This window comes from Anoxybacillus thermarum (assembly GCF_000836725.1).
GTDB lineage: Bacteria > Bacillota > Bacilli > Bacillales > Anoxybacillaceae > Anoxybacillus > Anoxybacillus thermarum.
Genome location: NZ_JXTH01000010.1, coordinates 1 through 56099 on the forward strand (window position 1 = coordinate 1; position 56099 = coordinate 56099).

General features: G+C 41.6%; 72 protein-coding genes, 2 rRNA genes and 2 other annotated features. Of the genes, 72 read left to right on the top strand and 2 right to left on the bottom strand.

Translation table 11 applies throughout. The features are described 5' to 3' along the window. From LH47_RS03830 to LH47_RS04180, 71 genes are all read left to right on the top strand, one after another. Positions 1–168: ribosomal RNA gene (locus LH47_RS03830) — 23S ribosomal RNA — on the top strand; the annotation flags it as partial. 324 nt (positions 169–492) lie between these two features. Beyond that, positions 493–609 (top strand): 5S ribosomal RNA (gene rrf, locus LH47_RS03835). A gap of 170 nt (positions 610–779) precedes the next feature. Beyond that, positions 780–1241, top strand: coding sequence for a CtsR family transcriptional regulator (locus tag LH47_RS03840; protein WP_021095355.1), 462 nt, complete (start codon positions 780–782; stop codon positions 1239–1241). A gap of 14 nt (positions 1242–1255) precedes the next feature. Then, on the top strand, positions 1256–1798 hold the full coding sequence (locus tag LH47_RS03845) for a UvrB/UvrC motif-containing protein (RefSeq protein WP_043964864.1): 543 nt from the start codon (positions 1256–1258) through the stop codon (positions 1796–1798). Between the two features lie 3 nt (positions 1799–1801). Further along, complete coding sequence (locus tag LH47_RS03850; RefSeq protein ID WP_043964866.1) at positions 1802–2866, top strand: protein arginine kinase; 1065 nt, start codon at positions 1802–1804, stop codon at positions 2864–2866. Between the two features lie 20 nt (positions 2867–2886). After that, positions 2887–5319 (top strand): ATP-dependent protease ATP-binding subunit ClpC, encoded by a 2433-nt coding sequence (gene clpC / locus LH47_RS03855; protein WP_009361435.1) that lies wholly within the window; start codon positions 2887–2889, stop codon positions 5317–5319. Positions 5320–5377: 58 nt separating this feature from the next. Continuing rightward, complete coding sequence (gene radA, locus LH47_RS03860; protein WP_043964868.1) at positions 5378–6772, top strand: DNA repair protein RadA; 1395 nt, start codon at positions 5378–5380, stop codon at positions 6770–6772. 90 nt (positions 6773–6862) lie between these two features. Further along, complete coding sequence (locus tag LH47_RS03865) at positions 6863–7951, top strand: PIN/TRAM domain-containing protein (protein ID WP_043964870.1); 1089 nt, start codon at positions 6863–6865, stop codon at positions 7949–7951. 19 nt (positions 7952–7970) lie between these two features. Beyond that, positions 7971–8657: a 2-C-methyl-D-erythritol 4-phosphate cytidylyltransferase gene (gene ispD, locus LH47_RS03870; RefSeq protein WP_043964872.1), complete on the top strand. Its 687-nt coding sequence runs from the start codon at positions 7971–7973 to the stop codon at positions 8655–8657. Then, positions 8657–9139: a 2-C-methyl-D-erythritol 2,4-cyclodiphosphate synthase gene (gene ispF / locus LH47_RS03875; RefSeq protein ID WP_003397627.1), complete on the top strand. Its 483-nt coding sequence runs from the start codon at positions 8657–8659 to the stop codon at positions 9137–9139. The genes ispD and ispF overlap by 1 nt, the downstream gene beginning before the upstream one ends. Before the next feature lie 63 nt (positions 9140–9202). Next, positions 9203–10663, top strand: a complete 1461-nt coding sequence (gene gltX / locus LH47_RS03880; protein WP_043964874.1) for a glutamate--tRNA ligase — start codon at positions 9203–9205, stop codon at positions 10661–10663. Between the two features lie 42 nt (positions 10664–10705). Next, positions 10706–10926: a binding site (T-box leader), on the top strand. Between the two features lie 53 nt (positions 10927–10979). Further along, positions 10980–11645 carry a serine O-acetyltransferase gene (gene cysE, locus LH47_RS03885; RefSeq protein WP_043964876.1) on the top strand — a complete coding sequence of 222 codons (666 nt, stop codon included), beginning with the start codon at positions 10980–10982 and terminating at the stop codon, positions 11643–11645. After that, on the top strand, positions 11626–13023 hold the full coding sequence (gene cysS / locus LH47_RS03890) for a cysteine--tRNA ligase (protein WP_043964880.1): 1398 nt from the start codon (positions 11626–11628) through the stop codon (positions 13021–13023). Before cysE ends, cysS begins: the two co-directional genes overlap by 20 nt. A 4-nt stretch (positions 13024–13027) precedes the next feature. After that, positions 13028–13453, top strand: a complete 426-nt coding sequence (locus tag LH47_RS03895; RefSeq protein ID WP_043964882.1) for a Mini-ribonuclease 3 — start codon at positions 13028–13030, stop codon at positions 13451–13453. 3 nt (positions 13454–13456) lie between these two features. Beyond that, entirely contained in the window at positions 13457–14194 is a 738-nt protein-coding gene (rlmB, locus tag LH47_RS03900) for a 23S rRNA (guanosine(2251)-2'-O)-methyltransferase RlmB (RefSeq protein ID WP_043964884.1), read from the top strand. A gap of 1 nt (position 14195) precedes the next feature. Next, entirely contained in the window at positions 14196–14705 is a 510-nt protein-coding gene (locus LH47_RS03905; RefSeq protein WP_043964886.1) for an NYN domain-containing protein, read from the top strand. 44 nt (positions 14706–14749) lie between these two features. After that, the gene (sigH, locus tag LH47_RS03910) at positions 14750–15424 is read left to right on the top strand and encodes an RNA polymerase sporulation sigma factor SigH (RefSeq protein WP_043964888.1); all 675 of its coding nucleotides are present in this window, start codon (positions 14750–14752) and stop codon (positions 15422–15424) included. 63 nt (positions 15425–15487) lie between these two features. After that, entirely contained in the window at positions 15488–15637 is a 150-nt protein-coding gene (gene rpmG, locus LH47_RS03915; RefSeq protein WP_043964890.1) for a 50S ribosomal protein L33, read from the top strand. Positions 15638–15668: 31 nt separating this feature from the next. Continuing rightward, positions 15669–15851 carry a preprotein translocase subunit SecE gene (gene secE, locus LH47_RS03920; RefSeq protein WP_006322671.1) on the top strand — a complete coding sequence of 61 codons (183 nt, stop codon included), beginning with the start codon at positions 15669–15671 and terminating at the stop codon, positions 15849–15851. A 117-nt stretch (positions 15852–15968) separates the two neighbouring features. Continuing rightward, entirely contained in the window at positions 15969–16502 is a 534-nt protein-coding gene (nusG, locus tag LH47_RS03925) for a transcription termination/antitermination protein NusG (RefSeq protein ID WP_006322670.1), read from the top strand. 152 nt (positions 16503–16654) lie between these two features. Further along, on the top strand, positions 16655–17080 hold the full coding sequence (gene rplK, locus LH47_RS03930; protein ID WP_003397643.1) for a 50S ribosomal protein L11: 426 nt from the start codon (positions 16655–16657) through the stop codon (positions 17078–17080). A gap of 98 nt (positions 17081–17178) precedes the next feature. Then, a complete protein-coding gene (rplA, locus tag LH47_RS03935) occupies positions 17179–17880 on the top strand; it encodes a 50S ribosomal protein L1 (protein ID WP_009361482.1) in 702 nt (233 codons plus the stop codon). A gap of 51 nt (positions 17881–17931) precedes the next feature. Next, positions 17932–18077, top strand: a sequence feature (ribosomal protein L10 leader region). Between the two features lie 42 nt (positions 18078–18119). Next, positions 18120–18620 (top strand): 50S ribosomal protein L10, encoded by a 501-nt coding sequence (gene rplJ, locus LH47_RS03940; protein WP_009361483.1) that lies wholly within the window; start codon positions 18120–18122, stop codon positions 18618–18620. A 45-nt stretch (positions 18621–18665) separates the two neighbouring features. After that, on the top strand, positions 18666–19031 hold the full coding sequence (rplL, locus tag LH47_RS03945; RefSeq protein ID WP_003397647.1) for a 50S ribosomal protein L7/L12: 366 nt from the start codon (positions 18666–18668) through the stop codon (positions 19029–19031). 87 nt (positions 19032–19118) lie between these two features. Next, entirely contained in the window at positions 19119–19718 is a 600-nt protein-coding gene (locus LH47_RS03950; protein WP_043964896.1) for a class I SAM-dependent methyltransferase, read from the top strand. 207 nt (positions 19719–19925) lie between these two features. Beyond that, entirely contained in the window at positions 19926–23486 is a 3561-nt protein-coding gene (gene rpoB / locus LH47_RS03955) for a DNA-directed RNA polymerase subunit beta (protein WP_043964898.1), read from the top strand. A gap of 49 nt (positions 23487–23535) precedes the next feature. Then, positions 23536–27135: a DNA-directed RNA polymerase subunit beta' gene (gene rpoC / locus LH47_RS03960; protein WP_043964900.1), complete on the top strand. Its 3600-nt coding sequence runs from the start codon at positions 23536–23538 to the stop codon at positions 27133–27135. Positions 27136–27260: 125 nt separating this feature from the next. Continuing rightward, positions 27261–27509, top strand: a complete 249-nt coding sequence (locus LH47_RS03965) for a 50S ribosomal protein L7ae-like protein (protein WP_021095339.1) — start codon at positions 27261–27263, stop codon at positions 27507–27509. A gap of 102 nt (positions 27510–27611) precedes the next feature. Then, positions 27612–28034 carry a 30S ribosomal protein S12 gene (gene rpsL, locus LH47_RS03970; protein ID WP_003397652.1) on the top strand — a complete coding sequence of 141 codons (423 nt, stop codon included), beginning with the start codon at positions 27612–27614 and terminating at the stop codon, positions 28032–28034. 44 nt (positions 28035–28078) lie between these two features. Beyond that, the gene (gene rpsG, locus LH47_RS03975) at positions 28079–28549 is read left to right on the top strand and encodes a 30S ribosomal protein S7 (protein ID WP_021095338.1); all 471 of its coding nucleotides are present in this window, start codon (positions 28079–28081) and stop codon (positions 28547–28549) included. A 134-nt stretch (positions 28550–28683) separates the two neighbouring features. Continuing rightward, positions 28684–30762 (top strand): elongation factor G, encoded by a 2079-nt coding sequence (fusA, locus tag LH47_RS03980; RefSeq protein WP_043964902.1) that lies wholly within the window; start codon positions 28684–28686, stop codon positions 30760–30762. Positions 30763–30881: 119 nt separating this feature from the next. Beyond that, on the top strand, positions 30882–32069 hold the full coding sequence (gene tuf / locus LH47_RS03985; RefSeq protein WP_021095336.1) for an elongation factor Tu: 1188 nt from the start codon (positions 30882–30884) through the stop codon (positions 32067–32069). Positions 32070–32346: 277 nt separating this feature from the next. Continuing rightward, the gene (rpsJ, locus tag LH47_RS03990) at positions 32347–32655 is read left to right on the top strand and encodes a 30S ribosomal protein S10 (RefSeq protein ID WP_021095335.1); all 309 of its coding nucleotides are present in this window, start codon (positions 32347–32349) and stop codon (positions 32653–32655) included. Positions 32656–32678: 23 nt separating this feature from the next. Beyond that, on the top strand, positions 32679–33305 hold the full coding sequence (gene rplC / locus LH47_RS03995) for a 50S ribosomal protein L3 (protein WP_009361490.1): 627 nt from the start codon (positions 32679–32681) through the stop codon (positions 33303–33305). A gap of 27 nt (positions 33306–33332) precedes the next feature. Continuing rightward, positions 33333–33956, top strand: a complete 624-nt coding sequence (gene rplD, locus LH47_RS04000; RefSeq protein ID WP_043964905.1) for a 50S ribosomal protein L4 — start codon at positions 33333–33335, stop codon at positions 33954–33956. Continuing rightward, positions 33956–34243, top strand: a complete 288-nt coding sequence (gene rplW / locus LH47_RS04005; RefSeq protein ID WP_004888670.1) for a 50S ribosomal protein L23 — start codon at positions 33956–33958, stop codon at positions 34241–34243. Before rplD ends, rplW begins: the two co-directional genes overlap by 1 nt. Before the next feature lie 27 nt (positions 34244–34270). Beyond that, entirely contained in the window at positions 34271–35101 is an 831-nt protein-coding gene (gene rplB / locus LH47_RS04010) for a 50S ribosomal protein L2 (RefSeq protein WP_009361493.1), read from the top strand. A 57-nt stretch (positions 35102–35158) separates the two neighbouring features. After that, positions 35159–35437 carry a 30S ribosomal protein S19 gene (gene rpsS / locus LH47_RS04015; protein WP_004888674.1) on the top strand — a complete coding sequence of 93 codons (279 nt, stop codon included), beginning with the start codon at positions 35159–35161 and terminating at the stop codon, positions 35435–35437. A 20-nt stretch (positions 35438–35457) separates the two neighbouring features. Continuing rightward, positions 35458–35799 carry a 50S ribosomal protein L22 gene (gene rplV, locus LH47_RS04020; RefSeq protein WP_006322652.1) on the top strand — a complete coding sequence of 114 codons (342 nt, stop codon included), beginning with the start codon at positions 35458–35460 and terminating at the stop codon, positions 35797–35799. 3 nt (positions 35800–35802) lie between these two features. Further along, complete coding sequence (rpsC, locus tag LH47_RS04025; protein WP_003397666.1) at positions 35803–36459, top strand: 30S ribosomal protein S3; 657 nt, start codon at positions 35803–35805, stop codon at positions 36457–36459. Positions 36460–36461: 2 nt separating this feature from the next. Then, complete coding sequence (gene rplP / locus LH47_RS04030) at positions 36462–36896, top strand: 50S ribosomal protein L16 (RefSeq protein WP_003397670.1); 435 nt, start codon at positions 36462–36464, stop codon at positions 36894–36896. Further along, the gene (rpmC, locus tag LH47_RS04035; protein WP_003397671.1) at positions 36886–37086 is read left to right on the top strand and encodes a 50S ribosomal protein L29; all 201 of its coding nucleotides are present in this window, start codon (positions 36886–36888) and stop codon (positions 37084–37086) included. The genes rplP and rpmC overlap by 11 nt, the downstream gene beginning before the upstream one ends. A gap of 25 nt (positions 37087–37111) precedes the next feature. Next, on the top strand, positions 37112–37375 hold the full coding sequence (gene rpsQ / locus LH47_RS04040) for a 30S ribosomal protein S17 (protein WP_003397674.1): 264 nt from the start codon (positions 37112–37114) through the stop codon (positions 37373–37375). A gap of 49 nt (positions 37376–37424) precedes the next feature. Then, positions 37425–37793, top strand: a complete 369-nt coding sequence (rplN, locus tag LH47_RS04045; protein ID WP_021095332.1) for a 50S ribosomal protein L14 — start codon at positions 37425–37427, stop codon at positions 37791–37793. Between the two features lie 36 nt (positions 37794–37829). Then, positions 37830–38141 (top strand): 50S ribosomal protein L24, encoded by a 312-nt coding sequence (gene rplX, locus LH47_RS04050; RefSeq protein ID WP_003397676.1) that lies wholly within the window; start codon positions 37830–37832, stop codon positions 38139–38141. A gap of 29 nt (positions 38142–38170) precedes the next feature. Next, positions 38171–38710: a 50S ribosomal protein L5 gene (rplE, locus tag LH47_RS04055; protein ID WP_012573860.1), complete on the top strand. Its 540-nt coding sequence runs from the start codon at positions 38171–38173 to the stop codon at positions 38708–38710. A gap of 34 nt (positions 38711–38744) precedes the next feature. Next, positions 38745–38930: a 30S ribosomal protein S14 gene (gene rpsN, locus LH47_RS04060; RefSeq protein WP_003397678.1), complete on the top strand. Its 186-nt coding sequence runs from the start codon at positions 38745–38747 to the stop codon at positions 38928–38930. A gap of 33 nt (positions 38931–38963) precedes the next feature. Continuing rightward, complete coding sequence (gene rpsH, locus LH47_RS04065) at positions 38964–39362, top strand: 30S ribosomal protein S8 (RefSeq protein ID WP_009361494.1); 399 nt, start codon at positions 38964–38966, stop codon at positions 39360–39362. Between the two features lie 29 nt (positions 39363–39391). Continuing rightward, complete coding sequence (rplF, locus tag LH47_RS04070; protein WP_043964910.1) at positions 39392–39931, top strand: 50S ribosomal protein L6; 540 nt, start codon at positions 39392–39394, stop codon at positions 39929–39931. 32 nt (positions 39932–39963) lie between these two features. Next, complete coding sequence (rplR, locus tag LH47_RS04075; RefSeq protein ID WP_021095331.1) at positions 39964–40326, top strand: 50S ribosomal protein L18; 363 nt, start codon at positions 39964–39966, stop codon at positions 40324–40326. Positions 40327–40345: 19 nt separating this feature from the next. After that, on the top strand, positions 40346–40846 hold the full coding sequence (gene rpsE, locus LH47_RS04080; RefSeq protein ID WP_021095330.1) for a 30S ribosomal protein S5: 501 nt from the start codon (positions 40346–40348) through the stop codon (positions 40844–40846). Positions 40847–40860: 14 nt separating this feature from the next. Next, positions 40861–41049, top strand: a complete 189-nt coding sequence (gene rpmD, locus LH47_RS04085) for a 50S ribosomal protein L30 (protein ID WP_003397685.1) — start codon at positions 40861–40863, stop codon at positions 41047–41049. Positions 41050–41063: 14 nt separating this feature from the next. Next, a complete protein-coding gene (gene rplO / locus LH47_RS04090; RefSeq protein ID WP_021095329.1) occupies positions 41064–41504 on the top strand; it encodes a 50S ribosomal protein L15 in 441 nt (146 codons plus the stop codon). Next, positions 41504–42796: a preprotein translocase subunit SecY gene (gene secY, locus LH47_RS04095; RefSeq protein ID WP_021095328.1), complete on the top strand. Its 1293-nt coding sequence runs from the start codon at positions 41504–41506 to the stop codon at positions 42794–42796. Before rplO ends, secY begins: the two co-directional genes overlap by 1 nt. Before the next feature lie 59 nt (positions 42797–42855). Continuing rightward, positions 42856–43506, top strand: a complete 651-nt coding sequence (locus LH47_RS04100) for an adenylate kinase (protein ID WP_043964911.1) — start codon at positions 42856–42858, stop codon at positions 43504–43506. Further along, on the top strand, positions 43506–44252 hold the full coding sequence (map, locus tag LH47_RS04105) for a type I methionyl aminopeptidase (RefSeq protein WP_021095326.1): 747 nt from the start codon (positions 43506–43508) through the stop codon (positions 44250–44252). Before LH47_RS04100 ends, map begins: the two co-directional genes overlap by 1 nt. Before the next feature lie 98 nt (positions 44253–44350). Beyond that, positions 44351–44569 carry a translation initiation factor IF-1 gene (gene infA, locus LH47_RS04110; RefSeq protein ID WP_003247618.1) on the top strand — a complete coding sequence of 73 codons (219 nt, stop codon included), beginning with the start codon at positions 44351–44353 and terminating at the stop codon, positions 44567–44569. Positions 44570–44599: 30 nt separating this feature from the next. Next, positions 44600–44713 (top strand): 50S ribosomal protein L36, encoded by a 114-nt coding sequence (rpmJ, locus tag LH47_RS04115; protein ID WP_000868344.1) that lies wholly within the window; start codon positions 44600–44602, stop codon positions 44711–44713. A 22-nt stretch (positions 44714–44735) separates the two neighbouring features. Then, positions 44736–45101: a 30S ribosomal protein S13 gene (gene rpsM / locus LH47_RS04120; protein WP_003397691.1), complete on the top strand. Its 366-nt coding sequence runs from the start codon at positions 44736–44738 to the stop codon at positions 45099–45101. 25 nt (positions 45102–45126) lie between these two features. Beyond that, complete coding sequence (gene rpsK / locus LH47_RS04125) at positions 45127–45516, top strand: 30S ribosomal protein S11 (protein ID WP_043964916.1); 390 nt, start codon at positions 45127–45129, stop codon at positions 45514–45516. A gap of 168 nt (positions 45517–45684) precedes the next feature. After that, positions 45685–46629, top strand: a complete 945-nt coding sequence (locus LH47_RS04130; protein WP_003397693.1) for a DNA-directed RNA polymerase subunit alpha — start codon at positions 45685–45687, stop codon at positions 46627–46629. A gap of 60 nt (positions 46630–46689) precedes the next feature. Further along, a complete protein-coding gene (gene rplQ, locus LH47_RS04135) occupies positions 46690–47052 on the top strand; it encodes a 50S ribosomal protein L17 (RefSeq protein WP_003397694.1) in 363 nt (120 codons plus the stop codon). Positions 47053–47165: 113 nt separating this feature from the next. Further along, on the top strand, positions 47166–48020 hold the full coding sequence (locus LH47_RS04140; protein WP_043964920.1) for an energy-coupling factor ABC transporter ATP-binding protein: 855 nt from the start codon (positions 47166–47168) through the stop codon (positions 48018–48020). Continuing rightward, a complete protein-coding gene (locus LH47_RS04145) occupies positions 47978–48847 on the top strand; it encodes an energy-coupling factor ABC transporter ATP-binding protein (protein WP_043964922.1) in 870 nt (289 codons plus the stop codon). Before LH47_RS04140 ends, LH47_RS04145 begins: the two co-directional genes overlap by 43 nt. Next, complete coding sequence (locus LH47_RS04150) at positions 48844–49641, top strand: energy-coupling factor transporter transmembrane component T family protein (protein ID WP_043964923.1); 798 nt, start codon at positions 48844–48846, stop codon at positions 49639–49641. Before LH47_RS04145 ends, LH47_RS04150 begins: the two co-directional genes overlap by 4 nt. A gap of 15 nt (positions 49642–49656) precedes the next feature. Next, on the top strand, positions 49657–50397 hold the full coding sequence (gene truA, locus LH47_RS04155) for a tRNA pseudouridine(38-40) synthase TruA (protein WP_043964925.1): 741 nt from the start codon (positions 49657–49659) through the stop codon (positions 50395–50397). A gap of 146 nt (positions 50398–50543) precedes the next feature. Further along, positions 50544–50978: a 50S ribosomal protein L13 gene (gene rplM, locus LH47_RS04160; RefSeq protein WP_021095320.1), complete on the top strand. Its 435-nt coding sequence runs from the start codon at positions 50544–50546 to the stop codon at positions 50976–50978. Positions 50979–51000: 22 nt separating this feature from the next. Beyond that, positions 51001–51393, top strand: coding sequence for a 30S ribosomal protein S9 (gene rpsI / locus LH47_RS04165; protein ID WP_003397701.1), 393 nt, complete (start codon positions 51001–51003; stop codon positions 51391–51393). Positions 51394–51482: 89 nt separating this feature from the next. Then, positions 51483–51887, top strand: coding sequence for a DUF2521 family protein (locus LH47_RS04170; protein ID WP_043964927.1), 405 nt, complete (start codon positions 51483–51485; stop codon positions 51885–51887). Between the two features lie 55 nt (positions 51888–51942). Then, positions 51943–52641 carry an N-acetylmuramoyl-L-alanine amidase CwlD gene (cwlD, locus tag LH47_RS04175; protein WP_043964929.1) on the top strand — a complete coding sequence of 233 codons (699 nt, stop codon included), beginning with the start codon at positions 51943–51945 and terminating at the stop codon, positions 52639–52641. Between the two features lie 79 nt (positions 52642–52720). Then, on the top strand, positions 52721–53728 hold the full coding sequence (locus tag LH47_RS04180) for an Mrp/NBP35 family ATP-binding protein (protein WP_043964931.1): 1008 nt from the start codon (positions 52721–52723) through the stop codon (positions 53726–53728). Between the two features lie 73 nt (positions 53729–53801). Here the strand turns inward: LH47_RS04180 and gerD are convergent, their stop codons facing one another. Then, positions 53802–54398, bottom strand: a complete 597-nt coding sequence (gene gerD, locus LH47_RS04185; RefSeq protein ID WP_043964939.1) for a spore germination lipoprotein GerD — start codon at positions 54396–54398, stop codon at positions 53802–53804. A gap of 131 nt (positions 54399–54529) precedes the next feature. Here gerD and LH47_RS04190 point away from each other — a divergent pair, with 131 nt between their 5' ends. Further along, entirely contained in the window at positions 54530–55126 is a 597-nt protein-coding gene (locus LH47_RS04190) for a KinB-signaling pathway activation protein (protein ID WP_043964933.1), read from the top strand. 16 nt (positions 55127–55142) lie between these two features. Here LH47_RS04190 and pdaB read toward each other — a convergent pair whose 3' ends face one another. After that, positions 55143–55904 (bottom strand): polysaccharide deacetylase family sporulation protein PdaB, encoded by a 762-nt coding sequence (gene pdaB, locus LH47_RS04195; RefSeq protein ID WP_043964935.1) that lies wholly within the window; start codon positions 55902–55904, stop codon positions 55143–55145. Positions 55905–56099 lie beyond the last annotated feature (195 nt).

Consider the following 56099-nt stretch of genomic DNA (forward strand, 5'->3'; position numbering starts at 1 on the left):
AAGGGATAAGCGCTGAAAGCATCTAAGCGTGAAGCCCCCCTCAAGATGAGATTTCCCATCGCGTCAAGCGAGTAAGATCCCTTGAAGATGACAAGGTAGATAGGTCCGAGGTGGAAGCGTGGCGACACGTGCAGCTGACGGATACTAATCGATCGAGGACTTAACTAAACACACAAGAAAAGCGTAGGCGACTGTTCAGCCACGAAGAACGCGAAAGGCCTGCGAGGAGGCTGTTGCCGCCACAGCAGGACTGAAGCGGTTCGAGGGGCTAGGAGCCGAAGCTAGACAACAAGAAAAGCGAAGAACGGTCCTTGGCGAAGCCAAGGAAACGTCCGACGGAGCCAAAAGCTTTTGACGAAGACGTGCGTGCACGTCGAACGGAAAAAGCGAAGGCGTAGGAGGATGTTAGTTCGAAGCTAGACAATATGAAAAGCGTAGGCGACTGTTTAGTCCTGTTATCTAGTTTTGAAGGAATAACCCTTCATTACATTGCTCGGTGACGATGGCGGAGAGGTCACACCCGTTCCCATCCCGAACACGGAAGTTAAGCTCTCCAGCGCCGATGGTAGTTGGCGGGACACCGCCTGCGAGAGTAGGACGTTGCCGGGCAAAGAAAAGACCAAGACGAAAATTGTCTTGGTCTTTTTGTTTTATTGAGTAAATGCAATGGGTAAAATATATGAGAAGAAAAGAAGGGATTCTTGCATTTTTGCAGAATTCCGTATATATTAAAATTAAAGTCAAATATAGTCAAAGTCAACTGACAGAGGAGGGATTATGTGAGGAATATCTCTGATGTCATTGAGCAATATTTAAAGCAAGTGTTAAATATGAGCGGAAAAGATATCGTCGAGATTAAACGAAGTGAAATTGCGGATAAATTTCAGTGTGTTCCTTCGCAAATTAACTATGTCATTAATACGCGTTTTACGTTAGAGAGAGGATATATTGTTGAAAGTAAGCGGGGCGGTGGTGGTTATATTCGTATTATGAAAGTGAAAGCCCAAAATGCCTCTCAGCTCATTGACCATTTATTGTCCATCGTTCGGGATCGAATTAGTCAAACGAATGGAGAACATATTATTCAACGATTGTTAGATGAAAAGGTAATTTCACAGCGGGAAGCGAATATGATGTTAAGCATTATTGATCGCGCAGTTTTGTCTATTGACCTTCCTGATCGTGATGAACTGCGTGCACGCATATTAAAAGCAATGCTGACATCGCTAAAGTATATGTAAAGAGGGTGAATACTTTGATATGTCAAGAATGCAATCAACGGCCAGCGACGCTTCATTTTACTAAGATTGTGAATGGGGAAAAAACAGAAATTCATCTTTGTGAACAATGTGCGCATGAAAAAGGTGAAATGTTTATGTTCCCTCATCAAGGCGCTTTTTCCATTAACAATTTAATTGCAGGATTATTAAATATGGATGCATCACTAAAAGAACCAAAAGCGCCCTCTTTTCATAATGAGCATATATTACAATGCGAGCATTGCAAAATGACATATGCCCAATTTGTAAAAGTTGGTCGCTTTGGCTGTGCGAGCTGTTATGAGACGTTTCGTACCTATTTGCCCCCTATTTTCCGTAAACTGCATGGCGGGCATGTAGCCCATGAAGGGAAAATTCCGAAGCGGGTCGGTGGGACATTATATGTTCGTAAACAAATCGGACAGTTAAAACAAATGTTACAGGAGCTTATTGCTAAAGAACAGTTCGAAAAAGCCGCTGAAGTGCGTGATCAAATTCGGGAGCTTGAGACAAAATTAAACGCAGAAGGGGGCGCTTGATATATGAATGAATATGTATTTTTCCAACGCGCTCTCAGCCCATGGATGAACGAAGAAGGTCCAGACTCTGACATTGTATTAAGTAGTCGTATTCGTCTAGCGAGAAACATGAAACAATACTCGTTCCCGACCGTATTTACAAATGAAGAAGCGATGCAAATCATTCAGTCATTTGAACAGTTATTTTCACAAAGACGTCTCGGTCATATCGGTCCCTTTTTCTTATTAAAAATGAATGAATTACAATCGATTGAAAAGCGTGTGTTAGTCGAAAAACATTTGATTAGTCCTCATTTAGCTGAAGATTGTACATTTGGTGCATGTTTATTATCGGAACAAGAAGAAGCAAGTATTATGATCAATGAGGAAGATCATATTCGCATTCAATGTTTGTTTGCAGGTTTTCAATTAAAAGAAGCGTTAAAAATGGCTAACGCCTTAGACGACTGGATTGAACAACATGTCGACTATGCTTTTGATGAAAAATACGGATATTTAACTAGTTGCCCAACAAATGTCGGGACGGGATTGCGTGCATCTGTTATGATGCATTTACCAGGACTTGTATTAACGCAACAAATTAATCAAGTAATTCCAGCTATTAATCAGCTTGGTTTAGTTGTTCGTGGCACGTATGGAGAAGGCAGCGAAGCATTAGGGAATATTTTTCAAATATCAAACCAAATTACATTAGGAAAAAGTGAAGAAGATATTGTCGAAGATTTAACAGGAGTTGTTCGTCAATTAATTGAACAAGAGCGAATGGCGCGTGAGGCATTAGTCAAAACTTCTAACATACAATTAGAAGATAGGGTATATCGTTCTTACGGTGTTTTAACGAATAGTCGAATCATCGGTTCAAAAGAAGCGGCACAATGTTTATCTGATGTACGATTAGGTATTGATTTAGGGTATATTACGAACGTGCCAAAAACGATTTTAACGGAGCTAATGATTTTGACCCAGCCCGGTTTCTTACAAAAATATGCAGGTGGTGCGTTGCGTCCGCAAGAGCGAGATGTTCGCCGTGCATCACTCATTCGTGAACGATTATACCAATGGAAGTAAATTAAAGGAGGTTGATGAGAATGATGTTCGGACGTTTTACAGAGCGAGCACAAAAAGTGTTAGCACTAGCACAAGAAGAAGCGGTTCGTTTGGGACATAACAATATTGGAACAGAGCATATTTTACTCGGCTTAATTCGCGAAGGGGAAGGAATTGCAGCAAAAGCGCTTATGGCGCTTGGCTTAGGACCGGATAAAATTCAAAAAGAAGTAGAATCACTCATTGGACGTGGAAACGAAGTAGGACAAACGATTCACTATACGCCTCGCGCAAAAAAAGTGATTGAATTGTCAATGGATGAAGCTAGAAAGCTTGGACATTCGTACGTTGGAACAGAGCATATTTTACTTGGACTTATTCGTGAAGGAGAAGGTGTTGCTGCACGTGTTTTAAATAATTTAGGGGTAAGCCTAAATAAAGCTCGTCAGCAAGTGCTTCAATTATTAGGAAGCAATGAATCGGCCTCAGGACATCATGGGGGAACAACGCATGCGAACACCCCGACATTAGACAGTTTAGCACGTGATTTAACAGCCATTGCACGTGAAGGCGGTTTAGACCCTGTGATTGGAAGAAGTAAAGAAATTCAACGTGTCATTGAAGTGTTAAGTCGCCGAACGAAAAATAATCCTGTTTTAATTGGAGAGCCAGGTGTAGGGAAAACGGCCATTGCCGAGGGACTAGCTCAACAAATTGTCAATAACGAAGTGCCAGAGACGCTTCGCGATAAGCGTGTCATGACGCTTGATATGGGAACAGTCGTTGCAGGAACAAAATATCGCGGGGAATTTGAGGATCGGTTGAAAAAAGTGATGGATGAAATTCGCCAGGCTGGCAACATCATTTTGTTTATTGACGAATTGCATACGCTCATTGGAGCTGGTGGTGCAGAAGGGGCTATTGATGCGTCAAATATTTTAAAACCTTCTCTTGCTCGCGGAGAATTACAATGCATCGGGGCAACAACATTAGATGAATACCGAAAATATATTGAAAAAGACGCAGCGTTAGAAAGACGTTTCCAACCAATTCACGTTGGGGAACCAACGGTTGAGGAATCTATTCAAATTTTAAAAGGTTTGCGAGATCGTTACGAAGCTCACCATCGCGTTTCTATTTCAGATGAGGCGATTGAACAGGCAGTAAAGCTTTCAGATCGCTATATTTCGGATCGATTTTTACCAGATAAAGCAATTGATTTAATTGACGAAGCTTGCTCGAAAGTACGTTTACGTTCGTTTACGACTCCACCAAATTTAAAAGAGCTTGAACAAAAACTTGAGGAAATTCGCAAAGAAAAAGATGCAGCTGTGCAAAGTCAAGAGTTTGAAAAAGCAGCATCATTACGAGATGCAGAACAAAAATTGCGCGAACAACTTGAAGAAACAAAGCGAGCATGGAAAGAGAAACAAGGTCAAGAAAACTCTGAAGTGACTGTAGAAGATATTGCGGCTGTTGTATCAAGTTGGACGGGAATTCCGGTATCTAAATTAGCTCAGACAGAAACAGAACGATTATTAAAGTTAGAGGAGATTTTACATTCTCGTGTCATCGGGCAAGAAGAGGCGGTAAAGGCTGTTGCTAAAGCGGTTCGTCGTGCTCGTGCAGGATTAAAAGATCCAAAGCGTCCAATTGGCTCGTTTATTTTCCTTGGACCGACGGGTGTAGGAAAAACAGAGTTAGCGCGAGCGCTTGCTGAAGCGATGTTTGGCGATGAAGATGCGATGATTCGTATCGATATGTCTGAATATATGGAGAAACATTCGACATCACGTCTTGTCGGTTCACCTCCAGGGTACGTCGGCTATGAAGAAGGTGGACAACTAACGGAAAAAGTTCGTCGCAAACCGTATTCTGTCATCTTATTAGATGAGATTGAAAAAGCGCATCCAGATGTATTTAACATTTTATTACAAGTGCTAGAAGATGGACGTTTAACGGATTCGAAAGGACGCACAGTTGATTTCCGCAATACGATTATTATTATGACATCAAACGTTGGTGCTGACGCTTTAAAAAGAAATAAATATGTCGGCTTTAATGTGCAAGACGAAAGCCAACAATATAAAGATATGAAAGGGAAAGTGATGGACGAGTTGAAAAAGGCGTTCCGTCCGGAGTTTTTAAACCGAATTGATGAAATTATTGTTTTCCATTCACTTGAAAAGAAACATTTGAAGGAAATTGTTTCATTAATGGTTGAGCAATTGAAAAAACGCCTACAAGAACAACAAATCGATTTAGAATTAACGGATGCCGCAATTGAAAAATTAGCAGAAGAAGGTTACGATTTAGAGTACGGAGCGCGTCCATTGCGTCGAGCGATTCAAAAACATATTGAAGACCGTCTATCTGAAGAACTGTTAAAAGGAACGATCGGCAGCGGACAAAAAGTTGTTATGGACGTAAAAGATGGTCAGTTTGTTGTGTTAACAACGGAGACAGTAAAATAACGAAAACAAGGTATGCGTGTAAGCATACCTTGTTTTTCATAATGAAAGGAATGGAGTAATGGTTAAGCGGAAAACGAAATTCGTTTGTCAACATTGTGGATATGAAACAGCGAAGTGGATGGGAAAATGTCCAGGTTGTCATTCATGGAATGCAATGATCGAAGAAACGGAAATAGTAAAACCACATAACCGTGCGCTATTTGTGCATACAGAAGGGGTAGCAACCAAACCTGTATCAATTACGACGGTAGAAACAACACAAGAACCGAGAATCGACACGAAGTTTACAGAGTTTAATCGCGTGCTCGGGGGCGGAATTGTTCGAGGTTCCCTCGTTTTAATCGGCGGAGATCCTGGTATTGGGAAATCAACATTATTGTTGCAAATTTGTGCTCAACTCGCAAACGACGGTCATCCTGTACTATATATTTCCGGGGAAGAATCAGTAAAACAAACGAAGTTGCGCGCTGAGCGGTTACATGTAACTGCTGAACATTTATATGTTTTGTCTGAAACAAATTTAGAGCATATTATTCAAACGGTTGATGAAATGAAGCCATCGTTCGTTGTCATCGACTCGATTCAAACGATATATCGTTCAGAAATTACATCTGCACCAGGAAGTGTTTCACAAGTTCGTGAATGTACAGCAGAGTTGATGCGAGTAGCCAAAACGAAAGGGATTGCGGTTTTTATTGTTGGGCATGTTACGAAGGAAGGGGCGCTTGCTGGACCACGCATTTTAGAACATATGGTTGACACCGTATTATATTTTGAAGGAGAGCGTCATCATACGTATCGCATTTTACGGGCGGTGAAAAATCGATTTGGTTCTACAAATGAAATCGGTATTTTCGAAATGAAAGAAGCAGGGCTAGCTGAAGTAAAAAACCCATCAGAAATTTTTTTAGAAGAGCGTTCTAAAGGAGCTGCTGGATCCACGGTTGTTGCTTCGATGGAAGGAACGAGACCGGTGTTAGTGGAAATTCAAGCATTAGTATCGCCGACTAGCTTTGGAACGCCACGTCGAATGGCAACAGGAATAGATCATAATCGCGTTTCTTTACTAATGGCCGTGCTTGAAAAAAGGGTTGGTTTGCTCCTCCAAAACCAAGATGCTTACTTAAAAGTAGCTGGTGGCATAAAGTTAGATGAACCTGCGATTGACTTAGCCATTGCTGTAAGTATTGCTTCGAGTTTTCGTGATCAACCAACAAATCATACGGATGTCGTTATTGGGGAAGTCGGATTGACAGGTGAAGTACGTCGCGTGTCTCGCATTGAACAGCGTGTGCAAGAAGCTGCGAAGCTCGGCTTTCAACGCATCATTATTCCGAAAAGCAACATCGGTGGCTGGAACATTCCAAAAGATGTTGAAGTTATTGGGGTGGGCAATGTAGAAGAAGCGCTATATTATGCATTAGGGGAAGGGAAAAATCGCCCAATATTTTAACAAAACCATTAAAAAATCATTAAAAATCATGTTCAGATTGGTTTCAAACATTGGAAACTGTTTATAATGTAATAGAGGAGGTGAAAAAACGTGTTAAAACGAATTGTGCAAGCATCTTTTTTAATTACTGGGGGCATGTTAGGAATCATTTTCTTTCCTACTTTGTTGAAGCTGTTGCACTTAGGCGATTTTCCTTATGTCGATAGCCCGTATGTAGCGGCCCCAGTTGGTGCGATCATCGTATTCCTTCTCACGTTTTGGTTAGTCGATCATGTGGTTGGACTTATTCATTGGATGGAAGAAACGTTAGTCAAAGCACCTGTAACCGATTTGTTATTTGGGAGTCTCGGTTTAATTTTCGGATTGATTGTAGCCTTTTTAGTCGTTATTCCATTAAACTCTATTCAAATTCCGCTTGTTAATACGATCTTGCCCATTTTCCTTACGCTATTGTTAGGGTATTTAGGATTTCAAGTCGGATTTAAAAAACGCGATGAGTTAATGGGCTTATTTTCTTTGCCAAATCGAAGTGGCAAGAAAAAAGGTGGTGAGGAAGAGGATAAAAAAGGAAAATCGCTAAAAATTTTGGATACGAGTGTCATTATTGACGGTCGTATTGCGGATATTTGTCAAACGGGCTTTTTGGAAGGGACGATTGTCATTCCGCGCTTTGTTCTAGAAGAATTGCAACATATTGCTGATTCTTCGGACGCGTTAAAAAGAAATCGCGGACGAAGAGGGTTAGATATTTTAAACCGTATTCAAAAAGAGTTAGCTATTAACGTTGAAATATACGAAGGCGACTTTGAAGGAATTCAAGAAGTCGACAGCAAGCTTGTAAAATTGGCGCAACTGACATCAGGAGTTGTTGTGACAAATGACTTCAACTTAAATAAAGTATGTGAATTACAAAATGTTCCTGTTCTAAATATTAACGATTTAGCGAACGCGGTAAAACCGATTGTTCTTCCGGGGGAAGAGTTAAATGTTCACGTGATTAAAGATGGGAAAGAACAAAATCAAGGTGTTGCTTATTTAGATGACGGAACGATGATCGTTGTAGAAGATGGGAAGGACTATATCGGAAAACGAGTTGATGTGCTTGTGACGAGCGTGTTACAAACGTCAGCTGGAAGAATGATTTTTGCTAAACTAAAGCTACTTGAAAAAGCATTATAAGCTGTTAGGAGTTAGGAAAATGAATTATCATGTCGTTATACCGGCAGCTGGTCAAGGAAAACGAATGAATGCAGGAATGAATAAACAATTTATCGAGCTTGAAGGAGTACCTGTTATTATCCATACGTTACGTGTATTTGAACGAGATGATTTTTGTCAAGGCATTGTGTTAGTCATTAATGATCAAGAACGTGAGCAGTTTGTTCATATCCTTCATCGTTTTGAAATAAAAAAAGTGAAAGCCCTTGTTTCAGGAGGGGAAGAAAGACAACAAAGCGTCTATAATGGATTAAAAGCGGTGAATGACGGTCATATTGTGCTCATTCATGATGGTGCTCGTCCGTTTATAACGATAAATAAAATTCACGAACTCGTTCGAGTGACAAAAGAAACGGGAGCAGCTGTGTTAGCTGTTCCTGTCAAAGATACGATGAAACAGGTGATCGATGGCCAAGTTGAAACAACGGTCGATCGATCGAGCTTGTGGGCTGTACAAACGCCACAAGCTTTTTCCATGCCATTAATTATTGATGCTCATGAACGAGCGAAAAAAGAACAGTTTATCGGAACAGATGATGCGAGTCTCGTTGAGCGGATCGGTCATCGCGTCGTTGTTGTAGAAGGCGAATATACAAACATTAAACTTACAACACAAGAAGATTTATTATTTGCGGAAGCTATTTTACGTGTGAGAGGGGATCGATGATGTATCGAATTGGACAAGGATTTGATGTCCATCAGTTTGCTGAAGGGCGTCCGCTTATTATTGGTGGGGTAACGATTCCGTATGAAAAAGGATTGCTCGGACATTCGGATGCAGACGTATTGTTGCATGCGATTGCTGATGCTTGTTTAGGGGCTATTGGTCAAGGGGATATCGGTAAGCATTTTCCCGACACAGATGAAGCATACAAAGATGCCGATTCAGCACTTCTTTTGCAACATGTATGGAGCATTGTGCGCCAACATGGATACAAACTTGTTAATGTGGACTGTACAATTATTGCCCAAAAACCGAAGATGGCACCGTATATTGCAAATATGCAGGAGCGAATTGCTGAGTTGTTAGAAGGGGACGTTTCACAAGTAAACGTGAAGGCAACGACAACAGAAAAGCTTGGTTTTACAGGAAGAGAAGAAGGAATAGCTGCCCAGGCCGTCGTTTTACTACAAAAGAATAATGAATGATGGATTTTGTAGGCGGTTTACGGTACAATGAGGTACAGAAATTAGGTAGATGGAGGTCATGACATGTCACAGGAAGTAAGGGTGCGCTACGCACCGAGTCCGACTGGTCATTTACATATTGGTGGTGCGCGCACAGCGTTATTTAACTATTTGTTTGCTCGTCATCATCAAGGAAAATTTATCGTTCGCATTGAAGATACAGATATTGAGCGAAATGTAGAAGGTGGCGAGCAATCACAACTTGAAAACTTGAAATGGCTCGGTATTGAGTATGATGAATCTGTAGATAAAGATGGTGGATACGGTCCTTATCGTCAAACGGAGCGTCTGCACATATATCGCCAATATACAAACGAATTGTTAGAAAAAGGACATGCATACAAATGTTTTTGTACACCTGAGGAGTTAGAACAAGAGCGTGAGGCGCAAAAAGCGGCAGGTATTGCTGCCCCACAATATAGTGGCAAATGCCGTCACTTAACGCCAGAACAAATTCAGCAGCTAGAAGCGGAAGGTAAGCCATACACGATCCGTCTAAAAGTGCCGGAAGGGAAAGTGTACGAATTTGAAGATATGGTGCGCGGCCGTGTTTCTTTTGAATCAAAAGATATCGGAGATTGGGTCATCGTGAAAGCAAATGGTATCCCAACGTATAACTTCGCTGTCGTCATTGATGACCATTTAATGAAAATTACACATGTATTCCGTGGTGAAGAGCATTTATCAAACACGCCAAAACAGTTGATGGTGTATGAATATTTCGGTTGGGAGCCACCAAAATATGCGCATTTGACGCTAATCGTAAATGAAAATCGTAAAAAATTGTCCAAACGTGATGAATCGATTATTCAATTCGTTTCGCAGTATAAAGAGCTTGGTTATTTGCCAGAAGCGATGTTCAACTTCTTTGCGTTATTAGGTTGGTCACCAGAAGGAGAAGAGGAGATTTTCACAAAAGAAGAGCTTATCCGTATGTTCGATGTTTCTCGCTTATCAAAATCTCCATCGATGTTTGATAAGCAAAAGTTGACGTGGATGAACAACCAATATATTAAAAAGCTCGATTTAGATCGTCTCGTTGAATTGTCACTCCCTCATTTAATTCAGGCTGGGCGCTTGCCAGAACAAATGACAAATGAGCAAAAGCAGTGGGCTCGTGATTTAATTGCGTTATACCAAGAGCAAATGAGCTATGGTGCTGAAATTGTAGAGCTATCAGAGCTTTTCTTTAAAAAAGATATTGAATATGATGAAGAAGCGAAAGCAGTTTTAGCCGGTGAACAAGTGCCACATGTATTAAAAGCATTTTACGAACAAATCGAACAGCTTGCGACGTTTAATAGTGAGCAAGTTAAAGCTGCGATTAAAGCGGTACAAAAAGAGACAGGACAAAAAGGGAAAAACTTGTTTATGCCGATTCGTGTGGCTGTAACAGGACAAACGCACGGTCCAGAACTTCCAGAGGCTATTCGTTTGCTCGGAAAAGAAACGGTAATGTCTCGATTAGCGAAATTGATCGGTTAACATTTCTTTGTCTATATAATAAAATAGGTGTAAGTCATATCGGTGAAAGCGTTGATGAGGAGAAGTAAAAAGAATCAGCATGTCAGAGAGAACCACCTTGGCTGGAAGTGGTTTATGCTTGATTCTTTTGAAATGCACCTCGGAGCCTCCTTTCGAACCAGAGACGTTCTGCAGTAGAATGGAGCGGATTCCCTTCCGTTATAAGGGCAAGAGTGAGCCTTTTGGCTAAACAGAGTGGAACCGCGCAATGAAGCGTCTCTGTGTCATCGTACACAGAGACGTTTTTTATTTAGAAGATAACAAAGGGGGGAAAAACATGCTTAAAACATTAAAAGAAGACATTGAAGTGATTTTCGAACAAGATCCCGCAGCAAGAAGTTATTTAGAAGTCATTTTAACGTATTCTGGGCTACATGCGATTTGGGCACATCGCATTGCCCATGCGCTGTATAAGCGAAAATTTTACTTTTTAGCTCGTCTTATTTCACAAATTAGCCGCTTTTTTACCGGCATTGAAATCCACCCGGGTGCAAAAATTGGCCGCCGCTTTTTCATCGATCACGGCATGGGAGTCGTCATCGGTGAAACGTGCGAGATTGGTGATAACGTAACGGTGTATCAAGGTGTCACACTCGGTGGAACCGGTAAGGAAAAAGGAAAACGTCATCCGACGATTAAAGATAACTGCTTAATTGCAACCGGTGCGAAAGTGCTTGGTTCCATTACTATTGGAGAGAATAGCAAAATTGGGGCAGGTTCGGTTGTGTTGAAAGACGTACCACCAAACTCGACAGTTGTTGGCATTCCAGGGCGTGTCGTTGTACAAAATGGAGTGCGTGTCAATAAAGATTTAAACCATTGTGATTTACCGGATCCAATTGCAGATCGTTTTAAAGAGTTAGAAGCAGAAATCGAGCAACTAAAAGCACAAGTACAAGAACTAAAGAAAGGAAGGGTGAACCATGAGCATTCAAGTGTATAATACGTTAACGCGAAAAAAGGAGCCGTTTATCCCGATTGAACCAAATAAAGTAAAAATGTATGTATGCGGCCCGACGGTATATAACTATATTCATATTGGCAACGCTCGTCCGGCTATTGTATTTGATACCATTCGACGCTACTTACAATTTCGTGGGTATGAAGTTCAATACGTCTCCAATTTTACCGATGTAGACGATAAACTTATTCGAGCAGCAAGAGAACTAGAAGAGGACGTGCCGACTATTGCAGAGCGGTTTATTGAGGCGTATTTTGAAGATATTACAGCGCTTGGTTGCAAAAAGGCAGATGTTCATCCACGTGTGACAGAAAACATTGATACGATCATTGAATTTATTGAACAGCTCATCGAAAAAGGATATGCGTACGAAGTTGATGGTGACGTATATTATCGCACACGTCGCTTCTCTGATTACGGGAAGCTATCGCATCAATCGATTGACGAATTAAAATCAGGCGCCCGTATTGAAGTGGGGGAGAAAAAAGAAGATCCTCTTGATTTTGCGTTATGGAAAGCGGCAAAAGAAGGGGAAATTTACTGGGATAGTCCATGGGGGAAAGGTCGCCCAGGATGGCATATTGAATGTTCAGCCATGGCACGTAAATATTTAGGAGATACGATTGACATTCATGCCGGTGGGCAAGATTTAACGTTCCCGCACCATGAGAATGAAATTGCTCAATCGGAAGCGTTAACAGGGAAAGTTTTTGCGAAATATTGGTTGCATAATGGCTACATTAATATCGATAATGAAAAAATGTCAAAGTCGCTTGGAAACTTTATTTTAGTGCATGACATTATTAAGCAAGTTGATCCGCAAGTGTTGCGTTTCTTTATGCTTTCGGTTCATTACCGTCATCCAATTAACTATAGCCAGCCGTTGCTTGACAGTGCAAAAAGTGGGCTAGAACGTTTAAAGACAGCGTATGCGAATTTAAAACATCGTTTAGAAAGCAGTACAAATTTAACGACAAACGATGAACAATGGCTGACGAAAATTGAAGATTTAAAAAACGAATTCATTCGCGAAATGGACGATGATTTTAATACAGCAAACGGGATCGCCGTTTTGTTTGAACTAGCCAAACAAGCGAACATATATTTGATGGAGAAACATACATCTCAAGCGGTTATTCAAAAGTTTTTACAACAATTTGAACAGCTTTTTGAGGTGCTTGGTCTTTCTTTAAAACAAGATGAATTGCTTGATGAAGAAATTGAAGCGCTCATTCAACAGCGAATTGAAGCAAGAAAAAATCGCGATTTTGCATTAGCTGACCGCATTCGTGATGAACTAAAGGCGAAAAACATCATTTTAGAAGATACACCACAAGGAACGAGATGGAGAAGAGGATAAAACAATGTTGCACTTGTTTCCTAAAATTAAAGATTTTCAACAGTTAAACGGTTTAACGTTAGCTTACATTGGTGACGCCGTATACGAGTTATTCGTACGGCATCACCTCCTCGCTTTAGGAAAAGTAAAGCCAAACGATTTACACAACTTAGCAAAAACGTATGTTTGCGCTAAAGCTCAAGCGAAAGTGTTGCAATCGTTATTAAATCATCATCAACTATCTGATCAAGAAATTTCCATTGTCCGACGTGGACGTAACGCAAAATCTGGGAGCACTCCGAAAAATACAGACGTACAAACGTATCGTCAAAGTACAGGGTTTGAAGCGTTAATTGGCTACCATTTTTTAAATGGGAATGCAGAGAGGCTCCATCAATTAATGCAATGGGTGTTTGATGTACAACACAATGATGAGGAAAGGGGGACGTAACGCATGGATCTCATTATCGGTAAAAACCCGGTATTGGAAGCATTAAAATCCGGACGCGAGATGAATAAAATATGGATTGCTGAAGGTTCGCAACGCGGTCAAATGCAGCCGATTATCCAGCTTGCTAAAGAGATGGGAATTACAGTACAATACGTTCCTAAAAAAAAGATGGACCAGTTAAGCGAAGGAAATCATCAAGGGGTCATTGCGCAAGTTGCCGCCTATCGATACTACGATATAGATGATTTGTTTAAAAAAGCGAAACAACGTGGAGAGGCACCATTTTTTATCATTTTAGACGAACTCGAAGATCCGCACAATTTAGGATCCATTATGCGAACGGCTGATGCAGTAGGTGCTCATGGCATTATTATTCCGAAGCGCCGTTCGGTCGGTTTGACCGCAACAGTCGCAAAAGCGTCAACGGGTGCGATTGAACATGTCCCTGTTGCGCGCGTCACGAATTTAGCGAGAACGGTAGATGAGTTGAAAGAGCGAGGGGTTTGGATTTTCGGAACGGATGCAAAAGGAAATGAAGATTATCGCCAACTAGATGGGGTCATTCCGTTAGCGTTAGTCATTGGTAGTGAAGGAAAGGGAATGAGCCGTTTATTACGGGAGAAGTGCGATGTGCTCGTTCGCTTGCCGATGGTTGGACATGTTACATCGCTAAATGCTTCCGTTGCGGCTAGCTTGTTAATGTATGAGGTGTATCGAAAACGTCATCCATTAGGTGAGTAAGATGGATATTTTAATCGTTGATGGCTACAACATCATCGGTGCTTGGCCGGAATTGCGAGAGCTACGTGATGCAGATTTAGCTTTGGCGCGCGATCGACTTGTCGAGAGAATGGCGGAGTATCAAGCATTTACCGGCTGTAAAGTGATTATTGTTTTTGACGCACACCTCGTACAAGGAACAACAAAAAAATATGTCGATCATCAAGTAGAAGTCATTTTCACAAAAGAAAATGAAACCGCAGATGAACATATTGAGAAATTGGCGAAGTCGCTTCAAAAAGTTCGGACGAAAGTATATGTGGCTACATCAGATTATACAGAACAATGGGCGATTTTTGGTCAAGGGGCGTTGCGCAAATCAGCACGAGAGCTACTCATTGAGGTGGATGCGGTGCAGCGAAATATTTCAAGCAACGTGAAGCATATTCAACAAAAAAAGCCGATATCAAAAATTCCCCTGACAGATGAAGTCGCAAAAATTTTCGAAAAATGGCGAAGAGGGGAAAAATGAACGATTGACCCTGTAAAAAAATGTACTGTATAATACTTTTATCCATGTGCAGGGCGGGGGGGATCGGCGTGAGCGCAAATGCAAATGAAAAACAACAAAGCCGTTATGAACAACTAGAAGATGAAACGATTGTGGAACTTGTGCATCAAGGTGATAGTGAGGCGCTTGATTATTTAATTCATAAGTATAAAAATTTTGTCCGAGCGAAAGCACGTTCATATTTTTTAGTCGGTGCAGATCGCGAAGATATTGTGCAAGAGGGAATGATTGGATTATATAAAGCGATCCGAGATTTTAAAGAAGATAAGCAGTCATCGTTCAAAGCGTTTGCCGAGCTGTGCATCACGAGACAAATGATTACAGCGATAAAAATGGCTACGCGTCAAAAACATATTCCACTTAATTGCTATGTTTCATTGGACAAGCCGATTTACGAAGATGATTCTGCCCGTACATTAATGGACGTTCTTTCGGGAACGAAAATAACAAATCCTGAAGAGTTAATCATTAATCGCGAGGAGTTCGACCATATTGAAGAAAAAATGACTGAACTGCTTAGCGATTTAGAACGGAAAGTGCTCCTTCTTTATTTAGAGGGCCGATCATATCAAGAAATTTCCGAAGAGCTCAATCGCCATGTGAAATCGATTGACAACGCATTGCAACGCGTAAAACGTAAACTCGAAAAGTATGTAGAAATTCAAGGAATTCGTTTATAATATTGACATAAAAAAATATTGTGTGATACAGTTTTTAAGACGTAGTATATCGGAGGAAAGCGTATGCGCAAAAAAGTAATTTTAGCGTGCACCCAATGTTTAAACAGAAATTATTCAACGATGAAAAATGTAGCGCAACATCATGAACGACTCGAAATAAAGAAGTTTTGTAAAACATGCAATACGCATACGATTCACCGTGAAACGAAGTAGTTGATGATCCCGAGACGTTGGAGGGTTTTATATGCAACGAGTAACGAAATTTTTCCGCGAAGTTGTTCGCGAAATGAAAAAAGTCAGCTGGCCGAAACGAAAAGAACTAGTGAATTATACGATTACTGTTTTAGCGACGGTGGCATTTTTCACTGTATTTTTTGCGGTTGTTGATTTAGGAATTTCAGAGTTAGTTCGTTTTATACTTGAATAGCACTAGTATATCCATGGTATAATGAAAGATAACAAACAGAAATAAAGCCCGGTAACGGGTTTTTATTTTGCCTAAAAAGATTTGTTTAGGGAGGGAAGGACGGTATCGTCCCATATAATGGAAAAGAATTGGTATGTTATTCATACGTATTCAGGTTATGAGAATAAAGTAAAAACGAACTTAGAAAAGCGCGTTGAATCGATGGGTATGCAGGATAAAATTTTTCGTGTCGTCGTGCCTGAAGAAGAAGAAACAGACACAAAGGGTGGCAAAAAGAAAGTTGTCAAAAAGAAAGTATTCCCGGGCTATGTGCTTGTAGAAATGATTATGACGGACGATTCTTGGTACGTTGTCCGCAATACGCCAGGGGTAACAGGATTCGTTGGTTCAGCTGGTGCTGGATCAAAACCGACCCCGCTTCTCGAAGAAGAAGTTTCGGCAATTTTAAAACGAATGGGTGTCGATTTAATTGAATTGGATTTTGATTTTGAATTAAATGAAGCGGTTCGCATTAAAGAAGGTCCGTTTGCAAATTTTGTTGGAACGATTCAAGAAATTGAGATGGATAAGCAAAAAGTAACCGTGCTCGTTGATATGTTCGGACGTGAAACACCGGTAGAACTTGACTTTTCGCAAATCGAAAAAATATAATAGTAAACAACTTGCAAATAGGAAAGAAAAGTGATAATATTTTAAGGTCAGTATGTCTCAATCATTGAGACGAATGCGATGATTGTTTTCATATATGGAGTGGGAGGGAACATCCCCTAATACCACATCACGGACTTAAGGAGGTGTGTCTCGTGGCTAAAAAAGTAATTAAAGTTGTCAAATTGCAAATTCCTGCAGGGAAAGCGAATCCAGCACCACCAGTCGGTCCAGCATTAGGTCAAGCTGGTGTTAACATCATGGGATTCTGTAAAGAATTCAACGCTCGTACAGCTGATCAAGCAGGTTTAATTATTCCTGTTGAAATTACGGTATATGAAGACCGTTCATTTACATTTATTACGAAAACTCCACCTGCTGCTGTATTACTAAAGAAAGCGGCTGGTATTGAGTCTGGTTCTGGCGAGCCAAACCGTAATAAAGTGGCAACAGTAAAGCGCGACAAAGTTCGCGAGATTGCTGAAACAAAAATGCCAGACTTAAACGCGGCGAGCATTGAAGCAGCTATGCGCATGATCGAAGGAACAGCGCGCAGCATGGGTATCGTCATCGAAGACTAATCTGGCTGGAGAAGGTTGCGGAAGCGAACTATATAGTTTTCGCAACCTTTATTCGTGGGAGGTCTTTCCGTTAAAACCACAAAAGGAGGAAATAAAACATGCCGAAAAGAGGAAAACGCTACTTAGAGGCAGCGAAATTAATTGATCGCTCAAAAGCATATAATGTGCAAGAAGCAATCGAATTAGTGAAGAAGACAAATGTTGCGAAATTTGACGCAACGGTAGAAGTTGCTTTCCGTTTAGGAGTCGATCCGAAGAAAGCGGATCAACAAATCCGTGGTGCAGTTGTATTGCCGCACGGTACAGGTAAAGTTCGCCGTGTGCTAGTGCTTGCGAAAGGTGAAAAAGCGAAAGAAGCTGAAGCAGCTGGTGCAGATTATGTAGGCGATACAGATTACATCAACAAAATTCAACAAGGTTGGTTTGAGTTTGATGTCATCGTCGCAACTCCTGATATGATGGGTGAAGTTGGTAAAATCGGTCGTATTTTAGGACCAAAAGGATTAATGCCAAACCCTAAAACAGGAACAGTTACATTTGATGTGGCGAAAGCAGTCAATGAAATTAAAGCTGGTAAAGTGGAATATCGCGTTGACAAAGCTGGAAACATCCATGTACCAATCGGTAAAGTATCGTTTGATACAGAAAAATTAGTAGAAAACTTCACAACAATTTACGAAACAATCTTGAAAGTGAAGCCAGCAGCGGCGAAGGGCACATACGTGAAAAACGTAACAGTTGCTTCCACAATGGGTCCTGGTGTGAAGGTGGATCCTTCTACTGTTGCTGTTGCGCGCTAATATAGATCTTGACTTTTTAGAAACGCTTTAGTACAATATTCATTGTTTGAAAAGCGAATATCATTTGTACCGTAGACAGTAGGTGCCTCAAGCAGGCTTAATTTCCTACCGAGGTGTTGAAACTGATAAATAAGTGCATACGTGCACTTTCAGGGGCCTCCATGTCTACGTTGACATGGAGGTTTTTCATTGGACGGTATAAGTGGTGTTGAAACTCAACTTCTACAGGAGGTGTTGACATGAGCAGCGTACTTGAACAAAAGCAGCAGTTAGTAGCGGAGATTGCTGAAAAGCTTCGTGCGAGCAAATCAACGATCATCGTTGATTACCGTGGCTTAAATGTCGCGCAAGTTACAGAACTTCGTAAGCAACTTCGCGAAGCAGGGATTGAGTTCAAAGTGTACAAAAACACATTAACTCGCCGTGCTGTTGCTGAGTTAGGTTTAGAAGGTTTAGATGAAACGTTAACAGGTCCGAATGCGATCGCATTCAGCAATGATGATGTCGTTGCTCCTGCGAAAATTTTAAACGAATTCGCGAAAAAGAACGATGCGTTAAAAATTAAAGCAGGTATCATCGAAGGTAACGTAGCGACATTTGAAGAAGTTAAGGCGCTTGCAGAGCTTCCATCTCGCGAAGGCTTGCTCTCTATGTTGCTTAGCGTTCTTCAAGCACCAATCCGCAACTTTGCTCTTGTTACAAAAGCAGTTGCTGAGAAAAAAGAAGAACAAGGTGCTTAATTTCCAAATCGCCTAAAATTAAAACATTAAGGAGGAAGATCGATCATGACTAAAGAACAAATCATTGAAGCGGTTAAAAATATGACTGTTTTAGAATTAAACGACTTAGTAAAAGCAATTGAAGAAGAGTTTGGTGTAACTGCTGCTGCTCCTGTAGTAGTTGCTGGCGGTGCTGCTGCTGGTGCTGCTGCTGAAGAAAAAACTGAATTCGACGTTATCCTTGCAGATGGCGGCGCACAAAAAATCAAAGTTATCAAAGTTGTGCGTGAGCTTACTGGTCTTGGCTTAAAAGAAGCAAAAGACTTAGTAGACAACACTCCAAAGCCAGTTAAAGAAGGCGTTTCTAAAGAAGAAGCTGAAGAAATTAAAGCGAAACTTGAAGAAGCTGGCGCGAAAGTTGAAATTAAATAATGATGTAAAGAGGCTCGCTCGTAGTAGCGAGCTTCTTTGTGTTTTTATGTTCGTTCGTTTACAATGAAGGAAAGAGGGGTGAGTGTGATGGTTGATCATTACTATGCGGAGCGACCAAATGTAGAGAGCAAACCGTTTCAATGGACGTATATGTTACGAGGTCATCAGTTTTTGTTTACAGTCGATCAAGGTGTATTTTCAAAAAAAGAAGTGGACTTCGGTTCGCGATTGCTAATTGAAACATTTGTTGAACCGAATGTGCAAGGAAATATTCTCGATGTAGGTTGTGGATATGGACCGATCGGTTTGGCGCTAGCGAAAGATTTCCCGCATCGAACTGTGCATATGATCGATGTAAATGAGCGAGCAATCGAACTAGCGAAGAAAAACAAACAGCAAAACGGTATTGAAAATGCGCGAATTTACATAAGTGATTTATTTCAGCGAGTAGAAGGAATGTTTGCTGCAATTGTGACAAACCCACCGATTCGTGCCGGAAAAGCAGTCGTCCATTCGATTTTTGAACGAAGTGCAAACTACTTGCTCTCTGGCGGACAGTTATGGGTTGTCATTCAAAAGAAGCAAGGGGCTCCATCTGCATTAGAAAAGTTAAAAACGATTTTTGATGAAGTTGATGTTGTGGAAAAGAAAAAAGGTTACTTTATTATTCGAGCACAAAAAGCTTGACGCTCAATTTTGTGTATGATACCATTATAAAATGCTAAATGTGTATTTTTTTTAGTTTACGTATGCTGTGTATGTATGTATAATTTTAGTTTTAAAGGAAAAACTTATAAAATATATAATAGGTCAAACATGTGGTTTTCTTATAAGAAACCATTTCTTTTTTGTCTGATGACAAGTTATTAATGTTTGATTTGAGGGGTGAATCAGTTGACAGGTCAACTAGTTCAATACGGACGACACCGCCAACGAAGAAGTTATGCGCGCATTAGTGAAGTGTTGGAGTTACCGAACTTAATCGAAATTCAAACTTCTTCTTACCAGTGGTTTCTCGACGAAGGATTGCGTGAAATGTTTCAAGACATTTCACCGATCGAAGATTTTACAGGAAATTTGTCACTAGAATTTATTGATTACAGCTTAGGAGAGCCCAAGTACTCTGTAGAAGAGTCAAAAGAACGCGATGTTACATATGCAGCACCACTTCGGGTGAAAGTACGCTTAATCAATAAAGAAACAGGTGAAGTAAAAGAACAAGATGTATTTATGGGAGACTTCCCATTAATGACAGAAACGGGCACATTCATTATTAATGGTGCTGAACGTGTTATCGTTTCTCAGCTTGTTCGTTCACCGAGCGTGTATTACAGCGGAAAAGTAGATAAAAACGGAAAACGTGGCTTTACGGCTACTGTTATTCCGAACCGCGGTGCATGGCTTGAATACGAAACAGATGCAAAAGACGTTGTTTACGTTCGCATTGATCGTACGCGTAAGTTGCCTGTAACCGTGTTATTACGAGCGTTAGGTTTTGGCTCGGACCAAGAGATTGTCGATTTACTTGGTGATAATGAGTATATTCGTAATACGTTAGAAAAAGACAATACAGAAAGTACAGAAAAAGCGTTGCTTGAAATTTATGAACGGTTACGTCCAGGGGAGCCGCCTACCGTTGAAAACGCAAAAAGCTTGCTCATCTCTCGTTTCTTTGATCCAAAACGATATGATTTAGCAAGTGTTGGTCGTTATAAAATTAACAAAAAGCTCCATATTAAAAACCGTTTATTTGGTCAACGTTTAGCGGAGACGCTCGTTCATCCGGAAACGGGTGAAGTGATTGCTGAGAAAGGAACGGTTCTTGATCGGAGAACGCTCGACCGCATTTTACCTGAGCTTGAAAAGGGGATTGGTATGCGTAAATACCAGCCGCTTGGGGGCGTTGTCGAAGATGAATTTGCTTTGCAAGCGATCAAAATTTATGCTCCAAACGACCCAGATGGCGAAAAAGTCATCACGGTCATTAGTAATGGATATATTCCAGAAACGGTAAAACATATTACACCTGCAGATATTATTGCATCTATTAGCTACTTCTTTAACTTATTGCATGGAGTCGGTGATACAGACGATATCGACCATTTAGGAAATCGTCGACTTCGTTCTGTTGGCGAGTTGCTGCAAAATCAATTCAGAATCGGACTTTCGCGCATGGAGCGCGTCGTTCGTGAACGGATGTCCATTCAAGATACAAACACAATTACACCACAGCAACTCATTAATATTCGTCCAGTAATTGCGGCTATTAAAGAATTTTTCGGAAGCTCGCAGTTATCGCAATTTATGGATCAAACAAACCCACTTGCAGAATTGACACATAAACGTCGTCTTTCTGCCCTTGGTCCAGGTGGTTTAACGCGTGAACGCGCAGGTTTTGAAGTGCGTGACGTTCACTACTCACACTATGGACGCATGTGTCCAATTGAAACGCCAGAAGGTCCGAACATCGGATTAATTAACTCGCTTTCCACATATGCAAAAGTCAATAAGTTTGGTTTTATTGAAACTCCTTATCGTCGAGTCGATCCTGAGACGGGGAAAGTAACAAATCAAATTGACTATTTAACGGCGGATGAAGAAGATAATTACGTTGTTGCTCAAGCGAACGTTCCGATTGCGGAAGATGGAACATTTTTAGAAGAAAACGTTGTTGCTCGCTTCCGTGGTGAAAACATCGTTGTTAAGCGAGATCGTGTCGACTATGTAGACGTTTCTCCAAAACAAGTTGTGTCGGTGGCGACAGCGTGCATTCCGTTCTTAGAAAACGATGACTCGAACCGTGCGCTTATGGGTGCGAACATGCAACGTCAAGCTGTTCCACTTATGCAGCCAGAGGCACCGATCGTCGGTACAGGAATGGAATATGTCGCAGCGAAAGATTCCGGAGCAGCAGTTATTTGTAAGCATCGCGGAATTGTTGAGCGAGTTGAAGCGAAAGAAATTTGGGTACGCCGTTTAATCGAAGTCGATGGGAAAGAAGTCAAAGGTGACTTAGATAAATATCGTCTGTTGAAGTTTGTTCGTTCAAACCAAGGAACGTGCTACAATCAACGCCCGATCGTTAAGGCAGGAGATATCGTTGAGAAGGGTGAAATTTTAGCCGACGGTCCATCGATGGAAAAAGGTGAGTTAGCGCTTGGTCGCAATGTGCTTGTTGCGTTTATGACGTGGGATGGATACAACTACGAAGATGCGATTATTATGAGCGAGCGTCTCGTTAAAGACGATGTATATACGTCGATTCATATTGAGGAATACGAATCTGAAGCGCGCGATACGAAGCTCGGTCCAGAGGAAATTACGCGTGATATTCCGAACGTCGGTGAAGATGCGCTTCGCAATCTAGATGAGCGTGGGATTGTGCGCATCGGTGCAGAAGTAAAAGATGGCGACTTGCTCGTTGGAAAAGTAACACCAAAAGGGGTTACGGAATTAACAGCTGAAGAACGATTACTTCATGCGATTTTCGGTGAGAAGGCACGTGAAGTTCGAGATACGTCTTTACGCGTACCGCACGGTGGAGGCGGAATCGTTCTTGATGTCAAAGTGTTTACTCGCGAAGATGGCGATGAGTTGCCACCGGGCGTGAATCAGCTTGTTCGTGTGTATATTGTACAAAAACGGAAAAATTCTGAAGGTGACAAAATGGCAGGTCGCCACGGAAATAAAGGTGTTATTTCGCGCATTTTACCTGAGGAAGACATGCCGTTTTTACCAGATGGTACACCGGTTGATATCATGTTGAACCCGCTAGGCGTACCTTCGCGTATGAATATCGGGCAAGTGCTCGAGTTGCATCTCGGAATGGCGGCGAGAAAGCTAGGTCTTCATGTCGCTTCACCTGTATTTGACGGTGCTCGTGAAGAAGATGTATGGGCAACGTTAGAAGAGGCAGGAATGGCGCGCGATGCGAAAACAGTTTTATATGACGGACGCACAGGAGAGCCGTTTGATAATCGTGTTTCTGTCGGTATTATGTATATGATTAAGCTCGCGCACATGGTTGACGATAAGTTACATGCTCGCTCGACAGGTCCATATTCACTTGTTACGCAACAACCGCTCGGCGGAAAAGCGCAGTTTGGTGGTCAGCGTTTCGGTGAGATGGAAGTATGGGCGCTTGAAGCATACGGTGCAGCTTACACGTTGCAAGAAATTTTAACTGTCAAATCAGACGACGTCGTTGGTCGTGTGAAAACGTACGAAGCGATCGTGAAAGGCGAAAACGTTCCAGAACCAGGCGTTCCTGAATCTTTCAAAGTATTAATTAAAGAGCTACAAAGCTTAGGTATGGACGTAACAGTGTTATCAAGCGATGAAAAAGAAATTAGCATGGAAAACTTCGGGGAAGATGATGACGTTCAACCAGTTGACATCATCCCACCTACAGATGAGTCAGCCAAAGAAGATGAAGGCGTTGTTGTAAAAGAGTAGCGTTTAGACATAAGGGTAAAACCTGGATATTAAAAGGGAGGTAGGCCCCTTGTTAGATGTAAATAAGTTTGAATATATGAAGATCGGACTCGCTTCACCCGAGAAAATTCGTTCTTGGTCGTATGGTGAAGTTAAAAAACCAGAAACGATTAACTATCGGACATTAAAACCAGAAAAAGATGGTCTGTTTTGCGAACGCATTTTTGGTCCAACAAAAGACTGGGAATGTCATTGTGGAAAATATAAGCGCGTTCGTTATAAAGGTGTCGTTTGTGACCGATGCGGTGTTGAAGTCACACGTGCAAAAGTTCGCCGTGAGCGCATGGGTCATATTGAACTAGCAGCCCCTGTTTCACATATTTGGTACTTTAAAGGAATTCCTAGCCGCATGGGACTTGTCTTAGACATGTCCCCTCGTGCGCTAGAAGAAGTCATTTACTTTGCATCTTACGTCGTGACGGATTCGGGCGATACGCCATTAGAAAAGAAACAACTGCTTTCTGAAAAAGAGTATCGCGCATATCGCGAGAAGTACGGAAATTCATTCCAAGCTTCAATGGGTGCAGAGGCGATTAAAAAACTGTTACAAGATATCGATCTTGAAAAAGAAGTAGAGACGTTAAAAGAAGAACTAAAGACAGCACAAGGACAACGTCGTGCTCGCACGATTAAACGTCTTGAAGTGCTCGAAGCGTTCCGTAACTCTGGTAACGACCCATCGTGGATGGTATTAGATGTGCTTCCGGTCATCCCGCCGGAGTTGCGTCCGATGGTACAGTTAGACGGTGGACGTTTTGCGACATCTGACTTAAACGACTTATATCGTCGAGTCATTAACCGAAACAACCGCTTAAAACGTCTATTAGACCTTGGAGCGCCGAACATTATTGTTCAAAACGAAAAACGAATGCTTCAAGAAGCGGTTGATGCGCTAATTGATAACGGTCGTCGTGGCCGTCCGGTCACAGGACCAGGAAATCGTCCACTTAAATCGCTTTCCCATATGTTAAAAGGAAAGCAAGGTCGTTTCCGTCAAAACTTGCTCGGTAAGCGCGTTGACTATTCTGGTCGTTCCGTTATCGTCGTCGGCCCGAACTTAAAGATGTATCAATGCGGCTTGCCAAAAGAAATGGCGCTTGAATTGTTTAAGCCGTTTGTTATGAAAGAATTAGTGGAACGTGGCTTAGCGCACAACATTAAAAGTGCGAAGCGGAAAATTGAGCGCGTGCACCCAGAAGTTTGGGATGTTTTAGAGTCTGTCATTAAAGAACACCCAGTGCTATTAAACCGTGCACCAACGCTTCACCGTCTTGGCATTCAAGCGTTTGAGCCGACGCTTGTAGAAGGTCGTGCAATCCGCTTGCATCCGCTTGTATGTACTGCCTATAACGCAGACTTTGACGGCGACCAAATGGCTGTGCACGTACCGCTTTCGGCAGAGGCACAAGCTGAGGCGCGTCTACTCATGCTTGCGGCGCAAAATATTTTAAACCCGAAAGACGGAAAACCAGTTGTTACTCCTTCACAAGACATGGTTTTAGGAAACTACTATTTAACGATGGAACGTGAAGGTGCAGTCGGTGAAGGAATGGTGTTTAAAGATACTGATGAGGCGTTGCTGGCTTACCATAACGGTTATGTTCACCTGCATACACGTATTGCAGTCCATGCAGGTTCGCTGAAAAACGAAACGTTTACAGAAGAGCAAAATAATAAATTGCTTGTAACGACTGTCGGAAAGTTAATCTTCAATGAAATTTTGCCGAAGTCATTCCCATACATTAATGAACCGACGCAAGAAAACATTGAAGAACGAACACCGGATAAATATTTCCTTGATAAAGGTGTGAACGTGAAAGAAGAAATTCGTAAACGCGAACTCGTTCCGCCGTTTAAGAAGAAAATTCTTGGTAACATCATTGCGGAAGTGTTTAAACGTTTCAAAATTACAGAAACGTCTAAAATGCTTGACCGTATGAAAGACCTTGGCTTTAAATACTCAACAAAAGCAGGTATCACAATCGGTGTAGCTGACATTGTTGTCTTGCCGGAAAAACAAGAAATTTTAGAAGAAGCGCAAGCGAAAGTTGATACGGTATTAAAACAATTTAGACGCGGTTTAATTACGGATGAAGAGCGTTATGAACGTGTCATTTCAATTTGGAGTGCGGCAAAAGATAAAATTCAAGGCCGCTTAATGGAGTCGCTTGATAAACGAAATCCAATTTTCATGATGAGTGACTCAGGAGCCCGCGGTAACGCATCGAACTTTACGCAGCTTGCAGGTATGCGCGGATTAATGGCGAACCCAGCAGGACGTATTATCGAGCTTCCGATTAAATCTTCGTTCCGTGAAGGATTAACGGTACTTGAGTACTTTATTTCGACTCACGGAGCGCGTAAAGGTCTTGCTGATACAGCGTTAAAAACAGCTGACTCTGGTTATTTAACACGTCGTCTCGTCGACGTTGCACAAGACGTCATTATTCGTGAAGACGATTGCGGTACAGACCGCGGTACGTTAATTCGTGCGTTAAAAGACGGCACAGAAGTGATTGTGAAGCTTGAAGAGCGTCTCGTTGGACGTTACGCACGCAAAACGGTGAAACATCCGGAAACAGGCGAAGTGCTTGTGCGTGAAAATGAAATGATTACAGAAGATATCGCAAATGCTATTGTAAAAGCTGGCATTGAAGAAGTGTGGATTCGTTCGGCATTTACATGTAATACACGTCATGGTGTATGTAAAAAATGTTACGGACGCAACTTGGCAACTGGTGCAGAAGTGGAAGTTGGTGAAGCGGTTGGCATTATCGCAGCACAATCGATCGGTGAGCCGGGTACACAGCTGACAATGCGCACGTTCCACACAGGTGGGGTAGCAGGAGACGATATTACACAAGGTTTACCGCGCGTACAAGAATTGTTCGAGGCGCGTAATCCGAAAGGGCAAGCGGTCATTTCGGAAATTGATGGCGTTGTTGTGGCCGTTAATGAAACGCGTGATCGTCAACGTGAGATCGTCATTCAAGGCGAAGTCGAGACGCGTACGTATACAGCCCCTTATAGCGCACGTCTCAAAGTACAAGAAGGACAGAAGGTTGAACGCGGTCAAGAACTAACAGAAGGTTCTATTGACCCGAAAGAACTATTGAGAGTCAAAGATATGAATGCTGTTCAAGAGTACTTGTTGCGCGAAGTGCAAAAAGTATACCGCATGCAAGGGGTAGAAATTAGCGATAAACATATCGAAGTGATGGTTCGCCAAATGCTTCGAAAAGTTCGCGTCATTGACGCAGGGGATACGGACTTGTTGCCAGGAACGTTGCTTGACATCCATCAATTTACGGATGCGAATGCGAAAGTGTTGATGGAAGGGAAACGTCCAGCAACAGCTCGTCCAGTATTGCTTGGAATTACGAAAGCGTCGCTTGAAACAGACTCGTTCTTGTCTGCGGCATCATTCCAAGAAACGACACGCGTCTTAACGGATGCGGCGATCAAAGGAAAACGCGACGAATTGCTTGGATTAAAAGAGAATGTCATTATTGGTAAACTTGTTCCAGCAGGAACAGGAATGGCACGCTATCGCAAAGTAAAACCGGTCATTAAAACAACAAAAGATGAAGATGCTGTGACAACAAAATAACGGTCAACCTATTGCTAGCATCATCCGCTAGCAATAGGTTAAAAAAATATATTTGACATAGCTCTCAAAAAGTGATAGCATAATAAAGGTGTTCCGAAAACCTGTCACTTTGGAGGATGTGTTACATGTCTTATGAAAAAGTCGCACAGGCTAAACAAATTATTGTAGGAACAAAACAAACAGTACGAGCTCTGAAAGATGGAAAGGTACATGAACTTGTGATCGCAGAAGATGCGGATAAAGCGATCATTGACAAAGTGATCGAAGCTGCGAATGTAGCGAATGTGCCTGTTTATAAAGTCGACTCGATGAAAAAGCTCGGAAAAGCATGCAAAATCGATGTAGGAGCAGCGGCTGTTGCAATCATTCGTTAAAAACTGTTTTTGTGGGTTTACTACAAAAACTTTGTTTTTGCATAAAAATGAGCCACCTGGATGTGTGGGCTTGAATTTAATTGTGAAGGGAGGAAACTTACCATGCCTACAATTAACCAGCTTGTACGCAAAGGTCGTACAAAAAAGGTAGTGAAATCTAAATCACCTGCGTTAAATAAAGGGTATAACAGCTTCAAAAAAGTTCAAACAACTGTTTACTCTCCGCAAAAACGTGGAGTATGTACACGTGTAGGTACAATGACACCAAAGAAGCCAAACTCTGCGCTTCGTAAATATGCCCGTGTACGTTTATCTAACGGTATCGAGGTAACTGCTTACATCCCAGGTATCGGTCATAACTTACAAGAACACAGCGTTGTATTAATTCGCGGTGGACGTGTAAAAGACTTACCAGGGGTACGTTACCACATCGTTCGCGGTGCTTTAGATACTGCAGGTGTAGCGAACCGTATGCAAGGTCGTTCAAAATACGGTGCGAAAAAACCAAAAGCAGCTAAGAAATAACATGCATCATTTTTCGCTGATTTTTACTGAAAGGAGGAAAAACTATGCCACGTAAAGGTCCGGTTCCTAAACGAGATGTGTTACCAGATCCAATTTACAATTCAAAGCTAGTTACACGTTTAATCAATAAAATTATGATTGACGGTAAAAGAGGTAAAGCGCAAAAAATTCTTTACACAGCGTTCGATATCATTCGTGAGCGCACAGGTAAAGATCCAATGGAAGTGTTTGAGCAAGCGTTGAAAAACGTTATGCCAGTTCTTGAAGTTCGCGCGCGCCGTGTTGGTGGTGCAAACTATCAAGTTCCTGTTGAGGTGCGCCCAGAGCGCCGTACAACATTAGGTCTTCGCTGGATCGTTAACTACGCTCGTCTTCGTGGAGAAAAAACGATGGAAGAGCGTTTAGCGAATGAAATCATGGATGCTGCAAACAACACAGGTGCAGCTGTGAAAAAACGCGAAGATACACACAAAATGGCAGAAGCAAACAAAGCGTTTGCACACTATCGTTGGTAATTTTTTGTTAAATTAAGAATAGGTGAGAGCGATGCGGTTGAAACTAAAAAAGCATGCCCATCGCTCATTCGCCTATATTCCTATATGTAAATTAAATTACGATACTTCATTATAAGGAAGGAGAAAAAATCCATATGGCAAGACAGTTCTCCTTAGAAAACACTCGCAATATTGGAATCATGGCCCATATTGACGCCGGTAAAACAACAACGACAGAGCGTATCCTTTTCTATACAGGACGCGTTCATAAAATCGGTGAAGTTCATGAGGGCGCAGCAACGATGGACTGGATGGAGCAAGAACAAGAACGCGGAATTACAATTACGTCTGCGGCAACAACAGCTCAATGGAAAGGCCATCGCATTAACATCATCGATACACCTGGACACGTCGACTTCACGGTAGAAGTTGAGCGTTCATTGCGTGTATTAGACGGTGCAGTCGCGGTATTAGACGCACAATCAGGCGTAGAGCCGCAAACAGAAACAGTATGGCGCCAAGCGACTACATACGGCGTACCACGTATCGTTTTCGTCAACAAAATGGACAAGATTGGCGCAGATTTCTTATACTCTGTTAAAACGCTTCATGAACGTTTGCAAGCGAATGCGCACCCTGTTCAATTGCCGATTGGAGCGGAAGATCAATTCACAGGTATTATCGACCTTGTTGAAATGTGCGCATATCATTATCACGATGAATTAGGAAAAAATATCGAGCGCATCGAGATTCCTGAAGACTATCGTGATATGGCAGAAGAATATCGCGGTAAGTTAATCGAAGCGGTTGCAGAGCTTGATGAAGAATTAATGGTGAAATATTTAGAAGGGGAAGAAATTACGAATGAAGAATTAAAAGCTGCAATTCGTAAAGCGACAGTTTCTGTGCAATTCTTCCCTGTATTCTGTGGTTCTGCATTCAAAAACAAAGGTGTTCAATTAATGCTTGACGGAGTTGTTGACTATTTACCATCTCCAGTCGACATTCCTGCGATCAAAGGAACTGTTCCTGATACAGAAGAAGAAACAGTTCGTGAAGCGCGCGATGATGCTCCGTTTGCAGCGTTAGCGTTCAAAATTATGACAGACCCTTACGTTGGTAAGTTGACGTTCTTCCGCGTATACTCAGGTACATTAAACTCTGGTTCTTACGTGTTGAACTCAACAAAACGTAAGCGCGAACGTATCGGTCGTATTCTACAAATGCACGCAAACCACCGCGAAGAAATTGCACAAGTTTACGCGGGTGACATTGCGGCAGCTGTAGGTTTAAAAGATACAACAACTGGTGATACTTTGTGTGATGAAAAAGACCCAGTAATCTTGGAGTCTATGCAATTCCCAGAACCAGTTATTCAAATCGCGATTGAACCGAAGTCAAAAGCTGACCAAGATAAGATGAGCACAGCGTTACAAAAACTTCAGGAGGAAGACCCAACATTCCGTGCGTGGACAGACCAAGAAACAGGTCAAACAATTATCGCTGGTATGGGTGAGCTTCACCTTGATATTATCGTTGACCGTATGCGTCGCGAATTCAAAGTCGAAGCAAACGTTGGTGCTCCGCAAGTTGCGTACCGCGAAACATTCCGTAAGTCTGCACAAGTTGAAGGTAAATTTGTGCGCCAGTCTGGTGGTCGCGGTCAATATGGTCACGTTTGGATCGAGTTCTCGCCGAACGAAGAAGGAAAAGGCTTCGAGTTCGAAAATGCGATCGTTGGTGGGGTTGTTCCGAAAGAATATATCCCTGCAATTCAAGCGGGTCTTGAAGATGCTATGCAAAATGGTGTCCTTGCTGGATATCCGGTTGTCGACATTAAAGCGAAGCTATTCGACGGTTCTTACCACGATGTTGACTCAAGCGAAATGGCGTTCAAAATCGCTGCTTCAATGGCGTTGAAAAACGCAGCAGCAAAATGTGACCCTGTATTGCTTGAGCCTATCATGAAAGTAGAAGTCATCGTCCCTGAAGAATATTTAGGTGACATTATGGGTGACATCACTTCTCGTCGCGGTCGCGTCGAAGGTATGGAAGCTCGTGGTAACGCACAAGTTGTGCGCGCAATGGTTCCACTTTCTGAGATGTTTGGATACGCAACTACATTGCGTTCAAATACACAAGGTCGCGGAACGTTCACAATGGTGTTTGACCATTATGAAGAAGTTCCGAAGAGCATTGCTGAGGAAATCATCAAAAAAAATAAAGGTGAATAATTGATTTTCTAGCATTGTTCAAGTATAAATACTTATGTAAGACTTGGAAGTGGACGTGCTGTGCACTTTCACTTCCGAGCATTCTATACTTATAAAAAAACACTAAGGAGGATATTATAATGGCTAAAGCGAAATTCGAACGCACGAAACCACACGTCAACATTGGTACAATCGGCCACGTTGACCATGGTAAAACAACTTTAACAGCTGCAATCACAACAGTTCTTGCGAAACAAGGTAAAGCAGAAGCGCGCGCGTATGATCAAATCGACGCTGCTCCAGAAGAGCGCGAGCGCGGAATTACAATCTCAACTGCACACGTTGAGTATGAAACTGACAACCGTCACTATGCACACGTTGACTGCCCAGGTCACGCTGACTACGTGAAAAACATGATCACAGGTGCTGCGCAAATGGACGGCGCGATCCTTGTTGTATCTGCTGCTGACGGTCCAATGCCACAAACTCGTGAGCACATTCTTCTTTCTCGCCAAGTAGGCGTACCTTACATCGTTGTATTCTTAAACAAATGCGATATGGTAGACGACGAAGAACTTTTAGAACTTGTTGAAATGGAAGTTCGCGATCTATTATCTGAATACGACTTCCCTGGAGACGAAGTTCCTGTAATTAAAGGTTCTGCGTTAAAAGCACTTGAGGGAGATCCAGCTTGGGAAGAAAAAATCATCGAGCTTATGAACGCTGTTGATGAGTACATCCCAACTCCACAACGCGAAATCGACAAACCATTCATGATGCCAGTTGAGGACGTATTCTCAATCACTGGTCGTGGTACAGTTGCTACAGGTCGCGTTGAGCGCGGTATCTTAAAAGTTGGTGACCAAGTAGAAATCATTGGTCTTTCTGAAGAGCCAAAAGCAACAACTGTTACAGGTGTTGAAATGTTCCGTAAGCTTCTTGACCAAGCTGAAGCTGGTGACAACATCGGTGCGCTTCTTCGCGGTGTTTCTCGTGACGAAGTACAACGTGGTCAAGTATTAGCGAAACCAGGAACAATCACTCCACACACAAAATTTAAAGCGCAAGTTTACGTATTAACAAAAGAAGAAGGTGGACGTCATACTCCATTCTTCTCTAACTACCGTCCACAGTTCTACTTCCGTACAACGGACGTAACAGGTATCATCCAACTTCCAGAAGGCGTTGAGATGGTTATGCCTGGAGACAACATCGAAATGACAGTAGAATTAATCGCTCCAATCGCGATCGAAGAAGGTACAAAATTCTCGATCCGCGAAGGTGGACGTACAGTAGGTGCAGGTTCTGTATCTGAAATCATCGAGTAATCGATAAACGTGGTCTAGCGATAAGCTAGACCACTTATTTTTTTGTTCCATTGAAAATGGGTCGTGAAATATGTATAATGGGAAAGGCAGTTTGTTGAGAAAAGAAATAAAAAGCTTGCATTGGGCATGAATTTTATATATAATAATAAACGTTGGTCTTTGACTGCGATGAAGTGGAAGGTTGCTGACACACCCGGCCGCTTTGCCATGGCGAGTGTGAAGGAAATTTCCATGGAGAATGTCTATTTTGAAAATAGGCGAAGAAGGAGGGAAAATAATGGCAAAAGAAAAAATTCGTATTCGTTTAAAAGCGTATGATCATCGAATTCTTGATCAATCTGCTGAGAAAATTGTGGAAACTGCAAAGCGTTCAGGCGCAACTGTATCTGGACCGATTCCGTTACCAACTGAAAAAACGGTGTACACGATCTTACGTGCGGTTCATAAATACAAAGATTCTCGTGAACAATTCGAAATGCGCACACATAAACGCTTAATTGACATCGTCAATCCGACTCCACAAACAGTAGATTCTTTAATGCGTTTAGACTTACCATCTGGTGTCGATATTGAAATCAAGTTGTAATTGCGATATAGGAGGTGTGAAAGATGAAAGGAATCTTAGGAAGAAAAATCGGCATGACTCAAGTGTTCGCTGAAAACGGAGATCTTATTCCTGTAACGGTCATTCAAGCTACTCCAAACGTAGTTCTTCAAAAGAAAACAGTTGAAAACGACGGTTACGAAGCGATTCAATTAGGTTTTGAAGATTTGCGTGAGAAGTTAGCGAACAAGCCACAAAAAGGTCATGCTGCGAAGGCAAACACCACACCTAAGCGCTTCATTCGTGAAATTCGTGGTGTGAACCTTGCAGAATATGAAGTAGGTCAAGAAGTAAAAGTGGACATTTTTAACGAGGGTGAAATCGTTGACGTAACTGGCACGTCAAAAGGTAAAGGTTTCCAAGGTGTAATTAAACGCCATGGACAATCTCGCGGACCAATGGCTCACGGTTCTCGTTACCATCGTCGTCCTGGTTCAATGGGTCCAATCGCTCCAAACCGTGTATTCAAATCAAAAGAGCTTCCAGGTCGCATGGGTGGCGAGCGTGTAACAGTACAAAACTTAAAAGTTGTGAAAGTAGACCCAGAACGCAACTTAATCTTAATTAAAGGAAACGTACCAGGTCCAAACAAAGGGCTTGTTATTATTAAAAGCGCGGTTAAAGCGAAATAATTTCTTTAAGAAAGGAGGAAATACCCAATGCCAAAAGTAGCATTGTATAACCAAAACGGAGAAAACATCGGTGAAATCGAATTAAACGATGCCGTATTTGGTGTTGAACCGAACAAAAGTGTGTTATTTGAAGCGGTAATTATGCAACGTGCTTCCTTGCGTCAAGGAACTCATAAAACAAAAAATCGTGCAGAAGTAAGCGGCGGTGGTCGTAAACCATGGCGCCAAAAAGGTACTGGACGTGCTCGCCAAGGATCGATTCGTTCTCCACAATGGCGTGGCGGTGGTGTTGTATTCGGTCCAGTTCCACGCAGCTACAGCTACAAACTTCCGAAAAAAGTTCGTCGCTTAGCAATTAAATCAGCATTATCTTCAAAAGTGCTTGAAAATAACATCGTTGTATTAGACAATTTAGTACTTGAAGCACCAAAAACAAAAGAAATGGTTAAAATTTTAAACAACCTTTCTGTTGATCGCAAAGCGTTAATCGTAACAGCAGATGCGAATGAGAACGTCATTCTTTCAGCTCGCAACATTCCAGGAGTGACAGTTGTGACAGCAAGCGGAATTAACGTTCTTGATGTACTCAACCACGACAAGCTTGTCATTACAAAAGCTGCCGTGGAAAAAGTAGAGGAGGTGCTTGCATAATGAAAGATCCTCGCGATATTATTAAGCGCCCCGTCATTACTGAACGTTCAACAGAGTTAATGGGTGAGAAAAAATATACGTTCGAAGTTGATGTGAAAGCGAATAAAACAGAAGTAAAAGACGCGATCGAAGCGATCTTCGGCGTGAAAGTAGCGAAGGTCAACATTATGAACTATAAAGGAAAGTTCAAACGTGTTGGTCGTTATAGCGGATTAACAAACCGCCGCCGCAAAGCGATTGTTACGTTAACGCCGGACAGCAAAGAAATCGAGCTATTTGAAGTATAAGTTTAAAAGTGAAGGAGGGAAACGGACATGGCGATTAAAAAATATAAGCCAACGTCTAACGGTCGTCGTGGTATGACGGTTTTAGACTTCTCTGAGCTTACAACAGATAAGCCGGAAAAATCGTTGCTTGCGCCTTTAAAGAAAAAAGGTGGTCGTAACAACCAAGGTAAATTAACTGTTCGTCACCAAGGTGGCGGTCATAAACGTCAATATCGTATTATTGACTTCAAACGCGATAAAGATGGCATTCCAGGACGCGTTGCTACAATTGAGTACGATCCAAACCGTTCTGCGAACATCGCTTTAATTCATTACGCTGATGGTGAAAAACGTTACATCATCGCACCGAAAAACTTACAAGTTGGCATGGAAGTTATGTCAGGTCCAGATGCGGACATTAAAGTAGGTAACGCATTACCTTTAGCAAACATTCCAGTCGGTACAGTTATTCATAATATCGAATTAAAACCTGGTAAAGGCGGACAATTAGTACGCGCTGCAGGTACATCTGCACAAGTGCTTGGTAAAGAAGGTAAATACGTACTTGTTCGTTTATCTTCAGGTGAAGTTCGTATGATTTTGGCAACTTGCCGCGCGACAGTCGGTCAAGTTGGTAACGAACAACATGAGCTTGTGAACATCGGTAAAGCTGGACGCGCTCGTTGGTTAGGCATTCGTCCAACAGTTCGCGGTTCTGTTATGAACCCTGTTGATCACCCACATGGTGGTGGTGAAGGTAAAGCACCAATCGGACGTAAGTCTCCAATGACTCCATGGGGTAAACCAACGCTTGGATTCAAAACGCGTAAGAAGAAAAATAAATCCGATAAATTTATCGTACGTCGTCGTAAAAAATAACGGGGTTGAGCTACGGTTCAAAAGAACCGTAGAGCAATCACGAAAGGAGGTTCACTTATGGGTCGCAGCTTGAAAAAAGGTCCTTTTTGTGATGATCATTTAATGAAAAAAATCGAGAAATTGAATGAAACTGGACAAAAACAAGTGATCAAAACATGGTCTCGTCGTTCAACAATTTTCCCACAATTCATTGGTCACACAATCGCTGTTTACGATGGTCGTAAACACGTTCCAGTTTACATCACAGAGGACATGGTCGGTCATAAGCTCGGTGAGTTCGCGCCAACGCGCACATACAAAGGTCACGCTGCTGATGACAAGAAAACAAAACGTTAATATGAGAGGAGGCTTCATTTATGCAAGCTAAAGCTGTTGCTAGAACGGTTCGAATTGCTCCTCGTAAAGCTCGTTTAGTTATTGATTTAATTCGAGGAAAGCAAGTGAGTGAAGCAGTTGCGATTCTTCGCCATACGCCAAAAGCTGCTTCTCCAATTATCGAGAAAGTATTAAAATCTGCAGTCGCAAACGCAGAGCATAACTATGACATGGACGTTAACAAGCTCGTTGTTACGGAAGCTTATGTGAACGAAGGACCAACATTGAAACGTTTCCGTCCTCGTGCACAAGGTCGTGCGAGCGCAATTAACAAACGCACAAGCCATATCACGATCGTCGTTTCAGAAAAGAAGGAGGGATAATCAGTGGGTCAAAAGGTAAATCCAATCGGTCTTCGCATCGGTATTATCCGTGATTGGGAATCAAGATGGTACGCTGAAAAAGATTACGCGGATCTTTTACACGAAGATCTTAAAATTCGCGAATACCTCACAAAGCGCTTAAGCGATGCAGCTGTTTCTCGCATTGAGATCGAGCGTGCAGCAAACCGTGTAAATATCACAATCCATACAGCGAAACCAGGAATGGTTATCGGTAAAGGTGGATCTGAAGTTGAAGCGCTTCGTAAAGCGTTAAATGAATTAACTGGCAAACGCGTTCATATTAACATCGTTGAAATCAAAAAGCCAGACTTAGAAGCAAAACTTGTTGCGGAAAATATCGCGCGTCAAATTGAAAACCGCGTATCATTCCGTCGTGCGCAAAAACAAGCAATTCAACGTACAATGCGCGCAGGTGCAAAAGGAATTAAAACAATGGTATCTGGTCGTTTAGGTGGAGCAGATATCGCTCGCTCAGAACATTACAGCGAAGGAACAGTTCCACTTCATACTCTTCGCGCTGACATCGACTACGCGACAGCGGAAGCGGACACAACTTACGGAAAAATCGGCGTGAAAGTATGGATTTATCGTGGAGAGGTCCTTCCTACGAAAAAGAAAACTGAGGAAGGAGGAAATTAATCATGTTAATGCCAAAACGCGTAAAATATCGTCGTGAACATCGCGGTCGCATGAAAGGTCGCGCGAAAGGCGGTACAGAAGTACATTTTGGTGAATACGGATTACAAGCGTTAGAGCCAGCATGGATCACAAACCGTCAAATCGAGGCTGCTCGTCGTGCGATGACTCGTTACATGAGACGTGGCGGTAAAGTATGGATTAAAATTTTCCCTTCAAAACCATATACAGCGAAACCACTTGAAGTGCGCATGGGTTCCGGTAAAGGTGCTCCAGAAGGTTGGGTAGCTGTTGTGAAACCTGGTAAAGTTATGTTTGAAATCGCGGGAGTTTCTGAAGAAGTAGCTCGTGAAGCGTTGCGCCTTGCTTCTCACAAACTTCCAATCAAATGCAAATTCGTAAAACGTGAAGAAATTGGTGGTGAATCAAATGAAAGCTAAAGAAATTCGTGAACTTACCACTGCCGAGATTGAACAAAAAATTAAAGCGTTGAAAGAAGAGTTATTCAACCTTCGCTTCCAATTGGCAACAGGTCAATTAGAGAATACAGCTCGTATTCGTGAAGTACGCAAAGCGATTGCACGTATGAAAACTGTGATTCGCGAAAGAGAGATCGCTGCTAATAAATAATTGATATCGAGAGGAGGTTCGCACAATGAGTGAACGCAACAATCGTAAAGTTCTCGTCGGCCGTGTTGTTTCCGATAAAATGGATAAAACAATTACGGTTCTTGTAGAAACTTATAAAAAGCATCCTCTTTACGGCAAGCGCGTAAAGTATTCGAAAAAATATAAAGCACATGACGAAAACAACGTAGCAAAAGTGGGCGACATCGTAAAAATTATGGAAACACGTCCTCTTTCTGCGACAAAACGTTTCCGTCTTGTTGAAGTAGTTGAAAAAGCTGTTATCGTTTAATTAATATTGTTCGGGATGATGGATACAAATCCGAAAGGAGGTTTCGTCAATGATTCAACAAGAAACTCGTATGAAAGTTGCTGATAACTCTGGTGCACGTGAAGTGCTTGTCATTAAAGTGCTAGGTGGTTCTGGTCGTCGTTATGCAAACGTTGGCGACATCGTTGTGGTGACAGTTAAAGATGCAACACCAGGTGGCGTTGTTAAAAAAGGTCAAGTTGCTAAAGCGGTTGTCGTTCGTACAAAACGTGGCGTACGCCGTGCAGACGGTTCTTACATCCGCTTTGATGAAAATGCTTGCGTAATCATTCGTGATGACAAGAGCCCACGTGGTACACGTATTTTCGGACCAGTTGCTCGTGAATTACGTGAAAAAGACTTTATGAAAATCGTTTCTTTAGCTCCAGAAGTGATTTAATGAAAAGGAAAAGCCTTTTAAGGAGGTGCGATTCAGATGCATGTAAAAAAAGGTGATAAAGTACAAGTGATCTCTGGTAAAGATAAAGGAAAACAAGGCGTTATTCTTGCTGCGTTTCCAAAGAAAAACCGAGTGCTTGTTGAAGGTGTAAACATCGTGAAAAAACACGTAAAACCTTCTCAAGCAAATCCACAAGGCGGCATCATCAGCCAAGAGGCGCCAATCCACGTATCAAACGTAATGCCTCTTGATCCAAAAACAGGATTACCAACTCGTGTTGGATACAAAGTAGTTGACGGTAAAAAAGTTCGCTATGCGAAACGTTCTGGTGAAATTTTAGACAAATAATGAAGTGATTGAGGAAGGGAGGTACTCAAATGAACCGCCTTAAAGAAAAGTATTTGAAAGAAGTTGTTCCTGCTCTTATGAGCAAGTTTAACTATAAATCTGTGATGCAAGTTCCGAAAATCGAAAAAATCGTCATCAACATGGGTGTTGGTGATGCGGTACAAAACGCAAAAGCGTTAGATAACGCAGTAGAAGAACTCGCGTTAATTTCTGGTCAAAAACCAGTTGTTACACGTGCGAAGAAATCAATCGCTGGCTTCCGCCTTCGTGAAGGAATGCCAATCGGTGCGAAAGTAACGCTTCGCGGTGAGCGTATGTACGAGTTCTTTGATAAGCTCGTTTCCGTTTCTTTACCGCGTGTTCGCGACTTCCGTGGCGTTTCTAAAAAATCGTTCGACGGACGCGGAAACTATACATTAGGTGTAAAAGAACAATTAATTTTCCCTGAAATTGATTACGATAAAGTAAACAAAGTTCGTGGTATGGATATCGTGATCGTTACAACTGCGAAAACAGACGAGGAAGCTCGTGAATTGCTTACATTGCTCGGTATGCCATTCCAAAAATAATCATTCCCATTCGTAAAAAGAGGGAGGCGAAAACGTGGCTAAAAAATCAATGATCGCGAAACAAAAACGCACACCAAAGTTTAAAGTGCAAGCGTACACTCGTTGTGAGCGTTGTGGACGTCCGCACTCTGTATATCGCAAATTTAAACTTTGCCGTATTTGTTTCCGTGAATTAGCATATAAAGGTCAAATTCCTGGTGTGAAAAAAGCAAGCTGGTAATAAACCCATGAGTTGGGAAGGAGGTAAAACATAATGGTGATGACAGATCCAATTGCAGATATGCTTACTCGCATTCGTAATGCGAACATGGTGCGTCACGAGAAACTTGAAGTTCCTGCTTCAAAAATTAAAAAGGAAATCGCTGAAATTTTAAAGCGTGAAGGTTTCATTCGTGATGTCGAATACATTGAAGATAACAAACAAGGTATTCTTCGTATTTTCTTAAAGTACGGTCCAAATAACGAGCGTGTAATTACAGGCCTTAAACGTATTAGTAAACCTGGTTTACGCGTATATGCAAAAGCTGACGAAGTACCACGCGTATTAAACGGTTTAGGAATCGCAATTCTTTCAACATCCCAAGGTATTTTAACTGACAAAGAAGCACGTCAAAAACGTACTGGCGGCGAAGTGTTAGCATACATTTGGTAATTATTTTGCAACGAATGGAGGTGTAGTACATGTCACGTGTTGGTAAAAAACCATTGGAAATTCCAGCTGGTGTTACAGTTACATTAGACGGTAACACAGTTACTGTAAAAGGTCCGAAAGGTGAACTTACTCGTACGTTCCATCCAGATATGGTCATTAAAGTAGAAGGTAATGTTTTAACAGTTGAGCGTCCAAGCGATGAGAAGCATCATCGTGCGCTTCACGGAACGACTCGCAGCTTGCTCGCAAACATGGTTGAAGGTGTTTCAAAAGGCTATGAGCGTGCACTTGAACTTATCGGTGTCGGTTACCGTGCAACAAAACAAGGCAAAAAGCTTGTATTAAGCGTTGGATACTCTCATCCTGTTGAAATCGAGCCTGAAGAAGGACTTGAAATCGAAGTTCCTTCACAAACAAAAATTATCGTTAAAGGTGCGGACAAACAACGTGTTGGTGAATTAGCAGCAAACATTCGTGCCGTTCGTTCACCAGAACCTTACAAAGGAAAAGGTATTCGTTACGAAGGCGAAGTTGTGCGTCGTAAAGAAGGTAAAACAGGTAAGAAATAATGCTGCTTAGGTAAATGAAAGGAGTGACACGAATGATCACTAAGCTTGATAAAAATGCAGTTCGCAAACAAAGACACGCTCGTGTTCGTCGTAAAGTAGTAGGAACTGCGGAACGTCCACGCTTAAATGTGTTCCGTTCAAACAAACACATTTACGCGCAAATTATCGACGATATGAAAGCAGTGACGCTTGTTAGCGCGTCAACTTTAGATAAAGAATTCGACTTAGAATCAACAGGCAATGTTGAAGCAGCTCAAAAAGTGGGCGAGTTAATTGCTAAACGTGCACTTGAAAAAGGCATTACATCGGTTGTATTTGACCGTGGCGGATATTTATATCATGGACGTGTTAAAGCACTTGCAGACGCTGCTCGTGAAGCTGGATTACAATTCTAATTAAGAAGGAGGGACAGAGATGCGTCGCATTGATCCAAATAAACTTGAACTAGAAGAACGCGTTGTTGCCGTTAACCGCGTAGCTAAAGTAGTAAAAGGTGGACGTCGTTTCCGTTTCGCTGCGTTAGTCGTTGTTGGTGACAAAAACGGTCATGTCGGATTCGGAACTGGAAAAGCTCAAGAAGTTCCAGATGCAATTCGCAAAGCAATTGAAGATGCGAAGAAAAATTTAATTACTGTACCGATCGTTGGTACAACAATTCCACATGAAGTGATCGGACATTTCGGTGCAGGTCAAATCATTTTAAAACCAGCATCTGAAGGTACAGGAGTTATCGCTGGTGGTCCTGCACGTGCGGTATTAGAGTTAGCAGGTGTTAGCGATATTTTATCGAAGTCAATCGGTTCCAACACACCAATTAACATGGTGCGCGCAACAATCGACGGCTTGAAGCAATTGAAACGTGCCGAAGAGGTAGCGAAATTGCGCGGTAAAACAGTTGAGGAACTGTTAGGATAAGGGAGGGAAAAATGATGGCGAAAAAATTAGCAATTACCCTCACTCGCAGCGTAATCGGTCGTCCGCAAGACCAACGCGTGACGGTTAAAACATTAGGTTTACGAAAATTGCATCAAACAGTTGTTCATAATGACAATCCAGCCATTCGTGGAATGATTAATAAAGTTTCTCACCTTGTAACAGTAAAAGAATTAGAAGAATAAGGAGGTGCCTCGGCATGAAGCTACATGAATTGCAACCAGCACCGGGTTCTCGTAAAGAACGCAACCGTGTTGGTCGTGGTATCGGCTCTGGTAACGGAAAAACTTCTGGTAAAGGACATAAAGGGCAAAACGCTCGCTCTGGCGGCGGTGTACGCATCGGCTTCGAAGGTGGTCAAACACCTTTATTCCGTCGTTTACCAAAACGCGGCTTTACAAACATTCATCGTAAAGAATATGCGATCGTTAACCTTGAAGTGTTAAATCGCTTTGAAGACGGTACGGAAGTCACACCAGAATTATTGCTTGAAACAGGCGTGGTAAGCAAATTAAAAGCAGGCATCAAAGTTCTTGGTGACGGTGAGCTTACGAAAAAATTAACAGTAAAAGCTCATAAATTCTCTGCTTCTGCAAAAGAAGCAATCGAAGCTGCTGGCGGTACAACTGAGGTGATTTAATGTTTCGAACAATCTCCAATTTTATGCGCGTGGGTGATATAAGAAGAAAAATTATGTTCACCCTTCTTATGCTCATTGTATTTCGCATCGGTACGTTTATTCCCGTGCCGGGCGTAAATGCAGATGTGTTAAAAATGCAAGATCAATTCAACGCTTTTGGCGTGTTGAATACGTTCGGTGGCGGCGCTCTACAAAACTTTTCTATTTTTGCGATGGGCGTCATGCCATACATTACGGCATCCATCATCGTACAACTATTGCAGATGGATGTTGTTCCTAAATTTACGGAATGGTCGAAACAAGGAGAAGTGGGCCGCCGTAAACTCGCTCAGTTTACTCGCTATTTCACAATTGTGCTTGGGTTTATCCAAGCGTTCGCTATGTCTTATGGTTTCCATAATATGTCCGGAGGCGTGCTTATTAAAAATCCGGGCATTCCGACATATTTGCTTATTGCGCTCGTTTTAACAGCTGGAACAGCTTTTTTAATGTGGCTCGGTGAGCAAATTACAGCTAAAGGTGTTGGGAACGGGATTTCTGTATTGATTTTTGCAGGAATTGTTTCTGGCATCCCGACAACGCTTAACCAAATTTATGTTCAACAATTTGAAAACGCTGGCGATCAGCTGTTTTTACGCATCGTTACAGTGCTGTTGGTCGCTTTAGCAGTTGTTGCGGTTATCGTTGGTGTCATTTATATGCAACAAGCGTTTCGAAAAATCCCGATTCAGTATGCAAAGCGATTAGAAGGACGTAGTCCAGTAGGTGGTCATTCGACACACATTCCGTTAAAAGTGAATCCGGCAGGTGTCATTCCGGTTATTTTCGCGGTGTCGTTTATTATTACTCCACCGACGATTGCATCGTTTTTCGGCTCGAATGATGTAACATTGTGGATTAAGAAAGTTTTTGACTACACGCAACCAGTTGGTATGATCATATATGTCGCTTTAATTGTTGCCTTTACGTATTTTTATGCGTTTGTTCAAGTCAATCCAGAACAAATGGCGGACAATTTGAAAAAGCAAGGTGGTTACATTCCAGGCATTCGTCCAGGAAAGAACACGCAAGAATTCATTACACGCGTTTTATATCGATTAACTTTCGTCGGAGCTCTATTTTTAGCAGCAATCGCTGTTCTTCCTGTCTTCTTTATCGAGTTCGCTAAACTACCGCCTTCTGCTCAAATTGGAGGAACGAGCTTGCTGATCGTCGTCGGTGTTGCGTTAGAGACGATGAAGCAGCTAGAAAGCCAATTAGTGAAGCGCCATTATAAAGGCTTTATTAAATAAAAAGAGGTGTTGGGAATTTTATTCCCTCTACCTCATATAGAGCTGAGGGGGAGAAATTGATGAATTTAGTATTAATGGGACTGCCGGGCGCTGGAAAAGGGACGCAGGCAGAGAAAATTGTTGAGAAATACAAAATTCCTCACATTTCTACTGGGGATATGTTTCGAGCAGCGATAAAAGAAGGAACAGAGCTCGGTTTACAGGCGAAATCATATATGGATCGCGGCGATCTTGTTCCGGATGAAGTGACGATCGGCATTGTTCGTGAACGATTAAGCAAAGACGATTGCCAAAACGGATTTTTGCTTGATGGATTTCCGCGAACAGTCGCTCAAGCTGAAGCGTTGGAGACTCTTCTTCAACAATTAAATCGTTCCATTGATTATGTGATTAACATTGAGGTGGATAAAAACATTTTAATGGAACGTTTAACGGGCAGACGCATTTGTAAAGAATGTGGCGCAACGTATCATCTCGTGTTCAATCCACCAGCAAAAGCAGGCGTTTGCGATAAATGCGGTGGCGAGTTGTATCAACGTGCGGATGATAACGAAGCGACAGTAGCAAATCGCCTTGAAGTCAATATGAAGCAAGCGCAACCGTTGCTTGATTTTTATGCAGCGAAAGGGTACTTGCGCAATATTAATGGACAACAACATATTGATCAAGTGTTTGCTGACATTTGTGAATTACTTGGGGGCTTAAAATAATGATCATTTGCAAAACCCCACGTGAAATCGAAATTATGCGTGAAGCTGGCCGAATTGTTGCCTTAACCCATCAAGAACTACAAAAATATATTGAGCCAGGCATAACAACGAAAGAGCTCGATCATATTGCTGAAACGTTCATTCGCAAACATGATGCAATTCCTTCGTTTAAAGGATATAATGGATTCCGTGGGAGCATTTGTACATCGGTAAATGAAGAGCTCGTTCACGGTATTCCAGGAGACCGTGTGCTTCGCGAAGGAGATATTATTAGCATCGATATTGGCGCGAAATATAACGGATATCATGGCGATTCGGCTTGGACATATCCAGTCGGAGCCATTTCCGAAGAGGCGAAAAAGCTGTTAGAAGTGACAGAACAGTCATTGTATCGCGGATTGGAAGAAGCGAAACCTGGCGCACGGTTAACGAACATTTCTCATGCGATCCAAACGTACGTTGAGGCGCATAACTTTTCTGTTGTGCGTGAGTATGTTGGACATGGAATTGGTCAAGACTTACATGAAGATCCGCAAATCCCACATTACGGTCCGCCAAATAAAGGGCCGCGGTTAAAGCCAGGCATGGTTCTATGCATTGAACCGATGGTGAATGCAGGAACCCGTTATGTTCGCACGTTAGAAGATAATTGGACGGTCGTCACAGTAGATGGGAAGCTATGTGCTCATTTTGAGCATACGATCGCTATTACTGAGACGGGGTATGAAATTTTAACAACACTTTGAACGCTTTAACCTTCTTTGCGGATGCGCATCGTAAGCTTTAAACTGGTCGTGTTAGTTGAACATGTTACTCATTTCAAAAAAGAAGGGAGAGCCGTTCAATGGCGAAAGACGATGTAATTGAAGTGGAAGGTACAGTCGTTGAAACGTTGCCAAATGCGATGTTCCGAGTGGAACTTGAAAACGGTCATACCGTTTTAGCTCACGTTTCAGGTAAAATTCGCATGCATTTTATTCGTATTTTACCAGGTGATAAAGTGACAGTTGAATTGTCACCTTACGATTTAACACGTGGAAGAATTACGTATCGATATAAATAACACTCCGCACGAACAAGGAGGTAAGTTCACATGAAGGTTAGACCATCTGTAAAACCGATTTGCGAAAAATGCAAAGTCATTCGCAGACGCGGAAAAGTTATGGTTATTTGTGAAAATCCAAAGCATAAGCAAAAACAAGGATAAAACTTGAGGAGGTGTACAAATTATGGCACGTATTGCAGGTGTAGATATTCCTCGTGACAAACGTGTAGTCATTTCATTAACATACATTTACGGAATCGGTAAAGCAACTGCACAAAAAATCTTAGCAGAAGCTGGCGTATCTGAAGACACTCGCGTTCGCGACTTAACAGAAGAAGAATTAGGTAAAATTCGTGAAATCGTAGATCGCTTAAAAGTAGAAGGAGATCTTCGTCGTGAAGTATCTTTAAATATTAAACGTTTAATGGAGATCGGTTGCTACCGTGGTCTTCGTCATCGTCGCGGATTGCCAGTTCGTGGCCAAAATACGAAAAACAACGCTCGTACACGTAAAGGTCCACGTCGTACAGTAGCGAATAAGAAAAAATAATTAAGTAAAGGAGGTTCATGAACGAATGGCACGTAAAACAAATACGCGTAAACGTCGTGTAAAAAAGAATATTGAATCTGGTATCGCTCATATCCGTTCGACTTTTAACAACACAATCGTCACAATTACAGACGTTCATGGAAATGCAATTTCTTGGTCAAGTGCAGGTGCGTTAGGTTTCAAAGGTTCTCGTAAATCTACCCCGTTCGCTGCACAAATGGCTGCAGAAACTGCTGCAAAAGCATCAATAGAGCATGGCATGAAAACTGTTGAAGTAAACGTAAAAGGTCCGGGTGCTGGTCGTGAAGCAGCAATTCGTGCACTTCAAGCGGCTGGGCTAGAAATTACAGCGATCAAAGATGTTACACCGGTTCCACATAACGGATGCCGTCCGCCAAAACGTCGTCGTGTTTAATTTCTCTGTATAGAATTTGCGTATGTGTCAATAATGGGATATAGTCATTCTTACAGGGAAATGAAAAACAGTTGTTGTGCACATTCGGGAACTTATTCATGGGGGAATTTCGATTGAGCTGTCATCGGTTTAATCGGGGTTTCGACGTTTTGAAGGAGGGTTAAAGGAATGTTGGAAATCGAAAAGCCGAAAATCGAAACGGTTGAAATCAGCGAGGATGCCAAATATGGCAAATTCGTCGTTGAACCACTTGAGCGTGGATATGGTACAACTTTGGGTAACTCCTTACGTCGTATCCTGTTATCCTCACTCCCTGGTGCCGCTGTAACATCTGTTCAAATAGATGGTGTATTGCACGAGTTTTCAACAATTGATGGCGTCGTGGAAGATGTAACAACGATCATTTTAAATGTAAAAAAGCTAGCGCTAAAAATTTACTCGGACGAAGAAAAGACGCTTGAGATTGATGTACAGGGTGAAGGAGTCGTTACAGCTGCGGATATTACTCACGATAGCGATGTAGAAATTCTCAACCCAGACCTTCATATTGCTACTTTGGCAAAAGACGGTCGTTTACGGATGAGAATGACGGCAAAACGTGGACGTGGGTATACGCCAGCTGATGCTAATAAGCGCGAGGATCAACCGATAGGTGTTATCCCGATCGATTCCATTTATACGCCGGTATCGCGCGTATCATACCAAGTCGAAAATACGCGCGTCGGTCAAATGACAAACTACGACAAATTAACGATCGACGTGTGGACAGATGGTAGCATCGGCCCGAAAGAAGCAATCTCACTAGGGGCAAAAATTTTAACGGAGCACTTGAACATTTTTGTGAACTTAACAGATGAGGCGCAACACGCTGAAATCATGATCGAAAAAGAAGAAGATCAAAAAGAAAAAGTGCTCGAGATGACAATTGAAGAGCTTGATCTTTCTGTTCGTTCGTACAACTGCTTAAAGCGTGCTGGCATTAATACAGTGCAAGAGCTTGCGCAAAAAACGGAAGAAGATATGATGAAGGTGCGCAACTTAGGCCGCAAGTCGCTTGAAGAAGTAAAAGCGAAGTTAGAAGAGCTAGGATTAAGCTTACGTAAAGATGACTAGTTAAGCGTTCGGTTAACTAGGCATTTTCATGTTAAAAGTGAAATAAAGGAGGGACATCACATGTCTTACAGAAAATTAGGACGCACAAGCTCTCAACGTAAAGCGTTGCTTCGTGACTTAGTGACAGACTTAATCATTAATGAGCGAATTGAAACAACAGAAGCTCGTGCAAAAGAATTGCGTTCTGTTGTAGAAAAAATGATTACATTAGGAAAACGTGGCGATTTGCATGCACGTCGTCAAGCTGCGGCATTCGTTCGCAAGGAAGTAGCAAACACAGAAACAGGTCAAGATGCGATTCAAAAATTGTTTAGCGACATCGCACCTCGTTACCAAGACCGTCAAGGCGGCTACACACGCATTATGAAACTTGGACCACGCCGCGGTGACGGTGCGCCAATGGTAATTATTGAACTAGTTTAATACGTTTTTATAAGGGCGAGACAGTTTTTGAACTGGATCTATGCCCTTTTTTTGTTTTCTTTTTTGTAGTAGAGTAGAGAGTAAGAACATTCAGAAGAGATGAGGAGAGAGTCGTGGAAGTTGCAGTACGTGTGGAAGATGTAAGTTTTCAATACGCAAATGAACAAACGTATGCTTTACAAAACATATCGTTTCAAGTGTATAAAGGTGAATGGGTAACAATTGTTGGGCATAACGGATCAGGTAAATCAACATTAGCGAAGTTGTTAATTGGTTTATTGCCACCGACAAGTGGAACGATTCATGTATGTGGAATACCATTAAGTGAAGAAACGATATGGGACGTACGTGAGCAATTAGGCATTGTATTTCAAAATCCAGACAACCAGTTTGTTGGAACAACTGTTCAAGATGATGTCGCTTTCGGTCTTGAAAATAGAGGAATACAAAAAGAGGAAATGAAAAAACGCATAAACGAAGCGTTAAAAAAAGTAAGAATGGAAGATTTCATTCATCACGAGCCGCACCGCTTGTCAGGTGGACAAAAACAACGCGTCGCCATTGCAAGCGCCATTGCTCTTCAGCCGAATGTCATTATTTTAGATGAGGCTACATCCATGCTTGACCCGAGCGGGAAAAAAGAAGTTCTTCATGTGATGCAGTCGCTTCGCCGCGAACACGATATGACGGTTATTTCGATTACTCATGATTTAAATGAAGTCGCAAAAGCAGATCGGGTTATTGTGATGAATAAAGGAAAAATTGTGCTCGAAGGAACGCCTGCACATATTTTTTCATACGGGGAGAAGTTAGAAGAGATGGGGTTAGACTTACCATTCTCGCTACAACTAAGTCGACGATTGAAGAGCAATGGCATTCCAATGACAGCTGATCATTTAACAATGGAGGGGTTGGTGAGTGAATTATGGACATTGTATTCCGCGATGTCGAACATCGTTACCAAATAAATACCCCTTTCGAGAAGCGAGCGTTGTACGATATTCATGTTGATATTCGCAGCGGCTCATATGTAGCGGTAATCGGGCATACAGGATCGGGCAAGTCTACCCTTTTACAACATTTCAACGGTTTACTTCAACCGACAAAAGGAACCGCCCATCTTGGCGATTATACAATTGTAGCAGGAAAAAAAGAAAAACAGTTGAAGCCGTTGCGGAAAAAAGTAGGCATTGTTTTTCAATTCCCTGAACATCAATTGTTTGAAGAAACAGTAGAAAAAGATATTTGCTTTGGACCGATGAATTTCGGCATGTCAGAACAAGAAGCAAAAGCTCGTGTTGGCGAGTGGTTAGCGCTTGTTGGATTGCCGGAAGAAGTGCGACATAAATCTCCATTTGCTTTAAGCGGCGGACAAATGCGCCGTGTAGCGATCGCAGGTGTGTTAGCCATGGAGCCGGAAGTGCTTGTGTTAGATGAACCTACGGCAGGATTAGACCCTCGTGGACGAAAAGAAATGATGGACATGTTCGCAAACCTTCAGCGGCAAAAAAAGATGACCATTGTACTTGTGACACATAGCATGGAAGAGGCAGCACGTTACGCGGATGATATTATTATTATGCATCGAGGAACGATTGTTCGAAGAGGGACACCAGAACAAATTTTCCGTAACGTCGATGATTTAATACATCTTGGATTAGATGTCCCTGAGACAGTTTTGTTTCAGCGGGCAATCGAGCAAAAATTCGGGATACAATTTCCAGAACCGTGTTTGACGATAGAAGACGTCGAACGATCTTTACAAACGTTATTTACTAGGGTGAAGCGTATATGATGAACGGTATGATTATCGGAAAATATGTTCCTGGGGACTCTCTTATTCATCGGCTCGATCCACGTACAAAACTGCTGCTCATGTTTATTTATGTGTTTATCGTATTTCTTGCAAACAACGGATGGACGTATGGAATATTGACTTTGTTTACATGCCTTTTGTTGTTTTTATCACGCATTCCTTTTTCATTTATGATGAGAGGGTTAAAACCTGTTTTGTGGGTCATTGTATTTACTTTTTTTCTCCATGTGCTATTAACAAAAGAAGGACATATCGTTTTTCAATGGCTTGGCATTGAAGTGTACGATAAAGCGATTCAACAAGGGGCGTTTATTTCTTTACGCTTTTTGCTCCTTATTGTAGTCACAACGCTATTGACGTTAACAACGACGCCGATTGAAGTGACAGATGGGATGGAGTCGTTACTTTCACCGTTAAAAAAATGGAATGTGCCTGTTCATGAACTAGCGCTCATGATGTCCATTTCTCTTCGTTTTATTCCGACGTTAATGGAAGAAACCGAAAAAATTATGAAAGCTCAAACCGCTCGTGGTGTCGATTTTTCAAGCGGTCCATTACAAGAACGAATGAAAGCGATGACGGCGTTGCTCGTTCCGCTATTTATTAGCGCATTTAAAAGAGCAGAAGAGCTAGCTGTCGCGATGGAAGTACGCGGATATCGTGGTAGTCAAAATCGAACAAAATGGCGCGAGTTGACGTGGGGACGAATAGATACTGCTTTTATGCTTTTCATCGGCTTATTGGCTATTGCGTTATGGTTACTTCGTTCATGAGAAGGAGCGAAAATCATGAGAAGAATAAAATGTACCATTGCATATGATGGTACGCATTTTGCAGGATATCAAATTCAACAACAAAAACGAACGGTGCAGGGAGAACTAGAGCATGCACTTTCCATCATTCATAAAGGGAAATTTGTTCGCGTATATGCGTCAGGAAGAACGGATGCAACAGTTCATGCATATGGACAAGTGATTCACTTTGATACGCCGCTTGCGATTCCAGATGAAAAATGGCCAAAGGCGTTAAATGCTCTTCTCCCGGATGACGTCATTGTCAAAGAAGCAAGTGAAGTACCCCCTTCTTTTCATGCCCGGTTTAGCGTGAAAAAGAAAGAATATCGTTACCGCGTCTGGATAGGAGAGAAAAACGTATTTTTACGCCATTATGTATATCACTATCCGTACAAGCTTCATGTAACGGCGATGAACGAAGCGCTTCGTTATGTGATCGGGACGCATGATTTCACAAGTTTTTGTTCGGCAAAAACGGAAATTGACGATAAAGTTCGTACCATTTATGAAGCGGAAGTCATTCAAGAAGGAGAAGAGCTAATCTTCCGTCTTGTCGGCAACGGCTTTTTGTACAATATGGTTCGCATTATCGTTGGAACAGTGCTAGAAGTTGGGCGCGGGGAACGACGTGCTGAAGAGATGAAAACGATTTTGCAACAAAAAAATCGAAGCGCTGCAGGGAAGACGGCCCCAGGTCACGGCTTATATTTATGGCACGTTTCTTATGACAACTAATCCAGGTGTAACATTTTCTTGACATTAGGTTATGAAAGAGATATTATATCATATGGTATGTATTTTAAACCCACGATTAGCCCCGGAAATTAATCGTGTTGAAATAAATATCGCTTGTTTATTTTTTATTTTAGGAGGGAAAACAAATGCGTACGTATATGGCGAAGCCAAATGAAGTAGAACGTAAATGGTACGTTGTTGATGCAGAAGGCAAAACGTTAGGACGTCTTGCTAGCGAAGTTGCTGCAATTTTGCGCGGTAAACATAAACCAACTTACACACCGCACGTTGACACAGGTGATCATGTGATCATTATCAACGCAGAAAAGGTTGAATTAACAGGTAAAAAATTAACAAACAAATTATACTATCGCCACAGCTTACATCCAGGTGGGTTAAAAGTAAGAACAGCTCTTGAAATGCGTACAAATTACCCAGAGCAAATGCTTGAAAAAGCAATTCGCGGCATGCTTCCAAAAGGTAGCCTTGGTCGTCAAATGTTCAAAAAATTGCACGTTTATCGCGGAAGTGAACATCCGCATCAAGCACAAAAACCAGAAGTTTATGAACTTCGCGGATAATTGATTAAAGGAGGGCATTATTTTGGCACAGGTACAATACTACGGCACAGGCCGTCGCAAAAGTTCAGTTGCGCGCGTGCGTCTCGTTCCAGGTGAAGGACGCATTATCGTAAATGGTCGTGACATTCGTGACTACGTTCCATATGAATCGTTAGTGGAAGTTGTAAAACAGCCACTTGTTTTAACAGAAACGTTCGGTAGCTACGATGTATTAGTAAACGTAAGCGGTGGTGGATTTACAGGTCAAGCAGGTGCGATCCGTCACGGTATCGCTCGCGCATTGTTACAAGTTGACCCTGAATACCGTCAAACATTAAAACGTGCAGGCTTATTAACGCGCGATTCTCGTGTGAAAGAGCGTAAGAAATACGGTCTTAAAGGCGCTCGTCGTGCACCACAATTCTCAAAACGTTAATGTCAAAAAATCTCGGCAATTATTTGCCGAGATTTTTTTGTATGTCTCTCATTTTCATGCGAACAATATGTATGAGGAGGGATAAAAAAATGGGAATACTTACATCGTTTACAGCAAAAAAGATAGAAAAGCAGCTAACTGATGAACGAAATGCATTGCGCGATCTTTCTTATCGTGAACTGTGGCAACGTATGCGCACGTATTGGCAACGATACATCATTGTTTCTGAATGTATCGAAACGATATGTATCGATGTGGCGATTGAAGCGTATTTGATCGGAGCGCATTATAGCCGCTTTATATATTATGGCGAGTCAAAGGAAACGGTCAGAAGACGTTGTATCGATGAATATATGCAACTCATTGATGAATTGTATGACCGTATGAAAGAATACGGAGATGGCATGTATGATGCATGCGTCCGTTACATCGATGGATGGTGGAAAGAAGGAATCGAAAAAGGACTGCGTCGTCAACGTCTTCGTTTGAAGTAACCGTTCTAAATTCTCCTCTTGTCCCATATAACATAAATAGTGGGGAGGAGAAGGGATGAAAATACGTATTATTATTGTTTTCATTGTTTTTGCCCTTTTTTTACAGTTTTATGTCTTTCATGATCGCTCTTGGAAAGCATGGAGTTTACCGTTATCAGGAAAAATTATTGTTCTTGATCCTGGGCATGGAGGACCTGACGGAGGAGCGGTCGGAGGAGATGTTTTGGAGAAGGAAGTCGCGCTAGATGTGGCGTTAAAATTACGCGATTATTTGCAACAACAAGGTGCGCTCGTTCAAATGACAAGAGAAGGGGACCATGATTTGGCAAGTGAACAAACAAGGGGATATAGCCGAAGAAAAATAGAAGATTTACAACGGCGAGTTCAATTTGTGAATGAGTCAGAGGCAGATTTTTTTATTAGTATTCATTTAAACGCCATCCCTTCGCCGAAATGGAGAGGCGCACAAGTTTTTTACTATCCTTCATTAGAGGAAAATGAAAGGTTAGCTAAGTTTATTCAACAAGAGCTACGCGTCAATTTGGAAAACACACATCGATTCGCGAAGCCCATTCAAACGGTATATTTATTAAAAATGGCTAAAAAACCAGGAGCTTTAGTTGAAATCGGCTTTTTGTCAAATGAAGAAGAACGGAAATTACTTACATCTTCAACGTATCAAGAACAGCTTGCCGCTTCGATTTACAAAGGTATTTTACGTTACGTATCAAATGAACGTAATCCTTCTGAGTGAGAAGGATTCATTTTTTTATGCAGAAAATTATGTTATATTGAAAGTGTGAAACCGAATACATAAGGATTGGTGAGGCGCGATGTTGACAGAAAAACAAGTTGTAGAGCTTCTTGAAACGATTTACGACCCTTTTTTAAAAAAAACGTTTAAAGAAACAGGAGCGATTCAAGAAGTCAAAATAAATGAAGAAAAAGGGCTAGTGAGCGTAAAAATTGCTTTAGCTAAAACTGGGGCGGCGGAACAACTTCAAGTGCAACAGACAGTTGTACAACGTTTAAAAGATGCAGGAGCATCATCTGTTGGACTTCGTTTTGCTCAATTGCCGTTAGAAGAAGAAAGATCAACGAATGAACCGATTTATTTAGCCATTGCAAGCGGAAAAGGTGGCGTAGGGAAATCGACGGTATCCGTTAATTTAGCTGTTTCGCTTGCTCGGCTTGGTAAAAAGGTTGGGTTAATCGATGCGGATATTTACGGTTTTAGTGTGCCAGATATGATGGGGGTTACAGAACGGCCAATCGTCCGTGGAGAAAAAATTATTCCGGTTGAGCGGTTTGGTGTAAAAGTAATTTCTATGGGGTTTTTTGTAGAAGATAATTCTCCGGTCATTTGGCGTGGACCGATGCTCGGCAAAATGTTAAAAAACTTTTTTGATGAAGTGGAATGGGGAGAATTAGATTATTTACTATTAGATTTACCCCCAGGCACAGGGGATGTAGCGTTAGATGTGCATACGATGCTTCCGACATCAAAAGAAATTATTGTGACGACGCCTCATCCAACGGCTGCTTTTGTTGCCGCAAGAGCGGGAGCGATGGCGGTTCGGACGAATCATGAAGTTGTCGGTGTTATCGAAAATATGTCATATTTTGAAAGCAAAACAACAGGTGAAAGAGAATATATTTTTGGAAAAGGCGGTGGCCAAAAATTAGCTGAAGAATTACAGACGGACTTACTTGGGCAGCTACCGCTCGGACAACCTGATTGGAACGATGATGATTTTGCCCCTTCTGTATATGGTGAAGATCATCCAATTGGAAAAGTGTATATGGATATTGCTAAAAAAATTATCGCAAAGTTACGATGAAGTGGCGTCTTTCTTTGATGATGGATTGTGCATATGTATTTACAAAGGGTGTCCTCATAATGCAAGGACACCCTTATGCTGTTTGATCGTCGCTCGATCCCTCTTGATCGGATTTTTTCTTACCGCCTTGCATTTCTTCCGCTGCTTTCATAAGAATATCTTCAATTTTCGCTTTAAATAGCGGGCTGCTAAATGTCTCTGTAATCACTTTTTGCAAGTGGGCGCGGAAATCTTTGTTTTTCATCTCTGTTTGTATTAATTTTTTCATTTCCGGATTTTGCATAATATCTACAATCATTGCTTGATATTCAGGGTCTTTCATTAGCGCTTTCAATAATTTTTCATGTTCTTCTTTCATGCTTTTCGCGAAATTTTGAGCGAACTTTGGGTCTTCAAATGCTTTTTTCCAAAACGCTTTTCCTTTGTCTGAAGTTAACGTTTCCTCAATCGTTTTTTTTACAACTTCTTGGTCCATAACGAGCTGCTGTTTTACTTTTTCATCACTCATTACTTCTTGAATTGCTTTTTTCCCTTCATCCGTTTTTAAAATATCAACGACCATTTTTTTCGTTTGATCGTAATCAGGTTGTACAGGGGTTTTCTCTTGTTGAGCGCACCCTGCTAGCGCTAATACACAACTAAATGCGAGGAGCAAAAATGTTCGATTCATCATCAAGGGCCCCTTTCAACAAGTTTCCTTACTGTTAATATTCAATATTCTTTGCAAAAATATTCGCTAGCATTTTTCTTATTTCGTTGATAGAATTTTGAAAGGGATATTGAGAAGTGGAGGGTACACAAGTGAACAGTCGAAAGTGGGTTCAATTGTTTTTTTCAACATTGTTTGTCGGCGGAATAAGTACAGGGATTGTTGGGTTTGCTGTAAAGTGGAATGAATACGCACATCTTTTTACATCGTTTGAGATAAAAGAAATTTTATCTGTTCTCGTTTGGCTTATTGGAGTTGGTTTCATTTTTAGCGTCATTAGTCAAATGGGTTTTTTTGCATATTTAACAATTCATCGTTTTGGTCTCGGAATTTTCCGTTCCGCAAGCTTATGGAATGCGGTACAAATCGTTCTCATTGCTTTTGTTTTATTTGATCTCGTTTATTTTCGTTATCAACTGTTTGCTAAAGAAGGAGAATCAATTGTTAGTTACGTGCTTGTTGCTTTATTCATCTTCCTAGTTGGACTCATTGTTGCATACGTGAAAATGCGTGAAACAAACAAAGAAGCATTTGTTCCTGCCTTATTTTTTATGGTTGTTGTTACGGTGATCGAATGGTTTCCGGTATTGAGAATTAACGAAGAAAATTGGTTATATTTAATGTTGTTCCCGTTATTAATTTGCAATGCGTACCAATTGCTTACGCTGCATAGGCTTTTACGGAAATAAAATGAGGCTTGCCGCCTCATTTTATTTCTTTACTTTTGATATGAGCATTGTTGACAAGATCAGATATTGGTACGCTTTTATATCCTTCTTTTTTCATCCATATGATAATTTGTTCTAATGCTGAGGCCGTTTGTTTCGCTGAATCTGATGCATGAAGTAATATAATATCGCCGCTTCTAGCGTTTTTCGTGACGTTTTCAACAATGGCATGTACCCCAGGGTTAAGCCAATCTTTCGAATCAACGCTCCAATGGACGACGGTATGACCAAAGGAGTGAACAACTTTCAACACGTTTTTATTAAAATTTCCTGTCGGCGCACGAAGGAAAGGAGTATGTTTAATGCCTAACGTATCAAACACTTTCTTAGCTTGTGCTAAGTCGCGAATAATTTTTCCTCGCTCAAGTTCAGTATAATTTTTGTACTCATAACCCATGCTACCTATTTCATGACCATCTTCAACAATTTTTTTTACGATGCGAGGGTGACGTTCCGCCCAAGAAGCAGATAAGAAAAATGTAGCTTTTACCCCGTGCTTTTTTAATACGTTTAAAACAGTTAAAGCATTTGTTTCACCCCAACTAATGTCAAATGTCAAAGCAAGCTCGTTTTTTTTATTTTCGACTTTGTAAATGGCTTTTGGTCCGAGATCGGTAGAAAATACAGATTCGCTTGCAAGTTGTTGAATATAAAAAATAGAGGCTGTGACAAAGGCGATTGATATAATGAGAAGCCATTTTTTAATTTTTTTCCCGTCGAGTATATAAAAAAACTTCAATATTTGTCCCCCCTTGTCCTTTTTATGACCATCTTATGCAAGAAATAACACGATATGATCAATGAATAAATGAGAACATTTTTTTAAAAAATACTGTTGACAATAAAATAAAACGTATGTTAAATTAATAAACGTCGTCAGCGGCGAAAAAACGAATGACGATAGAAAAAAGTGATTGACAATAAAAAAAAGCAA

Bases quoted from the DNA above. Each gene is read 5' to 3' on its own strand.
- rpmJ (WP_000868344.1), top strand. From the start codon at position 44,600: ATGAAGGTTAGACCATCTGTAAAACCGATTTGCGAAAAATGCAAAGTC.
- rplF (WP_043964910.1), top strand. From the start codon at position 39,392: ATGTCACGTGTTGGTAAAAAACCATTGGAAATTCCAGCTGGTGTTACA.
- rplQ (WP_003397694.1), top strand. From the start codon at position 46,690: ATGTCTTACAGAAAATTAGGACGCACAAGCTCTCAACGTAAAGCGTTG.
- rpmD (WP_003397685.1), top strand. From the start codon at position 40,861: ATGGCGAAAAAATTAGCAATTACCCTCACTCGCAGCGTAATCGGTCGT.
- rplD (WP_043964905.1), top strand. From the start codon at position 33,333: ATGCCAAAAGTAGCATTGTATAACCAAAACGGAGAAAACATCGGTGAA.
- ispD (WP_043964872.1), top strand. From the start codon at position 7,971: ATGAATTATCATGTCGTTATACCGGCAGCTGGTCAAGGAAAACGAATG.
- cwlD (WP_043964929.1), top strand. From the start codon at position 51,943: ATGAAAATACGTATTATTATTGTTTTCATTGTTTTTGCCCTTTTTTTA.
- rpmG (WP_043964890.1), top strand. From the start codon at position 15,488: ATGCGCAAAAAAGTAATTTTAGCGTGCACCCAATGTTTAAACAGAAAT.
- rplL (WP_003397647.1), top strand. From the start codon at position 18,666: ATGACTAAAGAACAAATCATTGAAGCGGTTAAAAATATGACTGTTTTA.
- rpsE (WP_021095330.1), top strand. From the start codon at position 40,346: ATGCGTCGCATTGATCCAAATAAACTTGAACTAGAAGAACGCGTTGTT.
- cysS (WP_043964880.1), top strand. From the start codon at position 11,626: ATGAGCATTCAAGTGTATAATACGTTAACGCGAAAAAAGGAGCCGTTT.
- rplP (WP_003397670.1), top strand. From the start codon at position 36,462: ATGTTAATGCCAAAACGCGTAAAATATCGTCGTGAACATCGCGGTCGC.
- rplJ (WP_009361483.1), top strand. From the start codon at position 18,120: ATGAGCAGCGTACTTGAACAAAAGCAGCAGTTAGTAGCGGAGATTGCT.
- rplM (WP_021095320.1), top strand. From the start codon at position 50,544: ATGCGTACGTATATGGCGAAGCCAAATGAAGTAGAACGTAAATGGTAC.
- LH47_RS03895 (WP_043964882.1), top strand. From the start codon at position 13,028: ATGTTGCACTTGTTTCCTAAAATTAAAGATTTTCAACAGTTAAACGGT.
- map (WP_021095326.1), top strand. From the start codon at position 43,506: ATGATCATTTGCAAAACCCCACGTGAAATCGAAATTATGCGTGAAGCT.
- rpsS (WP_004888674.1), top strand. From the start codon at position 35,159: ATGGGTCGCAGCTTGAAAAAAGGTCCTTTTTGTGATGATCATTTAATG.
- fusA (WP_043964902.1), top strand. From the start codon at position 28,684: ATGGCAAGACAGTTCTCCTTAGAAAACACTCGCAATATTGGAATCATG.
- rplC (WP_009361490.1), top strand. From the start codon at position 32,679: ATGAAAGGAATCTTAGGAAGAAAAATCGGCATGACTCAAGTGTTCGCT.
- secY (WP_021095328.1), top strand. From the start codon at position 41,504: ATGTTTCGAACAATCTCCAATTTTATGCGCGTGGGTGATATAAGAAGA.
- sigH (WP_043964888.1), top strand. From the start codon at position 14,750: ATGTGCAGGGCGGGGGGGATCGGCGTGAGCGCAAATGCAAATGAAAAA.
- rplB (WP_009361493.1), top strand. From the start codon at position 34,271: ATGGCGATTAAAAAATATAAGCCAACGTCTAACGGTCGTCGTGGTATG.
- LH47_RS04130 (WP_003397693.1), top strand. From the start codon at position 45,685: ATGTTGGAAATCGAAAAGCCGAAAATCGAAACGGTTGAAATCAGCGAG.
- gerD (WP_043964939.1), bottom strand. From the start codon at position 54,398: ATGAATCGAACATTTTTGCTCCTCGCATTTAGTTGTGTATTAGCGCTA.
- LH47_RS04170 (WP_043964927.1), top strand. From the start codon at position 51,483: ATGGGAATACTTACATCGTTTACAGCAAAAAAGATAGAAAAGCAGCTA.
- rpsJ (WP_021095335.1), top strand. From the start codon at position 32,347: ATGGCAAAAGAAAAAATTCGTATTCGTTTAAAAGCGTATGATCATCGA.
- rpsH (WP_009361494.1), top strand. From the start codon at position 38,964: ATGGTGATGACAGATCCAATTGCAGATATGCTTACTCGCATTCGTAAT.
- infA (WP_003247618.1), top strand. From the start codon at position 44,351: ATGGCGAAAGACGATGTAATTGAAGTGGAAGGTACAGTCGTTGAAACG.
- radA (WP_043964868.1), top strand. From the start codon at position 5,378: ATGGTTAAGCGGAAAACGAAATTCGTTTGTCAACATTGTGGATATGAA.
- rplE (WP_012573860.1), top strand. From the start codon at position 38,171: ATGAACCGCCTTAAAGAAAAGTATTTGAAAGAAGTTGTTCCTGCTCTT.
- tuf (WP_021095336.1), top strand. From the start codon at position 30,882: ATGGCTAAAGCGAAATTCGAACGCACGAAACCACACGTCAACATTGGT.
- rplR (WP_021095331.1), top strand. From the start codon at position 39,964: ATGATCACTAAGCTTGATAAAAATGCAGTTCGCAAACAAAGACACGCT.
- ispF (WP_003397627.1), top strand. From the start codon at position 8,657: ATGTATCGAATTGGACAAGGATTTGATGTCCATCAGTTTGCTGAAGGG.
- nusG (WP_006322670.1), top strand. From the start codon at position 15,969: ATGGAAAAGAATTGGTATGTTATTCATACGTATTCAGGTTATGAGAAT.
- rpsQ (WP_003397674.1), top strand. From the start codon at position 37,112: ATGAGTGAACGCAACAATCGTAAAGTTCTCGTCGGCCGTGTTGTTTCC.
- clpC (WP_009361435.1), top strand. From the start codon at position 2,887: ATGATGTTCGGACGTTTTACAGAGCGAGCACAAAAAGTGTTAGCACTA.
- truA (WP_043964925.1), top strand. From the start codon at position 49,657: ATGAGAAGAATAAAATGTACCATTGCATATGATGGTACGCATTTTGCA.
- rplX (WP_003397676.1), top strand. From the start codon at position 37,830: ATGCATGTAAAAAAAGGTGATAAAGTACAAGTGATCTCTGGTAAAGAT.
- cysE (WP_043964876.1), top strand. From the start codon at position 10,980: ATGCTTAAAACATTAAAAGAAGACATTGAAGTGATTTTCGAACAAGAT.
- rplA (WP_009361482.1), top strand. From the start codon at position 17,179: ATGCCGAAAAGAGGAAAACGCTACTTAGAGGCAGCGAAATTAATTGAT.
- rplN (WP_021095332.1), top strand. From the start codon at position 37,425: ATGATTCAACAAGAAACTCGTATGAAAGTTGCTGATAACTCTGGTGCA.
- LH47_RS03905 (WP_043964886.1), top strand. From the start codon at position 14,196: ATGGATATTTTAATCGTTGATGGCTACAACATCATCGGTGCTTGGCCG.
- LH47_RS04180 (WP_043964931.1), top strand. From the start codon at position 52,721: ATGTTGACAGAAAAACAAGTTGTAGAGCTTCTTGAAACGATTTACGAC.
- rpsG (WP_021095338.1), top strand. From the start codon at position 28,079: ATGCCACGTAAAGGTCCGGTTCCTAAACGAGATGTGTTACCAGATCCA.
- rpmC (WP_003397671.1), top strand. From the start codon at position 36,886: ATGAAAGCTAAAGAAATTCGTGAACTTACCACTGCCGAGATTGAACAA.
- rpsK (WP_043964916.1), top strand. From the start codon at position 45,127: ATGGCACGTAAAACAAATACGCGTAAACGTCGTGTAAAAAAGAATATT.
- rplO (WP_021095329.1), top strand. From the start codon at position 41,064: ATGAAGCTACATGAATTGCAACCAGCACCGGGTTCTCGTAAAGAACGC.
- LH47_RS03965 (WP_021095339.1), top strand. From the start codon at position 27,261: ATGTCTTATGAAAAAGTCGCACAGGCTAAACAAATTATTGTAGGAACA.
- LH47_RS04145 (WP_043964922.1), top strand. From the start codon at position 47,978: ATGGACATTGTATTCCGCGATGTCGAACATCGTTACCAAATAAATACC.
- gltX (WP_043964874.1), top strand. From the start codon at position 9,203: ATGTCACAGGAAGTAAGGGTGCGCTACGCACCGAGTCCGACTGGTCAT.
- LH47_RS03950 (WP_043964896.1), top strand. From the start codon at position 19,119: ATGGTTGATCATTACTATGCGGAGCGACCAAATGTAGAGAGCAAACCG.
- secE (WP_006322671.1), top strand. From the start codon at position 15,669: ATGCAACGAGTAACGAAATTTTTCCGCGAAGTTGTTCGCGAAATGAAA.
- LH47_RS04150 (WP_043964923.1), top strand. From the start codon at position 48,844: ATGATGAACGGTATGATTATCGGAAAATATGTTCCTGGGGACTCTCTT.
- LH47_RS04100 (WP_043964911.1), top strand. From the start codon at position 42,856: ATGAATTTAGTATTAATGGGACTGCCGGGCGCTGGAAAAGGGACGCAG.
- rplW (WP_004888670.1), top strand. From the start codon at position 33,956: ATGAAAGATCCTCGCGATATTATTAAGCGCCCCGTCATTACTGAACGT.
- LH47_RS03850 (WP_043964866.1), top strand. From the start codon at position 1,802: ATGAATGAATATGTATTTTTCCAACGCGCTCTCAGCCCATGGATGAAC.
- rpsL (WP_003397652.1), top strand. From the start codon at position 27,612: ATGCCTACAATTAACCAGCTTGTACGCAAAGGTCGTACAAAAAAGGTA.
- rplV (WP_006322652.1), top strand. From the start codon at position 35,458: ATGCAAGCTAAAGCTGTTGCTAGAACGGTTCGAATTGCTCCTCGTAAA.
- rpsM (WP_003397691.1), top strand. From the start codon at position 44,736: ATGGCACGTATTGCAGGTGTAGATATTCCTCGTGACAAACGTGTAGTC.
- rlmB (WP_043964884.1), top strand. From the start codon at position 13,457: ATGGATCTCATTATCGGTAAAAACCCGGTATTGGAAGCATTAAAATCC.